The sequence below is a fragment of the Luteibacter sp. OK325 genome (assembly GCF_003050935.1).
Lineage (GTDB): Bacteria > Pseudomonadota > Gammaproteobacteria > Xanthomonadales > Rhodanobacteraceae > Luteibacter.
The window spans coordinates 1-57671 of the sequence record NZ_QAOX01000003.1 but is presented as its reverse complement, the minus strand read 5'-3'; the positions used below and the strand labels follow the sequence as shown (position 1 = coordinate 57671).

Genomic DNA, 57671 nt, shown 5'->3' with positions numbered 1-57671 from the left:
GGATGCCGTGGCCCACGTGCAGGCTTCTTTCAACAACACCATCGTCACGATCACCGATCGCCAGGGCAACGCCCTGTCGTGGGCGACTGCAGGCGGCGCGGGTTTCCGCGGCTCCCGTAAGTCGACCCCGTTCGCCGCACAGGTGGCAGCCGAAAAGGCTGGCCGCGCTGCTGGCGACTACGGTGTGAAGACCGTGGAAGTTCGCATCAAGGGCCCAGGCCCGGGCCGTGAGTCGGCCGTGCGTTCGCTGAATGCGTTGGGCTACAAAGTGCTCAACATTATTGACGTCACGCCGATTCCGCATAACGGCTGCCGTCCCCCCAAGAAGCGTCGCGTCTAAGGAGCATACCCATGGCCCGTTATCGTGGAGCTACCTGCAAACTTGCGCGTCGTGAAGGTGCCGACCTCGGTCTGAAGAGCCCGGCCCGCGCGCTTGATTCCAAGTGCAAGCTCGAGAACAAACCCGGTCAGCATGGCGCCAACAAGCGCGCCCGTCTGTCCGACTACGCCGTCCAGCTGCGTGAAAAGCAGAAGGTCAAGCGCATCTACGGTGTGCTCGAGCGTCAGTTCAGCAACTACTACACCAAGGCTTCGACCCAGAAGGGCAACACGGGTGAAAACCTGCTGCGTCTCCTGGAAAGCCGTCTCGACAACGTCGTATTCCGCATGGGTTTCGCGGTTACCCGCGCCCAGGCTCGTCAGCTCGTCGCTCACAAGTCCGTGACGGTCAATGGCAAGAAGGTCAACGTGCCTTCCTACCACGTCCGTCCGGGTGACGAAGTGTCGCTGACCGAAAAGGCTCGCGGCCAGCTGCGCGTCCAGGAAGCAGCGACGGTCTTTGACACGATGGACCTTCGTCCGTCGTGGGTCGAGGTCGACAGCAAGAAGTTCGCAGGCACGTTCAAGGCTGTGCCGGATCGCGGTGATCTGCCGGCCGACATCAACGAAGCCCTGATCGTCGAGCTTTACTCGAAGTAATTCACCGGAGCCTTGCATGGCAGTTTCGTCAACTAGTGTGCTGCGGCCTCGTGGCCTCAGCGTCGAGCAGCTTGGAGCGAACCGCGCTAAGGTGGTGGTCGAGCCGCTCGAGCGTGGCTTTGGTCACACCCTGGGCAACGCGCTGCGTCGCGTGCTGCTCTCTTCGATCCCGGGCAGCGCCATCGTCGAGGTCGAAATCGACGGCGTGCTGCACGAGTACACCACGCTTGAGGGTCTGCAGGAGGACGTGATCGAAGTCCTGCTCAACCTCAAGGATGTTGCCATCCGTCAGCACAGCGGTGACGAAGTCACCCTGACGCTGTCGAAGAAGGGCAAGGGCGTGGTCACCGCAGGCGACATCGCGGTCGACCATTCCGTAGAAATCGTCAACCCGGACCACGTGATCTGCCACCTCACCAAGGATGTGGCACTGAACATGCGTCTGAAGGTGCGTCGCGGCGTCGGCTACCAGCCGGCCAGCGCGCGCCAGCATCCGGATGACGAGACGCGGCCGATCGGCCGTCTGCAGCTCGACGCATCGTTCGCGCCGGTCCTGCGCGTGGCTTACGAAGTGGACGCCGCTCGTGTCGAGCAGCGCACCAACCTCGACAAGCTCGTTCTGGATATCGAGACGAACGGTACGATCGGTGCTGAAGACGCTGTCCGCAAGGCTGCTGAAATCATCAACGATCAGCTGTCGGTTTTCGGCGATTTCTCGCGCCGCGAGAGCGATTCGACCAAGGCGGAGAAGGGCGGGTTCGATCCGCTCCTGCTGCGTCCGATCGACGATCTCGAACTGACGGTCCGTTCGGCGAACTGCCTGAAGGCCGAAAGCATCTACTACATCGGCGACCTGGTCCAGAAGACCGAAGTCGAGCTGTTGAAGACGCCGAACCTGGGCAAGAAGTCGCTGACGGAAATCAAGGATGTGCTGGGCGGGCGTGGTCTCGCTCTCGGCATGAAGCTCGAAAACTGGCCGCCGCCGGGTCTTTCCCACGGTATGCAGCTGGGCTGATTCAAACGGGGCGATCGCTTTTCGATCGCCCCGATCCTTTGCAAGAACCGGCGGATACCTCGCGTATTTCCACCGGATGTCCAGAACGGTCCATAGAGACCGTGCTCTTAATAACGGGGCGTTTTGACAGCCTCGAATAGCGGGCAACCGCGGGAAGCCGCTTCATTCCGACGGCTTTTCCTAACAATAGACCTAGAGAGTAAACGCCATGCGCCACCAGAAATCCGGTCGCAAGCTCAACCGCACGAGCAGCCACCGCGAAGCGATGTTCAAGAACATGGCTTCGTCGCTGATCAAGCACGAGCTTATCCGCACCACCCTTCCGAAGGCGAAGGAACTCCGTCGCGTCGCCGAGCCGCTCATCACGCTCTCCAAGACCGATGGCGTTGCCAATCGCCGCCTCGCTTTCGCGCGTCTGCGCGACAAAGAGGCTGTAGGCAAGCTCTTCGTTGAGCTCGGTCCTCGCTACCGCGAGCGTCCCGGCGGCTACCTGCGCATCCTCAAGTGCGGCTTCCGTCCCGGCGATCATGCGCCGATGGCGTATGTCGAACTCGTGGATCGCCCGGCCAAGACCGAAGCGGTCGACGCCGAGTAAGCACGCTGATTAAGCCTTAACGGGCTGATTCGAAGAAACCCCGGCAGGGCGACCTGCCGGGGTTTTTTCGTTTCGGGACGGCGACCGGGGATTTGCGGTAATTCTTACGCAAGCCATTGATCCATGGTTACAAAAGAAACTTTACACAGTTGCTGACAAGCACGTGCACAAAGGGTTAACGTGGGCGTTCCCCACCCCATATCGCCCCTATGAACCTCTCGTTCCGCGGTCGCTACCTTGCCGGTTTCGTTGTCTGTGTGGCCCTCATGGCATTCGCGCTGTACGCGCAGTACGTCATGCATCTGGATCCGTGTCCGTTGTGCATCTTCCAGCGCATCGCGGTGTGCACCATGGGTCTGTTCTTCCTGATCGGTGGCCTGCATGCGCCTCGCAAGACGGGTGCTCGCGCTGTCTACGCCATCGTGATCACGCTGGGCGGACTCTGGGGCATCGCTACGGCAGGCAGGCATCTGTGGCTGCAGTCGCTTCCCGCGGCGGACGTCCCGGCCTGTGGGCCGGGCCTCGGCTACCTGTTTGACGCGTTTCCGTTTACGAAGATGCTCAAACTGGCGTTCACTGGGTCCGGCGAATGCGCGAAGATCGAACCGGTCCTCGGCATTCCCATGCCCGGCTGGACGCTGTTCTGGTTCGTCGTGCTGACCGTCTGGGCTCTCTTGGCCATTCGTCGCACCGTCCGTTGATTCCCCGCGCCGTGCAAGGCGCATATACGAAGGCACCGCCGTCATGCAGCACTCCCTCAAAGCCGTAGCACCCCCGTCCATCGACTGGACGCCGGGTTCGTGGCGGTCGAGGACCGCCCTCCAGCAGCCGACGTATAACGACGCCGACGAGCTCAACCGCGCCCTCGATCAGCTCGGCCAACTTCCGCCGCTGGTCACTTCGTGGGAGATCCTTGCCCTCAAGCAGCGCATTGCCGAGGCCCAGGAGGGCGAGCGCTTCCTGCTCCAGGGCGGCGACTGCGCCGAGAGTTTCGCGGACTGCAACAGCCCGATCATTTCCAATCGCCTCAAGGTGCTGCTGCAGATGAGCCTGGTGCTCGTCCACGGCCTGAAGAAGCCCGTTCTTCGCGTTGGCCGCTTTGCCGGCCAGTACGCCAAGCCGCGCTCGGCCGATACCGAAACGCGCGACGGCGTGACCTTGCCAGCCTTCCGTGGCGACCTGGTCAACAGCCCGGAATTCACTCCGGAAGCGCGTCGTGCGGATCCGAATCGCCTGATCAAGGCCCACGCGCGCTCGGCGATGACGATGAACTTCGTGCGCGCACTCATCGATGGCGGTTTCGCCGATCTGCATCATCCGGAGTACTGGGACCTGGCGTGGGTGGAGCATTCGCCGCTCGCCGCCGAGTACCGGCGCATGGTCGCCAGCATCGGTGACTCGCTACGCTTCATGGAAACACTCGCGGGTCAGTCGATCTCCAGCTACTCGCGCGTCGATTTCTACACCTCGCACGAAGCCCTGCTGTTGCATTACGAGGAAGCCCTCACGCGCCAGGTTCCGCGCCAGGATGGCTGGTTCAACCTGTCCACGCACTTCCCGTGGATCGGCATGCGCACGGCGGCGCTCGACGGTGCTCACACCGAGTATTTCCGTGGCATCCGTAATCCCATCGCGGTGAAGGTGGGTCCGACGGTGCAGGCGGACGATCTGCTGCGCCTGATCGACGTGCTGAATCCGAACGAAGAGCCGGGCCGCCTGACCCTGATCCACCGCATGGGTAACGACAAGATCGGTACGCATCTGCAGCCGTTGCTCGAAGCGGTAAAGAGGGAAGGGCGCCGCGTGCTCTGGGTTGCCGACCCGATGCATGGCAACACCGAGAGCACGACCAACGGCTACAAGACCCGCCGCTTCGCCAACATTGCCGGCGAACTCGACCAGGCCTTCGACATCCACGCGGCAGCCGGCACCCGCCTGGGCGGTGTGCATCTCGAACTCACCGGCGAAGATGTCACCGAGTGCCTCGGCGGCGCCCGCGACCTCGTCGAGGGCGACCTCGATCGCGCTTACCGCTCGATGGTCGATCCCCGCCTGAACTACGAGCAGTCGCTGGAAATGGCGATGCTGATCGTTCGGAAGTCGGGTGGCATGGTCTGATCGGTGCTCACATGTTGCAACCGAGCCCGGCTTCGTGCCGGGCTTTTTTTGGTTCGCACCTCGCACCTCGCACCTCGCACCTCGCACCTCGCGCATGGCTCGGCTTCGCCATCGCTCTCTACACTTGGGCGTCTCGCGGGGGAGACCTTGGTGCCCACCCTCGCTGCTCAGACAGTCCTCCGCGTTCGGATCGGAAGGCCGCTTCGCGGCCCATGTATCTATTTGGCCTACGGCCGCTCCACTTGTGCGGAACTCGCCTCGAGGGTGGACACCAAGGTCTCTCACGACGATACGGTTGGGTGGAAGGCGAGCCGTGGCATGGTGCCGTCGTCGGCCCCGGCCGCTTCCGGAACACCGGGGCGATGCGGACGCGGTTGCTAGCACCCGGTTGCCGAACACCTTCCTCGCGCCTGTGCCAGCGTGCCGATGTGCCGGCCGACGATGCTGCCGCGCGCTTTGGCTCGACCCACGCGAACCTCAGGGCTCGGGAGAGCCTTCGGTGCCCACCCTCGAGGCGAGTTCCGCACAAGTGGAGCGGCCGTAGGCCACACAGAACATGGTCCGCGCAGCGGACTTTCCGATACGAAACGCGGAGGACTGTCTGAGCAGCGAGGGTGGGCACCGAAGGCTCTGCGCTGCTACGTCACCGAAGGCTCTGCGCTGCTACGTCACCGAAGGCTCTGCGCTGCTACGTCACCGAAGGCTCTGCGCCGCTACGTCACCGAAGACTCTGCGCCGCTACGTCCGCGCTCGCCGTGGCGTAAGCCTTCGGCGTCCCCGGGACTCCGCGATGAACCATTTTTTGCCCCGCAGGCGCGGATCAAGGAACAAGTCGTGTCGCATGTTGCGCGCGAGCCCACGCCACGTGTTCGCGCACGACCTCCGACGGATCATCCGCGCGTGCTTCCAGCGCAGCGAGGATTTCGTCACTCGTCGGCGCGTTACCCAAACCCACGGCGAGATTGCGCAGCCAGCCTTCGTATCCTGTGCGGCGGATCGCCATGCCCTCGGTACGGGAGAGGAATTCCGCTTCGCTCCACGCGAAGAGGTCCACGAGCTTCGGGCCATCGAGGCTGTGGCGTGGGGCGAAGTCGGGTTCGGTAGCTTCCTGGGCGAATTTGTTCCAGGGACAGATCAGCTGGCAGTCGTCGCAGCCGAAGACCCGGTTGCCGATAGGTGCGCGCAGTTCTTCGGGGATGCTGCCCTTGAGCTCGATGGTGAGGTAGGCGATGCACTTGCGCGCGTCGAGGCGGTAAGGCGCGACGATCGCCTGTGTCGGGCAGATGTCGATGCACCGGCGGCAGCTGCCGCAGTGCGCCGTAGCGGGCTGGTCCACCGGCAGGGGAAGATCCGTATAGAGCTCGCCGAGGAAGAAATATGAGCCGGCGCGCTTGTTGATCACGACGGTATGTTTGCCGATCCACCCGAGGCCGGCGTTACGCGCCAGGGCCTTTTCGAGCACCGGTGCGGAGTCGACATAGGCGCGGTAGCCGAAGTCGCCTATGCGCTCGCCTATCTTTTCCGCCAGCTTCTGCAGCCGATGGCGCATGACCTTGTGATAGTCGCGACCGAGGGCGTAACGCGCCACATAAGCCTTATCACCGTCGTTGATCACGTCCCATGCATTCGCGGTGCCGGGGGGAATGTAGTCCATGCGTACGGAGACGACGCGCAGCGTGCCGGGTTCGAGTTCGGCGGGGCGGCTGCGGCGTGTGCCGTGACGGGCCATGTATTCCATTTCGCCGTGATGGCCGTCTGCCAGCCAGCGCTCCAGGTAGGCCTCGTCGTGACCAAGATCGGTGCCGGAGATGCCGACGTCGGCGAAGCCGAGTTCGCGCGCCCACCCTTTGATATCGATGGCGAGGGCGACGTAGTCGATGGCGGGAGAAGCGGACATACGTGCATTCTACTTGCCCCTTCTATAATCCCCCGATGACCGCACCCCATCTCGGCATCGCTCTCTTCACGTCGGCACAGGCCCGGGCCATCGACCAGCGCGCGACCGCGGAACTTGGCATCCCCGGCTTCGAGCTGATGACACGTGCGGCTGCGGCGGCCTTCGCCATGCTCCGCCGACGCTGGCCCGGAGCCGGGCGGGTGCGGGTGGTCTGCGGTGCCGGCAACAACGGCGGCGATGGCTACCTGGTTGCCCGCGACGCACTCGTGGCCGGGCTGTCCGTCGACCTGATCGCCCTGGGCGAGCCCCATGGCAGCGACGCCTCGCAGGCTCGCGACGCCTTCCTTGCCGCCGGTGGCACGCTGAGCTCCCTCGCCGATGGGACCAGGCTTCTCCCGCCGGACGTCATCGTCGACGCGATCTATGGCACTGGTCTGAACCGGGCGCCCGATGGCCAGGCGCGTGACGCGATCGAGGCCATGAACGCCGCCGGAGCACCGATCCTCGCGCTCGATATTCCCTCGGGGCTGTCCGCCGACACGGGTGCGACGCCCGGCGTGGCCGTACGCGCCACAGCGACAGCGACCTTCATCGTGAACAAGCGCGGCCTGCACACGTTTCACTGCGAAGTTGCCGGCGATATCGAACTCCACAGCCTCGGACTGCCGGATTCGCTATTCGACACCCCCGACGCGCACCTGTTGCTTGCCGGGCACCTGCCGTCCCGGCCGCGCGAGTCGAACAAGGGCACGAATGGCCACGTGCTCGCCATCGGCGGCGATCATGGCACCGGTGGCGCCGTACGCATGGCCGCCGAAGCCGCGCTGCGTACAGGCGCGGGATTGGTCAGCGTGGCCACGCGCGAGGAGAACGTGCTGGCGATGAATGCGGCGCGCCCGGAACTGATGGCGCATGGCGTGAATGGCCCGCAGGCCTTGCAGCCCATGCTGGAAAAGGCATCGGTGGTCGCCCTGGGTCCCGGTCTCGGGCAGGCCGCCTGGGGCCATGCCCTGTGGACGACGGCGCTCGATGCCGGCCTGCCGACCGTGCTCGACGCCGACGGCCTCAACCTGCTGCATACCCAGGAGCGCGCGTTGCCCGGGACGATCGTGCTCACGCCGCATCCGGGCGAGGCAGGGCGCCTGCTCGGTATCGACACAAAGGCGGTGCAGGCAGACCGCTTCGCCGCCGTGCGCGACATGGCCCGGCGCTTTCAGGCGGTCGTGGTGCTCAAAGGCAATGGCAGCCTGATCGCGTCGCCTGCGGGCGAGGTCGCCGTCTGCCCCTGGGGCAATCCGGGCATGGCCAGCGGCGGTATGGGCGATACGCTGACGGGCATCATCGCTGCACTGCTGGGCCAGGGCTGCGATGCCTACGAGGCAGCGTGCCTTGGTGTGGGGTTGCACGCGCGTGCTGGCGATGTCGCTGCGCGGGACGGCGAGCGCGGGCTGCTTGCCGGTGACCTGCTCGAGCCGCTTCGTCGTCTCGTCAATGGGCTCGACGCATGAACGACATCGAGCTGTTCCTCGCGGACGAGGAAGCCACCATGGCGCTGGGCCGTCGCCTTGCCAAGGCCCTGCCCAATGGGCTGGTGGCGTTTCTCTACGGCGACCTCGGCGCGGGCAAGACCACGTTCGCCCGGGCCTTTCTTCAAGCTCTCGGGGTTGGTGAACGGGTCAAGAGCCCGACGTACAGCCTTGTCGAGGGCTACGAGATTGGTGAACGCCAGGCCTTCCATCTGGACCTCTATCGCATCGCCGACCCGGGCGAGCTGGAGTGGCTGGGCCTGGACAGCCTTGCCGAGCCGGGGGCGATCGTCCTGGTAGAGTGGCCGGAACGGGGGGCGGGCGCCTTGCCGCCCGTGGATATGGCGCTGAGCTTTCGCCACGAAAAATCGGGCAGGGCCGTTCGGCTGGCGCCGAAATCGCCACTTGGCGAACGCGTCGTGGCCTCCCTTGCCGCTGGCCCATCGCGGCAGCTGTAAACGGCCTCCCATTCCCCCTTGTGACGCGGTTCGCCCCTGAAAATACGGGTGATTCTTCGCCCGCGCGGCCGTCGGTTGCATCACATTCCTGTACGTCAGTTGACGAAGTGTTCGCAGGTTATGGATTAACAAGGGAAAACATCTTGCATTCGTCGGGCGCTTGCAGTTCAATCCGGGCCGTATGAGGGGAATGACTATCAAACTTGGCCTCCTTGCGTGCGTGACCGCCGTCGCGACGTTCACTGCTGCCTCCGCCTCGGCCGCCGACGTGAAAGCGGCCCGCGCCTGGGCGGGGCCTGAATACACGCGCGTGGTGTTCGATCTTTCCGGGCCGGCCTCCTACAAGATGTCGCAGGGCGACGTGCCCGGTAGTGTCGTGCTGGACATCGCGAGCAGCTCGGTGACAGGTGATTTCGCGGCGCCGGGCGGGCAGGGCCTGTTCAAGTCGATGACCGTGAGCAAGCAGGGCGGCTCGGCGCGCATGGTCGCGACAGTCGATCCGAAGGCCAAGCCGAAGAGCTTCCTGCTCAAGCCTGCCGGCGATTACGGCTACCGACTGGTGCTGGATCTTTATCCGGGCGGACAGAGCGACCCGGGCGACAATCCGCCACCGTCCACCGACAACGATTCACCTTCGATGGCTGTGGCCGCTGCAGACGCGGAAACCGAGGCGCCGATACCGGCGCCGACCCGCGGGTCCCGGGGTTCGCGCGGCAAGTCCGTGCCGGCCGGAAAGCCGCCCATGCTGCCGACGGGCGAGCGCAAGGTGGTCGTCGCCATCGACGCCGGTCACGGCGGTGAAGATCCTGGCGCGAGAGGTGCGACCGGTCTGCGCGAGAAGGACGTCACCCTCCAGGTGGCCCGCGAGCTGGCCGACCAGATCAATCGCCAGCCCGGTATGCAGGCCGTGCTCACGCGCAACGGCGACTACTTCATTCCGTTGAAGCGGCGCTACGAGATCGCCCGCGAGCACAACGCGGACATGTTCGTTTCCATTCATGCCGATGCCTTCAAGAACGGCGATGCCAAGGGTTCCTCCGTCTGGGTCCTGTCGCCGCGAGGGAAGACCAGCGAGGCCTCGCGCTGGCTGGCCGATCGCGAAAACCGCGCCGATCTGGTCGGTGGCGTGTCGCTCGACGACAAGGACGACAGCCTGGCTGCAGTCCTGTTGGACCTGCAGCAGGGCTATGCCATGCAGGCCAGTGAATCCATCGCCGGTAACGTGCTCAAGGCCCTCGGCCGCCTGGGTCCGACCCATCGCGGCTATGTCGAGCGCGCCAACTTCGTCGTGCTGCGTTCGCCGGACGTACCCTCGATCCTGGTCGAGACGGCGTTCATCACCAATCCGGCGGAAGAAACCCGCCTGCGCGACGACGGGCACCGCCGTGAACTGGCTATCGCCGTGCTGGGTGGCGTGCGCAACTATTTCGAGTCCATGCCGCCGCCGGGCACGTGGTTTGCCGCCCAGGCCGCCCGCCGAAACGGTACCTCGCTGGCCAGCACGGCTGCTTCCGCATCGGCGGCGCCTGCCGCGGCAAGCGATTCGAGTGCGGTCGCCCCGGACGCGGTAAAGGCCGCTACCCGCGTCCCGCCGCCGAAAAAGACCCTCGCCAAGGCCGATACGCCGGCAACGTCACCGTCGGCGAAGGTCTCGAGCGGTCGCGCCGACGACAACGTCCGCGACCTTCACCGGGTCAATCGCGGTGAGACGCTTACCGGCATCGCCAGCCAGTACGGCGTTTCGGTCGGCGCGCTGAAGATGGCCAACAAGATGAATGACGACAACGTCCGCATCGGCGCGGTCATGGTGATTCCGTCGGGCTGAGCGTGGTTCGGCAGTTGGCGAGGCCTTGGGCTATCCTTTCGACCTGAAAGCACGTCAGGTCGTACCGCCCATGCCCAGCATTCGTCCCCTGCCGCCCGAGCTGATCAACCAGATCGCCGCCGGCGAAGTGATCGAGCGTCCCGCCTCCGTGGTGAAGGAGCTCGTCGAGAACAGCATCGACGCCGGTGCCCGCCGTATCGAGGTGGACATCGAGCAGGGCGGCACCCGATTGATACGCGTGCGCGACGACGGTGGCGGCATTCCGCGCGACGAACTCGCCCTGGCCGTGGCTTCGCACGCGACGAGCAAGATCGGTAGCTTCGACGACCTCGAGCGCGTGGCCAGCATGGGTTTTCGTGGCGAGGCACTGGCGTCGGTATCGTCAGTGGCACGCTTTTCGTTGACCTCGAGGCACCAGGGCGAGGACGCGGCATGGCGCATCGAGGTCGATGGCGGTCGCCTCCAGGAGGCGCGTCCGGCGCAGCATCCGCCCGGCACCACGATCGAAGTGCGCGACCTGTTCTACAACGTACCGGCCCGGCGCAAATTCCTTCGCGCGGAGCGCACCGAGTTCGCGCACATCGACGACCTGCTCAAGTCGCTGGCGCTGGCTCGCGAGGGCGTCGACATCCGCCTTACCCACAACGGCAAACCCGTGCGCCTGCTGAAGCCGGCACGCGACGAGAACGCCGCGCTGGCTCGCGTCGCCGAGGTGCTTGGCCCCGACTTTCCGGGGCAGTCCCTGCGCGTCGAGCACGAAGCCGCCGGCTTGCGCCTTTCGGGCTGGGTCGGACTTCCGACCGCGTCGCGGTCGCAGGCCGACCAGCAGTATTTCTACGTCAACGGGCGCCTGGTGCGCGATCGCATCGTCGCGCATGCCGTTCGCCAGGCTTACTCGGACGTCTTGTTCCATGGTCGCCATCCGGTGTTCGTCCTGTTCCTTCAGCTCGACCCCGTCGGCGTCGACGTGAACGTGCATCCGGCGAAGAGCGAAGTACGTTTTCGCGAGCAGCGCCTGATCCATGACTTCCTGTTCCGCACCCTGCACGAGGCGCTGGCGCAGACCCGCGCCGGTGCTGCGTCGCCCGCCGTCGACTCCGCGTTTCCCATGGCCAGTGCCAGTGCCAGTGGCGCTTATCCGGTGGCAGCCTCATCGATGTCTCCCGTCACGACCTCATGGCCGCAGTCGGCCAGCCAGTCACGGTTGAGCCTGGGTGTACGCGACGAGCCGCTGGCCGGTTACGCGACGCTGTTCGGCTCCTCCACTGCGCCGCGCCCGTCCGGCACATGGTCTGCGCCTGTCGGTGCCGACCCGGACGCCGGCAGCGACGTGCCGCCACTGGGTTATGCGATCGCCCAACTCAAGAACATCTACGTGCTCGCCGAGAACGAGCACGGCCTGGTGCTGGTCGACATGCACGCGGCGCACGAACGCATTACCTACGAAAAGCTGAAGAACGGCCGCGTCACCGCCAGCCTGCGTTCGCAGATGATGCTCGTGCCCCTGTCGATCGCCGTCAGCGCCCGCGAAGCGGCGGCGGCGGAAGAGCATGCCGATGCGCTCGCGGCATGGGGTCTGGAGCTGTCGCGCAGCGGGCCGTCAGGGGTTGTGGTGCGTCGTATTCCGTCGCTGCTGGAAGGTGCCGACGTGGCCCAGCTCACCCGCGATGTGCTCGGCGAACTGGCCCAGCACGGTAGCTCGCGCCGCCTCGAAGAGCTGGAAAACGAATTGCTCTCGACCATGGCCTGCCATGGTTCGGTAAGGGCTGGCCGCCGCCTGGGTATTCCCGAGATGAATGCGCTGCTGCGGGAAATGGAAGCCACCGAGCGATCGGGGCAATGCAACCACGGCCGTCCAACCTGGGTACAGTTATCGCTCGGTGAGCTGGATCGCCTGTTCCTTCGCGGCCGCTGATGTGGGAGCCGCTTCAGCGGCGATAGCCCCGGAAACTCACGAATCTTTCTTTAGCGCTATGCTGGACGGATAGACGTCCAAACGAGGTATCGCCATGATCCGCTCGCTCGCCTTCGCTTCCGTGTTCGCCGTGGCCACGGGAAGCGCCCTCGCCGGAGACGACTACACCGCTTCCGTCGAGAAAGTCCGCGCCGAGCGCCTGCAAGCGCTGAAGGCGCCTGCGGGCTGGCTCAGCCTCATCGGCCTGGAGTGGCTGCAGCAGGGCGTCAACCGCATCGGTAGCGCCGCGGACAACGACATCGTGCTGAAGGCCGGCCCGGCACACCTGGGGACCATCACGCTCGATGACACCGGCTCGGCGACGATCGAGCTGGCCAGGGGCAGCGGCGCGCTGGTCGACGGTCGCGAGGTACAGCGCGCCACGCTGGTGGATGATGGCGGCACGGGGCGCAAGGCGACGGAGGTGCGCTTCGGCTCGGCCAATTTCTTCGTTATCGCCCGCGAGGGCAAGAAGGCGTTGCGGGTGAAGGATGAGAACGCCGATTCACGGGCGCACTTTGCCGGCCTGGATTATTTCGCCATCGACCCATCATGGCGCGTGGTCGCCGACTGGGTGCCGTTCGATCCGCCGCACGAGCTGGAAATCGGCAACGTGCTTGGAGGCATCGACAAGGAGAAGGTGCCAGGCAAGGCCGTGTTCGTCCGTGACGGGCACACCTTCGAGCTGTATCCGATCCAGGAAGAACCGGATTCGCTGTTCTTCGTCTTCGCCGACCGGACCAGTGGCAAGGAAACCTACGGGGCGGCGCGTTTTCTCGACACCGCATTGGCGAAGGACGGCAAGCTGATCCTTGATTTCAACGAGGCTCGTAACCCGCCGTGCGCTTTCACGCCGTACGCTACCTGTCCACTGGCACCGCCGGAGAATCGGCTTGATGTGCGGGTGACGGCCGGCGAGAAGAAGTACGCCGGTGGCGAAGAGCATCGCCGCTGAAGCGGCTCCCACAATCACCGCTGAAGCGGCTCCCACAATCGCCGCTGAAGCGGCTCCCACAATCGGCGGCTGGGTGTGGGAGCCGCTTCAGCGGCGATAGCTTTCGGCGATAACCTTCAAAGAGTCCTGATCTGGACCTCAGCTGCCCTTGAACGAAGCCTTCCGGCGTTCAAGAAAAGCACTCGTGCCCTCACGCATGTCGTCGGTGGAAAAGGCGATCGCGAAGCCCTGGGTTTCGAAAGCCAGGCCCTGGTCGATGGCGCATTCGCCGCCTTCGATCACGGCTTCGAGAATGCCCTTGAGCGCCAAGGGCGCCGCGGCGGCGAGCTGGTCAGCCATGGCGTCCACGGTCGCGTCGAGATCCTCGGCGGACACCACGCGGGCCACGATGCCGAGCCGTTCGGCGCGCGCGGCGTCGATCTGCTGACCGAGCAGGCAGAGCTCCAGCGCCGCACCGCGGCCGGCGAGGCGGGTCAGCCGCTGGGTGCCGCCGAAACCCGGGATGAGCCCAAGGCCGATCTCGGGCTGGCCGAACTTTGCTTTTTCACTGGCTACGCGGATATGGCAGGCCATGGCCAGCTCCATGCCGCCGCCGAGGGCATAGCCCTGGACCTTCGCGATGACCGGTTTGCCAAGGCGCTCCACGGCCAACATCAGGTCCTGCCCGGCGCGCGATGCGGCCTGCGCTCTTACCGGTGCCCATGCGGTCATCTCGGAGATGTCCGCGCCGGCCACGAAGGCCTTTTCGCCGGCACCGGCGAGGACTACCACGCGAACGGCATCGTCCTGTGCGGCCTGACGAAACGCCAGCGTCAGCTCGGCGATGGTTTCCTGGTTGAGCGCATTGAGTTTGTCGGGGCGGTTGACGGTAATCGTGCGGACGGCGGCGCGGTCCGCGGTGGTCAGGTTGCGGAAAGCCATGGCGATTCCTGGCAAGGCGAAGAGAAAGGCGGATGGTAGCAGGGGAACCTTTACCCCCTTGGAGGCGTCTGATGGCGAACGGGCGGCCTCGTGGCTGATGGACTATCCTCCACGCACGCTCAAAGTTCCGGGTTCACGGAGAACGGGATGTCACCCTTGCGTTTCCTGGTCATCGCCTTGTCACTGCTCAGTGGTGCGGCGCTTGCACAGTCGGCACCGACCGCTCCGGCCTCCGGTGCGCCGGCGATCGACAAGACCAAGCTGTCCTACGCCATCGGCTACCAGATCGGTACCCAGTTCGCCAACAGCGCACAGCCCGACGTCGACATTTCCGTACTGGTGAAGGCTCTGCAGGATGGTTATGCAAAGCGTGCGCCGGGTGTGCCGATCGACGTGATGCAGCAGCAACTGGTCAACTTCGATGCGAAGGTGCAGCGCGACTCCGTCGTCGAGTTCCGTCGCGTCGCTACGGCGAACGCCCAGCGCAGCGCCGACTTCCTCGCCCGTAACCGAACGCGTCCGGGTGTGGTGACCTTGCCCTCGGGCATCCAGTATTCGGTACTTACCAAGGGTCGTGGCGCCCAGGCGCAGATGACCAGCACGGTGGTGGTGAACTACCGTGGCGCACTGATCGACGGCACCGAGTTCGACAGTTCCTACGCGCATGGCAAGCCGGTGACGTTCACCGTGAATCGCGTCATTGCCGGCTGGCAGGACGTGATCCCACGCATGCACGTTGGCGACAAGTGGAAGGTGGTGATTCCGCCGGCCCTGGCCTATGGCGAGCGGGGCGAACTGCCACGCATCGGACCGAACGAAGCCCTCGTCTTCGATATCGAACTGGTCGACATCCAGCAGTAACCCGGTCGGGGCGCTAGAATGGCCGACGGTATGGCCATCGTCCCCTCGTCAACGCTCCCCCTGACTCCCTGCACCGGCGTGTGTCGCCTCGACACGCGTGGCCTGTGCGAGGGCTGTCTGCGCACAGGTGACGAGATCGCCCGCTGGTCCACGATGGACGACGTGCAGAAGCTCTGGATCATGGACGAGGTACTGCCTCACCGGCAGGCTGGCTGATGGACGACCTGCTGGCGAGATTGCGCGGCGCGCTGCTTCCCCTGGAGGCTCCTCCGGGTCCGCGTGGCTGGAATCACGACGATATGGCCGAACTGATCGGCAATACGCCGCGTCGGCCCGCGGCGGTGCTTATCGGCATCCGCGACGACCGCGAGCAACGGGTCGTGCTCACCGTGCGCACGGATACCTTGCAGCAGCATGCGGGGCAGGTCGCTTTTCCTGGCGGGCGTGTCGAGCCCGATGACGCGGACGTCGTTGCCACGGCGCTTCGTGAAAGCGAGGAGGAAATCGGTCTGGATACCGGCATGGTCACGCCGCTTGGCTTCCTCGAAGCCTTCGAGACGATCAGCGGCTATTCGGTGACACCGGTGGTCGCGCGCATCGCCGCGAACGCCGTGTTGAAACCGGACCCGGGTGAGGTGGCGGAAGTCTTCGAAGTGCCCTTTGCCTTCTTCCTCGAGCCGGCCAACCTGCGTCGGTATACGATGGATTTTCGGGGTCATCGGCGCGACATGGTCGAGTTCCTCCACGCGGGTTACCGTATCTGGGGCGTCACCGCCGCGATCATCTACAACCTCCTCAAGCGGATGGGTCATCCATGCTGATCTCACGCACGCTGATAGACGCGGTGACCGCCGCGCAGCTGCCCGCCGACGATGTTCTCTTCGTCGACTGTCGCTTCGACCTCGCCGACGCCGGCAAGGGCGATCGCGATTACGTGGCCGCTCATATCGTTGGCGCGGTACGCGCCGATCTCGATCGTGACCTTGCAGACATGGTCACGCCGTCGAACGGACGTGGTCGCCACCCCCTGCCGGAGGCGGCATTGTTTGCCGCGTGGCTGTCGCGTGCCGGATGGCGTCCCGATCTGCAGGTGGTTGCCTATGACGGCGCCGGCGGTGCGCTGGCGGCGGCGCGGTTCTGGTGGCTGGCCCGTCTTGCCGGCATCGACAATGTCGCGGTGCTCGACGGCGGTTGGTCGGCGTGGATCGAGGCGAAGCTTCCCGTCGATGGTGCGGTGGTGCAGCGCGAGCCGACATCGGCTCATGTGGTATTCGACGCCGCCGGTACTGTCGGCGCCGATGAACTGGCTGAAGGAGTGGCGAGTGGTCACTTCCTGCTAATGGATGCGCGAGCCACGCCGCGTTATCGCGGCGAGGTCGAACCGCTGGATCCGGTCGCGGGCCATGTGCCCGGCGCAAGGAATCATCCGTTCGCCGACAACCTCGATATCCACGGCCGGTTCCGCTTGCCGGAGGAGTTGAATCGGGCGTTCAAGGCGATGCTTGGCGCGCACTCTGCTGACGATGTGGTGCACATGTGTGGGTCGGGCGTCACCGCTTGCCATAACCTGTTGGCGATGGAGTACGCGGGGCTGTGTGGCTCGCGTCTTTATGCGCCGTCGTGGAGTGGGTGGGTTAGTGACCGGTCGCGGGGTGTTGCGTTGGGTGATGCGTAGAAAAGCATCGCCGATGAATCGGCTCCCACAGAAAGCATCGCCGATGAATCGGCTCCCACAGGGAACCGCCTCGCTCTTGTAGGAGCCGATTCATCGGCGATCGGGATCACAGCGAAACGCTACGACGCTCCCGCGCACTGATCTGCGCCGCCTCGATCACCCGGATCACATCGCGCGCCGAATGCGCTTCCACCGGCATGGGCACGTTGTCGCGGATCGCCGTCGCCACGCCGTCATAGAACGCCGTGTAGCGTCCCGGTAGGGTGTCGATCAACGTCGCCGTGCCATCGGCGTCGGTGAAGCGGCCGAACAGGGTAGGGTCATCGCTGCCCCAGCCCTCGCCGCCGGGCCGACGGCCTTCGCGCAGCGCGGCTTCCTGCCCGTCGATGCCATATTTCACGAAGCTTCCGCCATCGCCGTGCACGAGATAGCGGGGGCCGGGATCGCGTACCAGCACGGAGGCGTGCAGCACCGCGCGGCGATGCCCGTAGTCGAGCACCAGATGGAAATAGTCGTCGGCCCTGGCAGCGGACCGTTGCCGGGTTACGTCGGCCGTGATGGCCTTCGGCATGCCGAAGAGTACGAGTGCCTGGTCGATCAGATGCGCGCCCAGGTCGTAGAGCAGCCCGGCGCCGGGCACCTCGGTTTCTCGCCAGCCCTGCTTGATCTCCGGTCGGAAACGATCGAAATGGGCCTCGAAATAGACGACCTCGCCGAGCCGGCCGTCGTCGACGAGGCGGCGAACGGTCAGGAAGTCGTTGTCCCAGCGCCGGTTCTGGAAGACGGACAGCTTGCGCCCGACCTGATCGGCAAGGCCGATGAGCGCCTCGGCCTCGGCGGCGTTGAGCGTGAATGGCTTGTCGACGACAACATGCTTGCCCGCTTCGAGCGCCGCGCGGGCCAGCGGGGCATGGGTCTCGTTGGGGGTCGCGATGACGACCAGCTCGATGGAGGGATCGGCCAACAGGGCCTGGGGATCCCCGTACGCCACGGCCTCGGGGAAATCCCGGCGGATTTCGTCGGTGCGGCGACTGCCGATGGCGGAAAGGCGTAGGCCCTCGGCGGCGGCGATCAGGGGCGCATGGAAGAAGGCGCCTGCCGTGCCGTAGCCGATGAGGCCGGTGCAGATCGGTTGCATGGTCGCTCCTGGGATGGACATGCGCCCAAGACTAACGCGGGCCGCCTGACCGTTTCGTTTAAAGTCGAGACCTTCATTGAAGGAGACCGCCATGGCCACGCCAAAACATGCCGCTCCCGTGCCGTCGTCGGCCATCAGCGAATGGCCCGACAAGGTCGTCCTCGTGACCGGCGGTGCGCAGGGTATCGGCCGTGGCATCGCCGAGGGCGTTCTTGCCGCGGGTGGCCGTGTCGTCATCGGCGATCTCGATGCGGAAGCGGGTAAGGCCTGCATCGACGCCTGGGCCGTCGGCGACCGCGCCGCCTTCCTCGTGCTCGATGTGGCGAAGGAGGCGAGCGTCAAGCGCTTCGTCGCGACGGCCCTGCGCCGGTTCGGGCGCATCGACGGGCTGGTCAATAACGCGGGAATCGCCAGCGCGCACACGGGGCCCCTCGAGAAGCTCGACTGGACGGAATGGAAGCACCGCATCGATACCAACCTTGGCGGCACCTTCCTGTGTAGCAAGCACGCGCTGCCTTCGTTGAAGAAATCCAATGGTGCGATCGTCAACATTGCCTCGTCGCGCGCGCACCAGTCCGAGCCGGACAGCGAAGCCTATGCGGCGAGCAAGGGTGGCATCGTCGCCTTCACCCATGCACTGGCGATCAGCGCCGGTCCGGTGCGCGTGAATGCGATCAACCCCGGCTGGATCGTCGTGGACGACTGGAAGAAACCCTCAGCCAGGCGCAAGCCGAAGCTGTCCGCGGCCGACCATGCACAGCACCCCGTGGGACGGGCGGGCGTGCCGCCGGATATCGCGGCGCTGGCGGTGTTCCTGTTGTCCTCCCAGGCGGGTTTCATCACCGGGGAGAATTTCACGGTGGATGGTGGTGTCGCCCGCAAGATGCACTACGTGTAAGCGTATTCAGGTGATCGCGTTGCGCCCTTGGCGCATGCGGATGTATTCGGCACTGCCCACGCAGAGCGTCAGCCAGGCGAGGCCCGTGGCATAGCCGGCCATCACGTCACTGAAATAATGCACCTGCAGCAGGATGCGGCTGATCCCGATGAGGGTGGTCATCGCCACCGCGACAATAACGATGGGCCGATGAAACCGCGGTGGGGTGAGCACCAGGAGCACATAGGCGAGCATGCCGTAGAACACCATCGAGCCAGAGGCGTGGCCGCTGGGGAAACTGTAACTTTTCTCGATGATGAAGCCGTGGTCGTGCAGGGGACGCTCACGCTGGAACCATGCCTTGAGCAGGCTGTTGATCACGACGGTGCCGACCAGCGTGACGATCCACGCGCTGGCCAGCCGCCAGTGCCGCCGCCAAAGGAGCGCGACGAAGACGAGTATCGCGACCGTGCCGAGCACCGCCGAGTTTCCCGTGCGCGAGAGCAGGGCCACGACGTGAAGCACCGGCCGGGGCATATTCGAGCGAAGATCGCTGGCAAGGGAAGCATCGAAGACGGTCAGGCCCGCCTGCTCGCGGACTTCCACGGCGATGGCCGTGGCGATAAGCAGGGTCGCCACGATGACGGCGATGGCGGTGGTCGGCCGCAGGAAACTGCGTGCGGCCGGATCCAGTCCTTCACGTCGACGCACGGCCCGTCGCCAGCCCACGTCGGCGCCGAGCAAGGCTACGGCGAGCAGGATCGCCCAGATCGTTATCGCGTGCTGGCTGATCCATTCCGCGTCCATTTCCTCAAGGTCCTCGTCTCGTGGCAGGATCGGTCATGTTGCCATGCCGCGCCTCCGCGGCGAGAAGGGGAAAGCACACGATGAAGATCTTGCCCGCCCGCGCCCTCCTGGCGCTCGCGTTCCTTGCCGCCGGTTCGTTCACCGCGCAAGCCGATGAAGCACCTCTGGCGCACCGGATCGTCCGGGTCACCCTCGACGGGGCGTCCGACAACGGCACGTCTGGCCGGCTGCTCCTGTTCGCCGCGCCTGCCGCCGTCGCCCGCGAGGCAGCGAAGGACGGAAAAGTGGAGGAGGTCGATACCAATCCTTTCCAGCCCAAGGCGGTGTCCGTCGCGGCGCGTGAAGTGAACTGGATCGCGCCCGGCCAGTCGGTCGATCTCGATACTGACGGCGAAGCGTTCCCGGCGGGCTTCTCCAGCCTTCCGCCAGGTGACTATATGGTTCAGGCCGTGCTCGACGTCGGCCACGATTACAACTACGGCGGCCGCCGTGGCGGCGACCTGATCAGCGAGGTGACCCCGGTCAGGCTCACCGCTGGTGGCTCCCTGCCGGTATTGAAATTGACCCGGACCGTGCCGGTCAGGGATCCGTGGCTGTTGCCGCCGACCATGCCGCAGGCGGTGCGTGACGCGCTGCCCGAGGCACGCCAGCATGCGCATGCCGAAGTGTTGCAGAGCACCTCGCTGACGGCATTCGCGGGCCACCCGCTGTCGATCCGCGCCTGGGTAGTGACGCCGCCGGGCTACGACCCGAACGGCAAGACGCGTTATCCGACCGTCTTCGTCACCCATGGTTTCGGAGGCGGCTTCGACCGCTTCGCCGGCACGATCGCCTACGTATGGACCGCGATGTCCAACAAGACCATGCCCCCGATGATCTGGGTGCTGCTCGACGAATCCGGTCCCACCGGCACGCATGAATTCGCCGACTCGGTGAACAATGGTCCCTGGGGCCAGGCGCTGACCACCGAATACATTCCCTGGCTGGAAGGCCGCTACAAGATGGACGCCAAAGTGGGCGGCCGGTTCCTCAATGGCCATTCCTCGGGCGGCTGGGCCACCCTGTGGCTGCAGACGCGATACCCGAAGGTGTTCGGCGGCACGTGGTCCACCTCGCCCGATCCCAGCGACTTCCATGATTTCACCGGCATCAACCTGTATGCGGCGAATGCCAATGCCTACAAGCGCGCCGATGGTGCGGCCTATCCGCTGATCCGCGACAAGGGCCAGGTGATCGCCACCTTCGAGACCTTTGCCCACCTGGAACGCGTGCTTGGCGCTTACGGCGGCCAGCTGGCTTCGTTCGACTGGGTGTTCTCGCCGCGCGGTCAGGACGGTCGCCCGCAGCCGATGTTCAACCGCGACACGGGTGCCATCGACCCTGCCGTCGTCGCCTATTGGCACGACCATTACGACATCGCGCAGCGCCTGCGCACGCACTGGCCGGAACTCAAGCCGGACCTCGACGGCAAGATCCACCTGATCGTGGGCACCGCGGACACGTTCTATCTCGACGGCTCTGCGAAACTTCTCAAAGACACCCTCGATGGCCTGCACGCGAAGAGTGACATCCGTTTCCTTCCGGGCAGGACGCATTTCGATCTCTACGCCGAAGGCGACGACCGTAATGCGATGCTGAAGAAGATCGCGTGGGAGATGTACGGCGTGGCAAGACCGGGGCAGGGTAAGGCTCCGTAAAAATACTGTGGGAGCCGCTTCAGCGGCGAATGAGTGCTCGCTGTATGGCCCATCGCCGCCGTAAAAACCCATCGCCGCTGAAGCGGCTCCCACAGGTTCGGGTCAACAGTGACGAGGCAAGGCATGAGCTACGAAGACCTCTGGCGGCGCTCGGTCGACGAACCCGAACTGTTCTGGGCGGAGCAGGCGCGGTTGATCCATTGGGAAACACCACCGCAGCGCATTCTCGACGAGTCCCGGCCTCCCTTCCGCCGCTGGTTCGTCGGCGGCACGACCAACCTGTGCCACAACGCGATCGACCGCCACCTCGACGAGCGTGGCGACCAGTTTGCTCTCATCGCCGTGTCCACCGAGACCGATACCACCCGCGAGATCACTTATCGCGAACTGCATCGCGAAGTGAATACCTTCGCCGCGGTCCTGATCGAACTCGGGGTGGGCAAGGGGGATCGCGTCGTCATCTACATGCCGAACATCGCCGAGGCCGTCTTCGCGATGCTGGCCTGTGCCCGCATCGGTGCGATCCATTCGGTGGTCTTCGGTGGCTTCGCCGCACACAACCTCGCATTACGCATCGACGATGCGGAGCCGGCGCTGCTGATCTGCGCCGACGCCGGTATGCGCGGGGGCAAGGTGATTCCATACAAACCGCTCATCGACGCCGCGCTGCGCGAAACGAGGGCGCCGCCACCGCATGTGCTGATCGTCGATCGCGGCCTCGACGCTGCGATGGATCGGGTGGCCGGTCGCGACGTCGACTACAACGAACGGCGCCACCAGCACGCTGGCGCGCACGTCCCGGTGGCCTGGCTCGAATCCAACGAGCCCAGTTACCTGCTCTATACGTCCGGCACCACGGGTAAACCGAAGGGCGTTCAGCGCGATGTCGGTGGCTATGCGGTGGCGCTGGCGCTATCGATGACGACGATCTTCGATTTGCATCCCGGGCAAACCATCCTTTGCACCTCGGATGTCGGCTGGGCGGTCGGCCATTCTTACAACGTGTACGGACCGCTGATCGGCGGTTGCACCGCCATCCTCTACGAGGGCCTGCCGACAGCGCCCGATCCGGGCATCTGGTGGCGGCTTTGCGAGAAGTACCGGGTACGGACCATGTTCTCCTCGCCGACGGCCATCCGTGTACTGAAGAAACAGGATCCCGCCTGGCTGTCGACGTCCGACCTCTCCGCGCTGAAGTACATCTTCTGCGCAGGCGAACCGTTGGATCAGACGACATACGAGTGGTTGTCGACGGGCACCGGCAAGCTTGTCGTCGACAACTACTGGCAGACCGAAACCGGCTGGCCCGCGGTGTCGCTGATGCCGGGCCTCGACCTCAAGCCGGTCAGGCCCGGTTCGCCGGGTTTGCCCACCTTCGGTTTTCGCATGCGGGTGATCGACGAGGCGACGGGCGATGAAAAGCCGGCAGGCGAAAAAGGGGTGCTCGTCATCGAGCCGCCCTTGCCGCCCGGCTGCCTGAGCACGATCTGGCGCGACGATGAGCGCTACGTGCGCAGTTACTTCGGGCACTTCACGGAATTGCTCTACAGCTCGCTGGACTGGGCGGTACAGGACGCGGACGGGTACCTCTTCATCCTCGGCCGCACGGACGATGTCATCAACGTGGCCGGCCACCGCCTGGGCACGCGCGAGATCGAGGAGTCGGTGGCCACGCTTGGCGCGGTGGCGGAAGTCGCCGTGGTCGGTATCGGCGACGAGCTGAAAGGCCAGTTGCCGGCCGTCTTCGCCACCCTGAAGCAGGGCGTCACTGACGATCCACGCGATGTGGCCCAGGCGATGGAGCGGCGGGTGGTCGAGTTGCTCGGTGGCGTGGCGCGGCCTGGTTGCGTGTATGTGGTCGGTGCGTTGCCGAAGACCCGCTCGGGGAAACTGCTGCGCCGGGCGATCCAGGCGCTGATGGAGGGGCTGGATCCCGGGGATCTGTCTACGCTCGATGATCCGGCGTCGCTGGAAGAGATTCGCAAGGCGATCGCCCGCGGGCCACAGTGTGGGGGTCGCGGGGCGGGCTAGGCGGCGGCGAGCACCCGTCGCCGATGAATCGGCTCCCACACAAGACCAGCGGCGACTGTGGGAGCCGATTCATCGGCGATGCTGTCTCCCGCGACGCAACAAAGCCCGAACCCCGGTTCGCGCTAAAATGGGATTCTTTACCCGGAGAGTTCCATGGCACAGCTTCCCTCGGCTGGCGGTCGCTTCCGCGCCGCACTGGCGGCCGAACAGCCGCTGCAGGTGATCGGCGCGATCAACGCCAATCATGCCCTGCTGGCCAGGCGCGCGGGCTTCCGTGCCATTTACCTGTCCGGTGGCGGCGTCGCAGCCGGCTCGCTGGGTCTGCCGGACCTCGGTATCAATACCCTGGACGACGTGCTCACCGACGTCCGCCGCATCACCGACGTGTGCGACCTGCCGCTCATGGTCGATATCGACACCGGCTTCGGGCCTAGCGCATTCAATATCGCGCGCACCGTGAAAAGCCTGATCAAGTTCGGCGCCGCCGCCTGTCACATCGAAGACCAGGTCGGCGCCAAGCGCTGCGGTCATCGCCCGGGCAAGGAAATCGTCACCACCGAAGAAATGGCCGACCGCGTCAAGGCCGCCGCCGACGCGAAGACCGACCCGGACTTCTTCCTCATCGCCCGCACCGATGCCATCGCCGTCCTCGGCGTGGACGCCGCCATCGAGCGCGCTATCGCGTGCCAGGAAGCCGGCGCCGACGCCATCTTCGCCGAGGCAGCGTACGATCTGCCGACCTACAAGCGTTTTGTCGATGCACTGGACGTTCCCGTGCTGGCGAACATCACGGAGTTCGGCCAGACCCCGCTGTTCAGCACGGAGGAACTCGGCAGCGTCGGCGTGGGCATCGTGCTTTATCCGCTTTCCGCGTTCCGCGCCATGAACAAGGCCGCCGAGAACGTCTACACCGCCATTCGCCGCGACGGTCACCAGCGCAATGTCATCGACACGATGCAGACGCGTGAGGAGCTGTACGACCGCATCGGCTATCACGAATACGAGCGTCACCTCGACGCTCTGTTTTCCAAGAAGGGTTAAGGAGAGTCACGCATGAGCGACACCACCACCACTCCCCAGCCGAAGGCAAAGAAGTCCGTCGCCCTCTCCGGCGTCGCGGCGGGCAACACCGCGCTTTGCACGGTCGGCCGTAGCGGCAACGACCTGCACTATCGCGGCTACGACATCCACGACCTTGCCGCCAAGGGCTCCTTCGAGGAAGTCGCTTACCTGCTCGTCCACGGCGTGCTGCCGAACTGGATGGAGCTCAACGCCTATCGCGCCAAGCTCAAGCGCCTGCGCGGCCTGCCGGCGCCGGTGAAGGCCGCGCTCGAGCTGCTGCCGGCCGCGACGCACCCGATGGACGTGATGCGCACCGGTGCCTCCGTGCTCGGCACCGTGCTGCCGGAGAAGGACGACCACAACATCACCGGTGCGCGCGACATCGCCGATCGCCTGATGGCCTGCTTCGGCTCGATGCTGCTGTACTGGTATCACTTCAGCCACAACGGCAAGCGCATCGAGACGGAAACCGAAGACGAGTCGATCGCCGGGCACTTCCTGCACTTGCTGCATGGGCGCAAGCCGAGCGACCTGCACTCGCACGCGCTCGACCGCTCCCTGGTGCTTTATGCCGAGCACGAGTTCAATGCCAGCACGTTCGCCGCGCGTGTCATCGCGGGTACCGGTTCGGACATGTATTCGGCCATCACCGGCGCGATCGGCGCGCTGCGTGGCCCGAAGCACGGCGGCGCGAACGAAGTGGCAATGGAAATCATCGCGCGCTACCGCGATGCCGCCGAAGCCGAGGCGGACATCCGCGCACGCGTGGAGCGCAAGGAAATCATCATCGGCTTCGGCCACCCGGTGTATACCGTGTCCGATCCGCGTAACGAGATCATCAAGGAAATCGCGCGCAAGCTCTGCACCGACGGCGGCAACCCGCGCTTGTTCGAAGTGTCGGAGAAGATCGAGAAGCTGATGTGGGAGCTGAAGAAGATGTTCCCGAACCTCGACTGGTACTCGGCGTCGGCGTACCACATGATGGGCGTGCCGACGGCGATGTTCACGCCGCTGTTCGTCATTGCGCGCACGTCGGGCTGGAGCGCGCACGTGATCGAGCAACGCCAGGACGGCAAGATCATCCGCCCGAGCGCGAACTACACGGGTCCGGAAGACCAGACTTACGTGCCGATCGAAAAGCGCTGATATAAGGAAATGTGGGAGCCGATTCATCGGCGAAAAGCCAACGGAGCGGTATGACCGGGAGGCCAATCGCCGATGAATCGGCTCCCACACAAGGCCGGGAGGCCAATCGCCGATGAATCGGCTCCCACACAAAGCAGGGGTTACAGTACGGCCGCGAGGCGGGTGGCCTTATCAATCGCGCGCTTGGCATCCAGCTCCGCCGCGACATCCGCGCCACCCACCAGCCTGACATCGACGCCGCGTGCCACCAACGCTTCGTGCAATGCGCGGTTCGGCTCCTGGCCCGCGCAGACGATGACGTTGTCCACGTCGAGCACCTGCATCTTTCCGTCGATGGTGACGTGCAGGCCGGCGTCGTCGATGCGGTCGTAGCCGACGCCGCCGATCATGCTCACTTTCTTATTCTTCAGTGTCGCGCGGTGCACCCAGCCCGAGGTCTTGTTCAGCCGGGCACCCGGACGTCCCGCCGTTCGCTGCAACAGCCAGATCTGCCGTTCGGATTTTTCCGGTTGGGCGGGCATCAGGCCACCGGGCGTGGCCATGCTCATGTCGACGCCCCATTCCTTCGTCCAGCGTGTGATGTCCATGGTGGGTGAGGGCGCCGCTTCGCTGAGGAATTCGGCCACGTCGAAGCCGATGCCGCCGGCGCCGATGATGGCAACCTTCGCGCCGACCGCGGCGTTGCCATGCAGGACATCGAGGTAAGACAACACCTTCGGGTGGTCCGCACCGGGCAGGTCGAGAGGGCGCGGCAGCACGCCGGTCGCGAGGATGACGGTATCGAACCCGCCCGTAACGAGCGAGTCGACGGTGGCATCGGTATCGAGCCGGCGCTCCACGCCGGTTTCGTCGAGGCGATGGTTGAAGTAACGCAACGTCTCGCTGAATTCTTCCTTGCCGGGGATGCGTTTGGCCATGTTGAACTGGCCGCCGATCTCGCTGGCGCGATCGAACAGGGCGACCGAATGACCGCGCTCAGCCAGCGTCGTGGCGGCGGCGAGGCCGGCTGGCCCAGCACCCACGACGGCGATACGCTTCTTCGTGGCAGTCGCCGTGATGGTGAGTTCGGTTTCATGGCAGGCGCGCGGATTGACCAGACACGATGCGCGGCGGTTCTCGAAGACGTGGTCGAGGCAGGCCTGGTTGCAGGCGATGCAGGTGTTGATCGCAGCGGGGCGACTGGCCCTGGCCTTGTTCACCCACTCCGGATCGGCGAGTAGCGGGCGTGCCATGGAGACCATGTCGGCATCGCCGTCGGCGAGGATGCGCTCGGCGACGTCGGGCATGTTGATGCGGTTGGTCGTGACCAGCGGAATGCCCACTTCTCCCTTCATCCGGCGCGTCACCCAGCTGAAGGCGCCGCGCGGCACACTGGTGACGATGGTCGGAATGCGCGCCTCGTGCCAGCCGATACCGGTGTTGATGATCGTAGCGCCGGCCGCTTCGATCGCCTTGCCGAGCGTAACGATGTCGCTCCATGGCTGTGCGTCGTCGACCAGGTCGAGCATGGACAATCGATAGATGATGATGAAGTCCTTGCCGACCGCTTCGCGCATGCGGCGCACGATCTCGATCGGGAAGCGCATGCGGTTTTCGGCGGAGCCACCCCAGCGATCCGTGCGCTTGTTGGTCCGCGCTGTGAGGAACTGGTTGATCAGGTAGCCCTCCGAACCCATCACCTCGACGCCGTCGTATCCGGCATCGCGCGCAAGCTTGGCGCTGCGCACGAACGCGTCGATGCTGCGCTCGACTCCGCCGGAGGAGAGCGCGCGTGGCGTAAACGGGGTGATCGGCGACTTGATCTTCGATGGGGCGACCGAGAACGGTTGGTACGCGTACCGTCCGGCGTGGAGGATCTGCATGCAGATTTTGCCGCCTTCCGCGTGCACCGCGCGGGTGACCTTGCGATGCCGGCCCACGTGCCAGGGCATCGACATCGTGCCGGACATCGGCTTCAGCCAGCCCTGGAGGTTCGGCGCGATGCCGCCGGTGACGATCAGGCCGACGCCGCCGCGGGCGCGCTCGGCGAAGAAAGCGGCGAGCTTGTCGTAGTCGGCCGCCTTGTCCTCCAGGCCCGTATGCATGGATCCCATCAGCACGCGATTTCGCAGCGTGGTGAAACCGAGGTCGAGCGGGGCGAGAAGATGCGGATAGGACACGGCGGGATCCGGGTTCAAACGATCGTTCGAATGATCCACGTAACCGCCGCCCGGGGCAAGGGCGACAGCACCAATCGTGCGCCGGACCAGTGGCGTTACGGCGTGTATCAGCGACTTTACAAAACGGAGTCCTCGTTCAGTTTGCGTTTTTCGCGAAACCCGCATGGGACGGCGGTCTCGTGGCAGGCGCGACAGCGGGCACGCAACTTGCTCTCTTCTATGACCCGGAACGTTGGCAGGGCGTCCGGCTTTCCCGCAGAAACAGGGGTTTCGCGTCGCTCACAGGAGACTCTCCCATGCGTAAGACTCTTATCGCCACGGCGATCTGCCTCGCTATCGGATTCGCACTGCCGGCCATGGCCGACGATACCCAGACGGGATCGTCAGGCGCATCGGCCCAACGTAAATCGATTGCCGTGCAGTACTCAGACAGCTCGAGTTATGCAGACAGCTCGACCCATTCCTGGGCCGACAGCTCGACTCATTCGAAAACCACGTCCGGATCGTTCAACACCACCAACGCCATCGCCAATAACGTCCTGAACGGAACGGTGAGCGGCGTCACGACATACGGTAACGGCAACGTCGCCTCGAACTGGGGCAACTCCAATGGCGGTAAAGGCGGCTCGGGTGGCGATGGCTACGGCGCCAAAGGATCTGGCGGCAAAGGCGGATCCGGTGGTGATGGCGGCAACGCGCGTGCTCGTGGTGCTGTCGGTGGCGACGCCAACTCAGACAGCGGTAGCGCCGGGTCCCTGACCGCATCGGCCGGTGGCAGCGCGCACGGCAACGGCGGCGACGCCTCGGGCGACGGCGGCAACGCCAGGTCGCGTGGTGCCGGTGGTGGTGCTCCGACCGGAGGCTCGACGGCCAGCACGGGTGGCGCAAGCGCCAGCACGGGCGGCGCCGGCACATCCGGTGATGCGACCGCGACAGCGACTGGCGGTGCTTCTACCGGTGGCGCGGGCGGCGAAGCCCTTGCATCGGGCGGCGCAGGCGGAGCAGGTGCGGCGGGTGGCGACGGCACGGGCGGCGCGGGCACGGGTGCTGGCGGTGGTGCCGGCGGTGCAGGCGGCGCGAACTCCGTCAACGCGGGTTCGTTCGACATGTCCAACAACATGGGCAGCGCGGCCGGTGGAGCAGCTGGTATCAGCACCTTCGCGCAGAACAGTGGTGCGGCATCGTTGATCCAGCAGGGCGTGAACGTCCAGGCCAACCTCAGCGTGGGCGGCGCTCCGTAAAGCAAACGACACAAAGCGACGGGAACCACGGAGCGCCTTGTGCGCTCCGTGGACATCCATAAGGAACGAATGTCCTTGCTGGAGAACACCCATGCCGAACCACCGGATTCACCGTACGCATGTTGCGCTGGCGGCGATCTTCACCGCTTGCGTAAGCACCGCCGCGTACGCCACGCCCCCTGGACAGGAACCGCCTCCGCCATCGTTCGGCGTGGCGACCCCATCCGAGCAGTTGCAGGACATGAGCGGCGGTACCAACACGACCAACAACGTCAACAACCAGACCCTCAACGGCACGATGTCCGACACCGAGGCGAAGGACAATCTCAGCGGCAACAACATCGTTTCCGGTAGCGCGTTCGGAAGTTCCGCCGGCTTGCCGACGGTCATCCAGAATTCCGGCAACAACGTGCTCATCCAGAACGCGACAATCGTCAACATCAGGATGAATCCGTGAGGTTCGCCTGCGCCGCCGCCCTGCTTTTCGCGCTTGCCGCCACGCCGGCGATCGCCATGAAGGCGGAGGTGCAGACCAGCCCGGGTACGTCGTACCCGATACACCTGACGAGCCTCAAGGAAGCGCGGTTTCGTAACACGATTCGACAGAAGTACGATTTCAGCTGCGGCTCCGCCGCGGTGGCCACGCTGCTCACCTACCAGTACGGCTACCCGATCGACGAGCAGGCGGCATTCGACGTGATGTTCACCAACGGCGACCGCGCCAAGATCGGCAAGGAAGGTTTTTCCCTGCTCGACATCAAGCGGTTCCTTGCATCGCGCGGCTTCGATGCCGACGGCTTCGACGTGCCGCTGGAAAAGCTCGACGACGAAGGCATTCCCGCCATCGTGTTGATCAATGAGCGTGGCTACCACCATTTCGTGGTGATCAAGGGCTACAAGAATGGCCGTGTGCTGGTCGGCGACCCTGCACGGGGCACCCGTTCGATGTCGAAGCGCCGTTTTGATGCGATGTGGAACAACCACGTCGTCTTCGTCATCCACAACGAGCGAGACCGCGCCATTTTCAACAGTCCGCGCGACTGGGCGGTTGCTCCTGCGGCACCGATCACCGAAGGCATCGAGCGTAATGGGCTCGGGCCGATCGTCATGCCCAAGCGCGGACCGGGGGACATATGAAAACCCGCCCCATCCTTCTTGCCGCCGTGATCGCCAGCGGCGCCTGTGCCGCTGCCCACGCGGCCGACTTTCCGATCAATCACGCGGTACCCGACGCCCAGCTGGACAAGATCCGCGGCGGCTACGACTTCGGTGACAACCTGCGCGCCTCGTTCGCCCTGGAGCGAACGGTGTTGATCAACGGCATGGAGGCGATGCGGACCACCATTTCGGTACCCGACATCGCCAACATCACGGCCCAGCAGGCGGCGCAGCTGCAGAGCGCGTTGCAGACCACCGTGATCAACGTAGGCAACAACACGGTCAACGCGGCGGCGCTGGCACCGACCAACGTGGCGCAGGCAGGCGCAACGGCGCAGTCCGCCGCGTCGGTGCCGGCCATGAGTGGGCCCGCACAGGCTGCGCAAAGCGCGGCGTCGGTCAGTTTGCCCGCCTCGATCACACCGGGTCTGGTCATCCAGAACTCGTTAGACAACCAGGCCATCACGGCCACCACCACGATCGACGCGTCAGTGAATACGGCACGCATGCTTCAGAACATGCGAGTTGCGGAATCGGTTAACGACGCGGTGGTCCAGTTCCGGGGGAATTAAGCATGTATCGCAACGGCAGGGTGATGCAGGCAAGAACGTGTGCGGGTGCACTTGCGCTGGCGACGCTCCCCATGTGGATCGGGGCGTGCCTGGCGCAGGATGCCAGCGCGGCGAGCAGTAGCACGGTCGATCCGGCCATACGCGAGAAAATCGAGGCGCAGGGACGACGAATCGACGCGATGCGCAGCAAGATGGCCGAACAGCTCGCCGAGCTCGAGCAGATGAAGCGCGAGCTTGCGTCGCAGGAAGTGCAGTACAACGACCTGCGCAAGGCCATCGGCATGAATGCGCTGGAGGAGGCTCGCGGCGGCTCCGCGGCCGTAGCCGGTACGCAAACGGCGCCACCACAGGACGAAACCCCGGGTACACCGGCGCCGGGCGCGCCACCGGCACAGGCATCGCAACCCGTGGTCGCCACGCGGCCGGTCGGCAAGCGGCCCGAGCAGGACGACCGTCCGCCGGAAGTCGCACCGATCTTCGACCAGCCTGGCGTGCTCACGCCCAAAGGCAAGCTCATTATCGAGCCGTCCTACCAGTACGGCTATTCGTCGAGTGACCGCGTGGCGCTCGTTGGCTACACGGTGATCCCGGCCATCCTGATCGGCCTTGTCGACGTGCGACAGGTGAAGACGACGACGCAGACCGGCGCACTGGCGTTCCGCTATGGCCTGACCAATCGGATGGAACTCGAAATCCGTGTTCCGTATGTCAGCAACCATACCGACACCATCAGTCGCGAAATCTTCACCGGCACCGCACAGGACAATCTGTTCACCACCAGCGGCAAGGGTATCGGCGACGTCGAAGCCACGTTGCGCTACCAGCTCAACGACGGCGGCGCGGACAAGCCCTATTACGTCGGCTGGTTCCGTGCCAAATCGCGGACGGGTCGCGATCCGTTCGAAGTCACCAGCGATTGCGTCACTCGCTGCCTTGAGAACTTCACCGGCACCGGCCTGCCATTGCAGAGCCCGACCGGTACCGGTTTTTACTCGGCACAGGCGGGCGTGACCTGGTTGTATCCGTCGGACCCCGTCGTTTTCTTCGGCAACCTGAGCTATCTGCATAACTTTGAACGCAAGAATGTCAGTCGTAACGTATTGGGTGCCGGCAAGCAGTTCCTCGGCGACATCAAGGCCGGTGACATTGCCGATATCAGTATCGGCATGGGCCTTTCGCTCAACGAAAAGGCGTCGATCAGCATCGGCTACGACCAGGCTTTCGTCGGACGCACGTCACAGAATGGCGATTCGCTGCCGGGGTCCGCGCGTTCGACGCTGGGGCAATTGCTGATCGGCGGTTCGTATCGCTTCAACGAAAAAGAAACGTTGAATGTGACGCTCGGTGTTGGTGTCACTCGCGACACGCCGGATACGACGATTACGGTGCGTGTACCGATCACGCTCTGACGCACACAATTCATTCACTACGCTGAACGCGTTTCAAACACGCGCGATTTTGCGTGCACGCGATGCACACATGTTCGTTCGTTAACCTTTCGATGGGGGTTCGATCAAAAACAAAAAACCTTGGCAGGGAGTTTCACGCACATGCGCAACCGTCATTATCGTTTCGGCAAGGCCACCGCGGGCCTCGCAATCGCCACACTCGCTGTCTTCGGTGCCACCGCGCATGCGCAGGACAGCAACAAGAAATCCCAGTCGCCGGCACTGGACAACATCAGCCTCTGGCTCGGTGGTTACTACACCAGCAACGACACCAATATCGGCGCGAAGACGCCCATTCTCAACAGCAGCGGCAACGTGAACCTCGAGAACGATCTCGACTTCAAGAAGCACAAGACCGTTCCGCGCGCACGCCTGGACTTCCTGATCGGCGAGCATCAGGGCTTCACCTTCGACTATTACGAGGTGAACCGGTCGCAGTCGAAGACGCTCGATGAGTCGATCGACTTCCTCGGCCAGCCGATCGACGCCACCGCGCTCGTGAAGGGCGACCTGAAGTTCACCTTTGGCAGCGCTGCTTACAAGTGGTGGTTCGGCACGGGCGACGACGTGTTCGGCGTGGGCCTGGGTGCGGCTTACTACAAGGTGCACGCCAGCATTTACGGCGATGCGACGGTCAACGGCAACACGGTCTCCCAGGGCGCGAGCACGAACACCAGCGCCTGGGCGCCCAACCTGCAGATCGGCTGGCGCCATGCGTTCAATGAGCAGTGGCGCATGTATTTCAATGCCTCCGGCGTGAAGAAGAACGGCGGCACGCTGAATGGCCACATCTTCGACGCCGCGCTGGGTGTCGAGTGGTTCCCATGGCAGAACGTGGGCTTCGGCGCGGAATACGCGTATACGAAGATCAAGCTCAACCAGGACAAGCGGCAGTACGACCTCGACCTCGACATGAAGCTCAACGGACCGGCTGCGTACGTCCGCTTCCGCTTCTGATCGTCTGGTTGGCGAACGGTTCGTGCCGGTCGCCTAGCCGGGGGGAATCCTGGGGCCGCCTTCGGGCGGCCTTTTTTTATGGTTCTTCCTGCCCCCTGACGGGGGTGGGCTCGCCTACGGCATTGCGTTTGGGCTCGCGGTGCGTCGCAAGAGCCGGCGGGTGCCACCCTCGGGGCCACGACTGCGGCGACCCGAACAGGAAGGGCCGCCCAAAAGCGGCCGGCCATCCCTGGCCGGCCCCCTGACGGGCCTTGTCCAGTCGAAGCCCTCGCCTGCGCTACCGGCCCCGAGGGTGGCACCCGCCGGCTCTTGCGACGCCACGCGGCGCGAGCGCAAACGCGATGCCGAAGGCGAGCCTTAGCTACTTCAGCGGACCTTCTGCGCAGCAAGCCGCGACGCAGTATTGGCTCGTTGCGCAACACGTGCACGCCACCAGCCACCCGCGCAGATGCCGATGACGAGGATGGCGTCGAGAGTCCACGGCGCCCATGGGTTGGCGTCGAACCACGGGGCGACCAGATGGTCGTGGGCGATCATGCGGGCGGCCGTCCAGGCGATGGCCGCGGCACCGATGTAGACCACGATGGGGAAGCGCTCGATCAGCTTGAGGATGAGGGTCGAACCCCACACAACCAGCGGCACGCTGATCGCCAGGCCGAGGACGACCAGGCCCATGTGCCCTTTGGCGGCGCCAGCAATCGCCAGGACGTTGTCCAGGCCCATCAGCGCGTCGGCCACTACGATGGTGCGGATCGCCGCCCAGAAGCTCGCAGCGGGCGTTATGGAGGGGTCGTGCTCCTCATGCTTGAGTAGTTTCCAGGCAATGGGAATGAGCAGGGCGCCGCCAACCAGCATCAGGCCGGGCAGCTTGAGCAGCCAGATGACCGCGAAGGTAAGCACGATGCGCAGCGCGATGGCGCCGAAGGTGCCCCAGAACACCGCCTTCTTCTGCAGGTCGCGGGGGAGGGTGCGGGCGGCGAGGGCGATGACGATGGCGTTGTCGCCGGCCAGCACCAGGTCGAGCAGGATGATCGCCGCCAGGCCGGAGAAGAATTCGGGGGTGAGGAAATCCATGGAGCGGGTCCTTCGCGCGTTGTGAGATCGAATGCGGCGGCGACGGGTACGCGCACCCGTCGTCACCACAAAAGTCTCGTTCCCGGCGCGAAGCCGCCGCGACGCCCGGGACGCGTGTGGCGTCCGTATTGACGATCGTCGCGCACGAAGCCCGAGGGCTTCGCGGAACTACTCCCTCTTGGGTGGTAGTCGTCGGCATTGTGGGGGTTGGGATGCACCGCGGCAAGACATACCCGGGGGTCGACCGGTTAAAATCGACGGTTTCCCACCCTCCACGAGTGAAGTCCATGAGCGCACACGACATCCGTTCCGCCACGCGTCCCGATCCGGACCAGCCGCTGGTGGACATCGCCAACTACGTGGCCGATTACCAGATCGACTCGAAAGAGGCGTACGACACCGCGCGCTACATGCTCCTCGACTCGCTGGCCTGCTCGGCCCTGGCGATGAAGTTCCCGGACTGCGTCAAGCACCTCGGTCCGCTGGTTCCGGGCGCCGTGATGCAGGGCGGCACCCGCGTGCCGTTCACCTCACACGAGCTGGACCCGGTCCAGGCCGCCTTCGCCATCGGCACCCAGATCCGCTACCTCGACTTCAACGACACCTGGCTGGCCGCCGAGTGGGGCCACCCGTCGGACAACCTGGGCGCGATCCTCGCCGTGGCCGACTACCTTTCGCGCAAGGCGCAGAAAGAAGGTGGCCAGCCGCTGACCGTGCGCGACGTGCTCGGCTATGCCATCAAGGCCCACGAGATCCAGGGCTGCTACGCCCTGAAAAACAGCTTCAACCGCGTCGGCCAGGACCACGTGATCCTCGTCCGCCTGGCCTCGACGGCGGTGACCACCGCCATGCTCGGCGGCGGCAAGGAGCAGATCACCACCGCCGTCTCGCACAGCTGGATCGACAACGGCGCCCTGCGCACCTACCGCCATGCCCCGAACACCGGCCCGCGCAAGAGCTGGGCCGCCGGCGATGCCTGCCGTCGCGCCGTCACCCATGCCATCAACGCCGTCTACCGTAACGTGGTGGGCTACCCCTCGGCGCTCACGGCCAAGACCTGGGGCTTCTACGACGTGGCCTTCAAGGGCAACGCCTTCGAGTTCGAGCGCCCGTTCGGCAGCTACGTGATGGAAAACGTGCTGTTCAAGATCAGCTTCCCGGCCGAATTCCACGCCCAGACCGCGGTGGAATGCGCCATGGCCCTGCACGGCCAGGTCGCCGACCGGGTCGACCAGATCGAGAAGATCGTCATCGAGACCCAGGAAGCCGGCGTCCGCATCATCGACAAGACCGGCCCCCTGGCCAACTACGCCGACCGGGACCACTGCATCCAGTACATGGTCGCCGTGCCGCTGATTTTCGGCCGCCTGACAGCGGATGATTACAATGACTCGATCGCTTCGGATCCGCGTATCGACGCCCTCCGAGACAAAATGACCGTGGTCGAGAATCCGCAATTCACCAAGGATTACTTCGATCCGGAAAAGCGCTACATCGGCAATTCGGTGCAGGTTTTCTTCAAGGACGGGTCGAAAACCGAAAAAGTCTCGATCGATTTCCCGATCGGCCACCGCAAGAGGCGTGCCGAAGGCATCCCGGTCCTGCTCAAGAAATTCGAGGCGGCCCTGCGCGCAGAGTGGCCTGCAGAGCGGGTCGAGAAGGTTCTTGCGGTCACTTCTTCGCCGGAAACGCTCGATGCCATGCCCATTCACGAGTTCATGACACTCTTCACGGCTTGATAATGGCTGTGACTCAAGTATGAACGGCGGTTTTTAGCACGTGTTCAATTGTTTGATTTTTGCTAAACTGCCGCCGCCCGTTGAAGGGGTTTAAAGCGAGGGACGGCAGAAGTCCCCGGATTCGATAAGAGTTTCTACGCGCGATTTCCGTCTGGGGTGGAGCGCGGACGCGAATACCAATAATGAGGAGACACCGATGAAACGTAAGGGCTTGTTTTTGCTGATCGGCTTGGCCCTGGGCGGCGTGGGTGCCGTTCACGCGCAGGAATCCGCTGACGCGGGTAACGGCTATGACGGCCGCTGGTACGTCGCCCCGACGGTTGGCGGTTACTACAACGATACCGACCGCAACACCAACTCGCGTCAGGCCTACTATGGTCTGGGCGTTGGCAAGTTCATTTCGAACAACGCCTCGATCGACATCTTTGCCGACCGCACCAAGCGCGACAACGATGCGAACGGTCATTGGTCGAGCAACAGCTACGGCGTTGCCGCCCGCTTCTACGCTGGTGCGTGGGACAGCTGGCGTCCGTACCTGCTCGCCGGTGTGATGGGTGCTTACCACCACAACCCGGAAGACAAGGGTTGGGCCCCGGCCGCCGAGCTCGGCGTCGGCGTGTCCAAGACCATCACCGACAGCTCCGACTTCCGCGTGGAAGCCGGCTACCGTTACGACTGGGACGACAAGACCATTCGTAGCGAGAACGGCTACGGCGACTGGTTCCTCGGCTTCTCGATCGTCTCGCGCTTCGGCGAGCCGCCGGCAGCTCCGGCTCCGGCCGTTGCACCGGCCCCGGCCGCTCCGGATTGCTCCACCCTCGACAGCGATGGCGATGGCGTGAACGATTGCGACGACAAGTGCCCGGCCACGCCGGCTGGCACGATCGTCGGTCCGGATGGTTGCCCGCAGAAGGTCGTCATCGACCTGCGCGGCGTCAACTTCAAGTTCGACCGTCCGAAGAAGGGCGAGACGAACATCGGCCCGACCCTGCAGGAGCCGACCAGCGAATCGCTGGGCGTCCTCGACCAGGCTGTCGATACGCTGCAGCGTTACCCGACCGTCAAGGTCACGGTTGCCGGTTACACGGATAGCGTCGGTAAGGACGCTTACAACCAGGGTCTGTCCGAGCGTCGCGCCAAGATCGTGTTCGACTACCTCACGGCTCACGGCATCGGTGCCGACCGTCTGGAAGGCCCGATCGGTCACGGCGAGAACAACCCGATCGACACGAACGACACGGCCGAAGGCCGCGCTCGTAACCGTCGTACGGAACTGCAGGTTCAGCAGTAATCCGTTAAAGATCGGTAGTTGCACGAAAGGAGCCCGGCGAAAGCCGGGCTCTTTTTTTTAGGTTCTTCGCGGATTACCGGGGCCGGGCGCTCAGCTTTCAGGCCGTGCATTCTTTCGCACCTCGCACCTCGCACCTCGCGCATGGCTCGGCTTCGCCATCGCTCTCTACACTTGGGCGTCTCGCGGGGGAGGCCTTGGTGTCCACCCTCGCTGCTCAGACAGTCCTCCGCGTTCGGATCGGAAGGCCGCTCACGCGGCCCATGTGTCTATTTGGCCTACGGCCGCTCACTTGTGCGGAACTCGCCTCGAGGGTGGACACCAAGGCCTCTCACGACGATACGGTCGAGTGAAAGGCGAGCCGTTGCGTGGTGCCGTCGTCGGCCCCGGTCGCTCGCGGAACTCCTGGCCCATGCGAAAGCGATGGCTGGTACCCGTGCCGATCACGTTCCCCCGCGCCTTTGCCGGCGTGCCGGCGTGCCTGCGTGCCTGCGTGCCTGCGGACGATGCTGCCACACGCTTTGGCTCGACCCACACGAACCTCAGGGCTCGGGAGAGCCTTCGGTGCCCACCCTCGAGGCGAGTTCCGCACAAGTGGAGCGGCCGTAGGCCAGTGAGAACACGGGCCGCGCAGCGGCCTTTCCGGTACGAAACGCGGAGGACTGTCTGAGCAGCGAGGGTGGGCACCGAAGGCTCTGCGCCGCGACGTCACGCTCTGCGCTGCTACGTCCACGTCCGCAGCGACGTCCGCGGAATTCCGGTCGCCTCACCCCTCGCTGTTTCCGTTCCCTCGCCAGGCCTGTACGCTCAGGGCGTCTGGACGTACGGACGTCCAAAGGGGCTTTGCATGAAAGCGATGGCAGGGGTCGTCCTCGGCATGATGCTGGCCTGCGCCGGCTGCACGACGCACATGCCGACCACATCGCCGACGTTAGCCGGTGATGCCGCCCATCCCGCCACGACCGCGGGCTGGATGCGCACCGAACTGTATTTTGGCCTGGGTACAGCGGGCCATGCCGACGGGGTCAGCGAGGTCGACTGGCGCGCCTTCCTGGACAAGGAAGTGACGCCGCGCTTCCCCAGTGGTCTTACGGTCATCGACGCCTATGGCCAGTGGCAGGGCAGCAAGCAGCCCGCGCCCGAACGCCTGCGCTCGAAGATTGTCGTGCTCCTCCATGCGGATGCTCCCGCGCAGCGTGAGGCAATCGACGCGATTCGCGCCGCGTGGAAGGCGAAGACCGGCGACCAGTCCGTCCTTCGCGTCACCCAACCTGCGCAGGTGTCGTTCTGATGGCCGCGAGCCTGACGCGCCGTCGCCGTTTTAGCGGCGGCGACCTCAACGGCGTGCTTGGCCTGGTCGTCGACAATCTTTCACTGCTGGCCTTCATGGCCACGGCCCTGATCGGCATCTTCGGCATGCCGGCGGACATCGTCTTCCGGCGTATGTTCCCGGGCACGGCGCTCGGTGTACTGCTCGGCAACCTCGCCTATACCTGGATGGCGCACCGGCTGGCGGCGCGCACGGGGCGCCAGGACGTCACGGCGATGCCGCTGGGCATCGACGCACCGACCACCATCGGCATGGCCTTGCTGGTCCTCGGCCCCGCGTTCGCGGGCTATCGCCAGGGCGGCATGGATCCCGTCGCGGCAGGGGAGGCCACCTGGCACCTGGGCATGGCTTCGCTGGTCGTCATGGGCGTGTTGAAGTTCATCCTGTCGTTCTTTGGCGCGTGGGTGCAACGCTCCGTACCGCGGGCCGGTCTGCTCGGTTCGATTGCCGGTATCGCCCTCGTGCTGATGGGCTTCCTGCCGCTGGTGGAGATACTTCGCGTGCCGGTCGTGGGCTTCGCTGGCCTGGGTGTGGTGCTTTACGCCCTGGTGGCGAAGCGTCGCCTGCCGTTTGGACTGCCCGGCGTGCTCGGTGCGTTTATCGTCGGCGTGGCCCTTTACTACGGGCTTGGGCCATCGGGGTTCCTCGGTAGCGGATATCACGCCCCCGGCGCGTGGCAGTGGCGTCTCGGCTTCCCGCTGCCGACGCTCGGTTTCATCGACGGCTTGCCTGCCACCGTGCCCTACCTGCCGCTGATCCTGCCTTTCGGCCTGTTGATGGTCGTCGGTGGCATCAATGTGACGGAGAGTGCGCGGGCCGCCGGAGACGACTACCCGACCCGGGACATCCTCCTGGTCGAGGCCCTGGCCACCCTGGTCGCAGGCATGTGCGGTGGCGTCGCACAGACAACGCCGTATATCGGGCAACCTGCGTACAAGGCCATGGGCGCTCGTACGGGCTACACACTGGTCACCGGCCTGGTCATCGGACTGGGTGGTGTCTTCGGTTACCTGGCTAACCTGGTCGAGTTGCTGCCGGTAGCCGTATTGGCGCCGATCCTTGTGTTCATCTCGATCAGCATCACCACGCAGGCCTTCGAGGCGACGCCGTTGCGCTATGCCGCCGCGGTGGTTTTCAGCTTCTTCCCGGCGATCGCGCGGATGCTGGCGATCAAGCTGGGCGATCCGTCCATCGTCGATCCGGCGCACTTCGCCGCGCTATATGGCGATGCCACCCACGGTATCTCCGCGATGGCAGTCATCGTCATCCTCGGCAACGGCTTCATCATCACCTCGATGGTCTGGGCCAGCTTCGTGGTCGCGATGATCGACGGCCAGGTGCGCAATGCCGCCGGCATCGTCGCGATCGGCGCCGTGCTCACGGCCTTTGGCGTCATTCACTCAGTGGAACCGATCGGCTCGGTTTACCTGCCTTGGCTGCTCGAACCCGCTATCCGTGCGTTGGTTTGGCAGTTTGTTGCGGCTTACGCGGCGCTTGCCGCGGTGTTGCTGCTGCTATCGGTAGGGCCTCGGCGGCGGTGATTTTCTCTCGTGTGGGAGCCGGCTATGCCGGCGATGGGGTTGAGGCATCCTGCCATCGCCGCTGAAGCGGCTCCCACAAGGGGCTTGCCCGCAGCGCTTGAATTGCCGCCCCGTGGCAGCCACCCTTGGGCATTGTCCCAAGGAATATCCCCATGTCCCTCGCCGACCTCACATCACTACCCGGTGTGACTGCCACACCGGATGCCGCGACCCACGGCTTCGTGTTCAACCACACCATGATCCGCGTGCGCGACCTCGAGGTCTCGCTGGACTTCTACACGCGCGTGCTCGGCTTCACGCCGGTCTACAAGCACGTATACGACGAGGCGAAGTTCACCATCGTCTACCTGGTCCTGGTCGGCGACCGCAGCCTCATCCCTGATGACGACGAGGCGCGCAAGCGCTGGGCGCTGGCGCAGCCGGGCGTGCTCGAGCTGACGCACAACCACGGCACCGAGAAGGATGCCGACTTCGCGTATCACAATGGCAACAGCGAGCCGCGCGGCTTCGGGCATCTGTGCGTGAGCGTGCCGGACGTCAACGTGGCCTGCGCACGCTTCGAAGAACTCGGCGTGACATTCCAGAAAAAGTTGAGCGATGGCCGCATGCGCCATATCGCATTCATTCGCGATCCCGACCAGTACTGGATCGAGATCCTTCAGCCGACACCGCTGATCAGCTGAGACCGGACACGACGATGCCGACCAACCTGCCTCCGGTGACGCGCAACCTGCTCATCGCCAACGTGCTCGTGTTCGTTCTTCAGCTCCTGCTGCAGGACGACACCACGCTTGCGCTTACGAAATGGTTTGCGCTGTGGCCCGTCGGCCATGACATCGCGGTGGACCTTGGCAATGGCAACATCGCCGGCGTCGGCTTCCGTCCGTGGCAGCTGATCACCTACGGCTTCATGCATGGATCGGTCATGCACATCCTGTTGAACATGTATGCGTTGTACATGTTCGGCGGACTGATCGAGCGGGTGATGGGCCAGCGCCGTTTCATCATCTACTACTTCACCTGCCTGGTCGCGGCATCGCTCGCCCAGCTGGCCATCATGTATTCGTTCGAGCCGGATCGCATCTACCCGACGGTGGGTGCGTCGGGTGCGATCTTCGGCCTGCTGGGTGCTTTCGCGATGCTGTTCCCGCGCGAGAAGCTGATGATGATCCCGATTCCCATCGGGATTCCCGCATGGCTGTTTGTCACCCTCTACGGCCTCGCCGAACTGTTCTTCGGTGTCACGGGTACGTTGGCGGGTGTGGCCCATTTCGCCCACCTGGGTGGGCTGTTCGCGGGCTTGTTGTTGCTCTGGGCGTGGGGCGTACGACCGCCACCACGCCGTTGGTCCTGACCCTTTAGCGCAGGGAGAGGAAGTCCGGGCTGACGACGAAGCGCACGGCGTCCAGGCGCAGGCGCGCGTTGGGGATGGCCGCGAGCAGGGCATCGCGTTCCGCGGCGATGGCATCGACTTCCGCCGCTGCGATGGAAGGATTGACCGCGCGCAGGGCAACGAGGCGTGCGTGCTCTGCATCCAGCTCGAGTTTCGCGGCGTCGATCGCTTCGTATTTGAGCAGTTCTGCCCGGCCCTCGGCGAGGTCGAGCGCGTGCTCGAGCATGGGCGGCACAAGCTTGGAAAGGAACTTGCGAAAGCGCGCCACTTCGATATTGCGATCTGTCGCCTTGCGCAGGGCGATATCGCTCGGGCGGAAGCCCGGGCGTTCCGATAGCTTGGTGTCCACCGCGACGACGAGCGGTGTCGTCGGCAGGAAACGCCCGGCGTCGAGCGAGCGATCGGCGATGATCTCGAGCACGTAAACCGTCTGCAGCAGGGCGGTGCGTACGGGCAGGGCATCATCGACAAGGAAGGCCGCGTTGCCGGTTTCACCACTGACCAGCAGGTCCACGGCCGCGTAGACCATCGGATGGTCCATGCGCAGCAGGGGCAGGTCTTCACGGGCGAGGGCGACATCGCGCGAGAAGGTCACCGAGAGCGGACCATCGGCGAAACCGGGCAAGCCGTCCGTGGAGAGATATTGCGGGTCGAGCAGCACGATGTCGGGTGCGAGTTCTTCCGTGTGCACACCATAGGTTTCGAACAGGCGCTGGATGAAGGCGTCGCGCGCCGGGTCCTGGTCTTCGCGGGCGAAGCTGGCCGCGAGATCGCCGGCGTGCGGATCGCGGCTGGCCGCCAGTTCGAGCAGGTGGTCGCGACCGGCGTGGATCAGGGCGGAGAGTTCCTCGTGCGCACCCCGGGTTTCCGCGATGAGCGCGTCGAGTTCCTGGTCGCGTGAATCGTCTTCGCGGGCGTGTTCGTCGGCGAGGTTGGCGAGTAGTTCACCGAAGCGGCGCAGCAGTTCGCGGCCATCGGCCGGGCTCGAGCGGAATGCGTCCAGGCCTTCGTCGTACCAGCGGGCCAGCACGTGCTGGGCACTCTGTTCGACCACGGGCACGTGCACGACGATATCGTGGCGTTGGCCGATGCGGTCAAGACGACCGATGCGCTGTTCGAGCAGGTCAGGGTCCAGCGGCAGGTCCCACATCACCAGGCGGTGGGCGAACTGGAAGTTACGACCTTCCGAACCGATCTCGGAACACAGCAGCAGGCGGGCACCGTCCGGCTGGGCGAAGAACGCCGCGTTGCGATCGCGCTGCACGATGCCGAGGCCTTCGTGGAAACGGGCAACGCCCACGCCACTCTTCGTGCGCAGGGCATCTTCGATCGCCAGCACCTTGGCCTGGCTACGGCAGATGAGCAGGAACTTGTCGGACGGGTGGGCGTCGAGCAGGTCGATCAGTGCTTCGAGGCGCGGGTCGTCGTTGTAGTCGAATTCGAGGTGAGCTGGCGCGCTCTGGATATCCGCACGGAATTCGGCGAGCAGGGCATCGCGGCGACCGGCGTCGAGCGTGTCCGGATCGATCGCGAGGATCTCCGGCGTGCGACGCGGGAAACCACCGATACCGGCGCGGCGGTTGCGGAACATCGCGCGGCCGGTGCCGTGGCGGTCGATCAGTGCGGCAAGCAGTTCGGCGTGCGCGTCGTCGCGCATCAGGAGGCCGGCGAGCTCGCGATCTCCCTTGAAGCGGGTGGTCAGCAGGGCGCGGTGCTCCGCGGAGAGCGGCTTGCCGTCGGCGAGCGCATTGGCGACCTCGGAGAGTTCGCCGTACTCCGCGGATTCGGCAAGATAGGCGTCGAGATCGCTGTAACGTTGTGGATCGAGCAGGCGCAGGCGGGCGAAATGCCCGGCGCGGCCCAACTGCTCCGGTGTGGCGGTGAGCAGGATGACACCGGGTGTTGCCGTGGCCAGTTCCTCGACCAGGCGGTAACGCGGGCTGGCGGCTTCGGGCGTCCACTCCAGGTGATGCGCCTCGTCGACCACCATCAGGTCCCAGCCGGCTTCGGCCAGCTGGCGCGCACGTTTCGGCGCGGATTCGAGAAAGGCGAAGTCGGCGATCACCAGCTGGTCGTCTTCGAACGGATTACGTCCGTCGTTGGACTGCTCGATGGCTTCGCAGCGCTCTTCGTCGAAGATGGCGAACGACAGGTTGAAACGGCGCAGCAATTCAACGAACCACTGGTACACCAGGGTCTCCGGCAGCAGCACCAGTACGCGGCCCGCGCGACCCGCGGCGAGCTGCCGAGCCAGGATCATGCCAGCCTCGATGGTCTTGCCCAGGCCCACTTCGTCGGCGAGCAGCACCCGTGGCGGGCGGCGTGCGGCGGCAATGCCGGCCACGCGCAACTGATGCGGAACCAGGCCGATGCGGGCCGACTCCAGACCCCACGCTGCGGAACGGCGCGTGTCGGCGCGACGACGCAGGGCGTCCAGGCGCAGGTCGAAGCTTTCGTTGGTATCGGTGCGACCGCCTATGAGGCGGTCATCGGCTTGCGAAAGCGCCTGCTCGTCGTCGAGCTGGCCTTCTTCCAGCTCACGCCCTTCACCGCGATAAACGAAGAGGCCTTCGCGCTCTTCGATGCGTTCGACGAGGAAGGCCAGGCCCTTGCCCGAAACGCGCTGGCCGGCGCGGAACTCGGCGCGGATCAGCGGCGCGCTGTCGGTGGCGTAGGGGCGCAGCACGCCCGCCTTGGCGAACAGGACCTGCACGCCGCGACCTTCGACGCGAAGAATGGTGCCGAGGCCGAGCTCGGGTTCGGCGGTGGAGATCCAGCGTTGACCAGGTTGGAACATGCGGTGGGAAGCCAAGGACATCAGGGGGCGCCAATTATCCGCCCCCGAGGGCGCCCCTGCCTACCTTTGTTTTACCTCAGGTTTCCGCCCAACGCCGTAACAGGTTGTGGTAGACGCCTGTCAATTGCAGGATCGATGCCTGGTCGGCGGCGCTGGCGGAGAGGTTGCGGACGGCCGTGTCCAGTTCCAGCAACAGCCTCCTCGCGCTGTCGTCGCGGACCAGGCTCTGCACCCAGAAAAACGAAGCGATGCGCGCTCCGCGCGTCACCGGCGTGACCTTGTGCAGGCTGGAAGAGGGATAGACGATGGCATCGCCGGCGGGCAGTTTCACTTCGTGCTCGCCGTAGGTGTCGCTGACGACGAGTTCGCCGCCGTCGTACTCGTCGGGCTCGCTGAGGAATAGCGTGCACGAGATGTCGCTGCGTACCTGGACGTCGCTGGTGCCGGTGGCCATGACGGCGCCGTCGATATGGAAGCCATATTCGCCACCGCCTTCATAGCGATTGAAGCGGGGCGACAGCGTGCGCAGGGGGAGGGCTGCCGCGTGATACAGCGGATGGCGGGCGAGCGCCGCCACCACGATGTCACCCAGTTCATGACGCAGCGGCGATGCATCGGGCAGTTGCTGGTTGCGCTTGACCTTCGCACCCTGCGGACCGACGGTCTGCCGACCGTCGGTCCATTCGGCAGCCTCCATGGCGCGGCGCATCCCGGCGACCTGTTCCTTGCTCAGGACCTCGGGGATGTGCAGCAGCATGGCGGTGTTCCTTCAGTGGATCAGAAGCGGACGTTCGCGGTCAGCATGGCCGAGCGCGGCGTGGACGGAGTGTAACGATAGCCGCTCTTGTTGATCGCGGACACGTAGTCCTTGTCGAACAGGTTGTACACGTTGAGCTGAAGGTCGAAGTTGCGGTTGATCGGGTAGCTGGCCATGGCGTCGAACACCCAGTAGGCGCGGGTGGAAGCAGGTGTGCCCACGGCACCGTCGGTGCCGCGCTCGAGTGCACCGGAGTAGCGGCCGCCGCCACCGATGGTCAGGTCGAACGGCAGGTGATACGTGACCCAGGAGGTGAATGCTTTCTTGGGCGTGTAGGCCAGGTCGTCCGAGCCGTTGGCGGTGACGCCGGGGCCGTTCTTGACGGTGGCATTCATGGTGGTGAAGCCGGCGCTGATGGCGAGGTCGTCGGTCAGCTTGCCGACCGCCGTCACTTCCACACCCTGTACGCGCTTCTTGCCCACCTGGTAGTACAGCTGGTCCGTCGGATCCTGCACCAGATCGTTGGTCACCGTCGTGCGGTACAGCGCGCCGGTCAGCAAGAGCTTCGAGTCGAGCAGGTCCCATTTCGTGCCGAGCTCGGCCGTGCGGGCCTTCTGCGGGTCGAAATTGGGATTGTCGGCGCTGTTCGCTGCCGAGGAGAGGGTGAGCGTGTTGCCACCCGGGGGTTGCTGCGACTGCGCGAAGTTGACGTAGATGCTGCCGTTAGCCGCTGGCTTGTACAGCACGCCGATCTTGTAGCTCTTCAGGTTGTCGCTGGTGCTGGTGTCCACACCCTGCACGATGCTGCCGGTGGGAAGGGTGCCGCAGACCGGGCCGTTACGCGCACCGCAGGCGACGAGGCTGGTGAAGTCGGTCTTGTAATGGTCCAGGCGCACACCGGCGTTCACCTGCCAGTGCTCACCGAACTTCAGCGTGTCGAAGAAATACGCGCCTGCGGTGTTGGTCTTGCCGTTGCTGAGCGCACCGGTCTCGCCGTAGACCAGGCCGCCGACATCGGAGTTCGGGTGGTACAGGTTCGCTACCGGCCAGGTGCTGCCATTGAGCGGACCCATACCGATGGCGCGTGCTTCCTCGGAGGTCAGCTCGATGCCGGCGCTGATGTCCTGCGTGAAGCCACCCGCTTCGATCGTCGCGGTCAGGTTGGTCTGGTTCGTGGCGATGCGGTTGGACTGGTGCTTGAAGGTCGGATTGCTGCGCGTAATCGTCCAGGTCGACGGATCCGTCGGGTTCGGCGTGGCCAGGTTCGCTGTCGCACCCATGAACGAAGTCAGCAGGTAATCCTGCGTGGTGCGACCCCAGCGCGCGGTGTTGTGCAGGGCCACCTTGTCGCTGAAATCATGCTCGAGGATGACCGTGAGCATGTCCTGGGTGACGTGGTCATGGTCCTGGTTCGTGCCGTAGTAGTTGTTCGGGTCGACCGGCGCCGCATCGTTGAGGAAGGCGCGCTTGTCCGGGCTGCTGTAGCCCGGCAGGCCGATCGTCGGCACGCCGCCGTCGGGCACGTTGTTCTGCTTGATGTGCAGGTAGTCGATGTACACGCGAGTGGGTGTGCCAAGACCGAAAGCCAGCGACGGTGCGACGCCCCAACGGTTGTTTTCGATCTTGTCGCGACCGTACACGCCACTCTTCTGGTCCATCACGTTGAGGCGGACCGCCGTGGTGGCATCGAGCTGCTGGTTGATATCAGCCGTGCCGCGGCGGCGCTGGCCGCTGCCGCCCTGGAGCGAACCGGATTCGCCATTGCCCAGCACCGGCTGCTTGGTCACCAGGTTGATCGCGCCGGTCGGCGCGGTGCGGCCGTACTCGGTGCCATCCGGACCCTTGGTGACTTCGACCTGCTCGATATTGAACACGTCGCGCGATACCGTGCCGACGTCGCGCACGCCGTCGACGAAGATGCTGCTCGACGTATCGAAGCCACGCATGTTGATGGAGTCGCCCGTGCTGGTCGCACCGTTCTCACCCACGTAGAACGTGCCGACGCCAGGGCTGTTGCGCAGCGCTTCGGTCAGGGTGGTCGCGCCCTGCTGCTTCATCAGTTCCTTGCCGATGACCTGGATCGTCTGCGTGGTATCCAGCAGGGACTGGGTGAACTTGGGTGAAGAAACCTTCTCGACACGAAAATCGCTGGAGCGGTCCGCATCCACCTGCATGCCCGGCAGCGCCTGGACGTCGCTGGTCTTGGCCTGCTGCGGCGGCGCGTCGACGGTATTGCTGGCGACGGCGGCGTGGGCGAAAGTCAGAAGGACGGCGGCACCGACGGTGCGCGCGGCAGGAGCGGCGTGCTTGCGGCTCTTGATGAAGGCCATGGGTGATTCCCTTACGAGGCAATGAACAAAACGGTCGGCAGGCCGGATCGGACACGAACTCGCCCGACGCGGGCCGCTGGCTCACGTGGGTGGACTTCGTTGGTGCCCTGAAATGACGAGGCGATGCGCGGGCGTTAACCCGATGTGACGCATATCGTAAGGGTAATGAGAATGATTCGCAATCTAAAGCGAGGGTTACCTCAGGCGATCGAGTCGGAGCCGCTCGCGATCGTCGCGAAGCCTGGACATGGCGCCGTAGGCGGTGCCCACCGCGGCCAGACAGCTTGCCCCGGTCAGCAGGATCAGAAGCAGGATCTGGTACTTCACTGCGTCGACGGGATCCGCACCGGCCAGGAGCTGGCCGGTCATGGTTCCGGGCAGGGTAATCACGCCAGCGGCAGCCATCTGGTTTATCACCGGCACCATCGCGGTGCGGATCGAACGGCGGACCAACGGTGCCGTGGCCGTTCGGAACGTCGCGCCCAGCATCAGTTGGGCCTCGATCGCGTCGCGTTGCAGGCGCACGTTGTCGAGCACGCCCGTCAGCGCGATGCTCGCCGCGTTGAGGATGCTGCCGAGCAGGATGCCGACCAGGGGAATCGCGTAGCGGGCGTCGTACCACGGGTGCGGGCGGATGGCGGTCAACAGCGCGAAGCAAGCGGTGAGCAGGACAACGCCGACCACGTTGGGCAAAGCCACCATGGCATTACCGCCAACCAGTCGTCGCACGGGACGGACGGCGACTTCGCGGACGGCGATCAGCGACATGGCCAGCACGAGGACGGCAGTCAGCCAGGGCGAGTGTCCGGCGAATACATAGCGGAGCAGATAGCCCACGGCCACCAGCTGGACCACCATGCGCACCGAGGCAATCAAGAGCGCGCGATGAAAACGCAGGCGCAGTCCGATCGACAGCGCGGCGTCGACCACGAGGAGGATGGCGGCGATGGCAATATCGCCGGCGTGCAGGGATAGGGGCGTCATGCGGCGAGCACTCCGCCTGAATTCATGTGAAGCGCCACGTCGCCCATGCGTTCAGCCTGGGCCGCATCGTGGGTGACCCAGACGACCGTGATACCGGCAGCGAGCCGTTGGGCGATCGCCATCTCGACGGCCTGCGTGGACACTGGATCGAGCGAAGCCGTCGGCTCGTCGAGCAGGAGCAGGCGGGGCTCAGCGATCAAGGCCCTAACCAGCGCGAGCCGCTGGCGTTCGCCGGTGGAGGCTTCCTCGATAGAACGCCCAAAAAGGGTTTCCGGAATGAGCAACGCGGTAGCAAGCGACCGCCGGGCGGCCTCGAGGTTAGGCGGAAAGTGTTCGCGCACCGTCTCCGCCCACCAGCCACTGCGCGCCGGGACTAGACTGGCCAGGCGACGCCATTCCGGGGCACGAAGGGATGCGCGGTCGACGCCCCCGAAGGTGACCCTTCCTTCATGGGAATCGAGGTCGGCGATCATCCGCAGCAGGACCGTCTTGCCCGATCCGGACGCGCCCGTGATCGCCAGGCATTGGCCGGCGGCCACCGTGAAGGTGAAGGGGCCTGCCAGGGTATTGCGCAGTCCTTCAACGAAAAGGGTCATGATCAGTTCCGCATGGTGGCGACGACAGGCTGCAACGCCGGGCTTACCGCACGCTTACAACAGCGCTCAGCATGACCTAAGGCCGATACTCGGATAATTGCCCAGCCTGCCGCTCCGGATGGGCAAGCTTCCGTGCGATACCGAGGACGTGGACCGTGAACATCATCGTAGTCGAGGACGACATCCGGCTAGGCGCCGCCATCAAGCGCGCGTTGGAACATCTTGCCTATACGGTCACCTGGCTGCGTACCGGCGCGGAAGGGCTCGAGGCTCTCCGTGGCCAGTCCGTCGACCTCGTCCTCCTGGATCTGGGACTGCCCGGCAAGGACGGCATCGAGGTGATCACTGAAGCCCGCCGGCTGAAGGTCAAGACGCCGATCCTGGTCATGACGGCACGCGACAGCGTCGAATCCCGCGTGCAAGGGCTCGATGCCGGCGCGGACGACTACATGACCAAGCCGTTTCACCTCGATGAACTCGCGGCGCGTATCCGCTCGCTGGCCCGTCGTGCCCAGGGCCTGGCGGACAATCAGCTGGAATCAGGCTCGCTGTCGCTCAACCTGAGTTCGCTCGAGGTCATGTACCAGGAGCGTCGCGTCGAGTTGACCCGGCGCGAATTCGCGCTGCTGCGCCTGCTGATGGAGCGTCAGGGCAAGATCGTCCGCCGCGAGTCGATCGAGGGCTCGGTGTACGGGATGGAATCCGAGGTGAGCCCGAACGCGCTCGAGGTACTTGTCCATTCACTGCGACGGAAGCTCAGCCCGGACGCCATCCAGACCGTTCGCGGCTTCGGCTACATGGTGCCGCGGGACATCGCATGAATCCGCCAGCATCGGCGCGCGGCACGCTCCGGCGTCCGGCAAAGTTTGCGCTAAGGCACGATGCCTACCCTGCGGAATACTGATCGTCTTGGGATGGACCTCCATGCATGACCTCGCGAAGCCAGCCCATGGCCGCGTGTTCGCTCTCATTCTTGCCGTCGCCCTCGGCGGGTGCGCGTCCTATCGCCCGTTGCCGCTCGTCTCGCATCCCGACCTCGCCACCCGCGTCGAAGACTTGCAAGGCGCCGGGGACGTCCGCATGCCGCTCGATGAAACGGCGGTCATGCACCTGGTGCTGCTCAACAATCCCGCACTGGCCGCCTCGCGCACGCAACGCGGTATCGCCCGCGCCGGGGAGCTCGACGCATCCGTACTGCCCAATCCCTCAGTGCAGGCCAATCTCGGCTTCCTGATCTCCGGCGGAGGCGATGTACCCGCGTGGTCGGCCGGCTTCGCGCAGAGCCTGCAGGGCTTGGTCACGCGGGGCGCACGTCGTCAGGAGGCCCATGCCACGGCGTCGGCGATCGACGCGCAGCTGGTGTGGGAGTCGTGGGTCACCCTATCGCGAGCGCGACAGCTCGTAGTCGATGTCGTCGACGGTGAACGCCGCCTCGCGCTGCAGGAAAGTTCGGCCAGCCTGCTGGAGGCGCGGGCATCATCGCTGCACGCGGCGCTGGCCCGCGGCGATGAGGAGGCCGGCTCGGCGAACGCGATTTTCGTCGCGGCCAGCGATGCCCGGGCCACCTGCGAAGAGGCGCGTCACACGCTCCGTGGCCAACGTGCGGAGCTGGCCACGCTGCTGCGCCTCGACCCCGATGCGCCTCTGCCACTGGCGCCGTTACCGGCGTTGCCGCCCCTTGATCTTGCCCGGGCAACGTCGTCCGTCGCGTCGATGGGCGAACACCGTCCGGACCTGGCAGCGCTGCGCTTTGGTTATGCGGCGCAGGAGGCGCGCCTGCGCGGCGCGATCCTCAGCCGGTTTGCACCGCTTTCCATCGGCGTCGACGCATCGCGCGACAGCGACAGGGTCCTCAACGTCGGGCCTTCGGTGTCATCCGACCTGCCAGTGTTCGACCGCCAACAAGGCAAGATCGCCATCGCCGATGCAACCCGAGAGCAGTTGCATGACGAATACACCGCGCGGATCGATGCGGCGACGGCCGATGCCCGGGTGTTGATCTCGGCCATCGTCATCAACGAACGCGAAGCCTCTCGCGGCGTGACGGATGTCGCGGCACTCGATGCCGCGAACCGCGCCTTCGCCAGGGGCGATATCGATGCGGCCGTCTACGGCGATCTCAGCGTGGCGACACTGGGACAGGCCGCCAACGATGTCACCCGGGATCTTTACCGTAGGGAGCAGATCATCGCTCTCGACGCACTGACGGGCGCAGGGCTGCCTGACTTGCTGCCACCACGGATGAATCCATGAGCCGGACACTTCACCTTGTTACCACCCTGGCGATCTGCCTTGCCTTGGGCGGCTGCGACGCCGGTGCCGACTCCGGTGGCGCGGGTACGACTTCGAGCGCTGTCATTCGCGAGGAAATGCCCATCCGCGGCACGTTCGACGACCTCGTCGTCGCCTATGGACAGGGCGCCGTGGGGCGCGGTGGTTTGCGCGTGCTGGCGCTTCCGCTCGAGGTGACGCTTACGGAAGTGGACGTCGTCGCCGGCCAGCACGTCCAGCGCGGACAACGGCTCGCCCTCTTTGTACCGAGCAAGGCGGCGCTCGCTGCGCGGGTCGCGGCGCATTCCAGCGTGACCGTGGCGCGCGATCAGCGTGACCGCGTCGCGCGCCTGCTCGGCGACCACCTTGCAACGAACGACCAGCTGGGCCAGGCCGAAAAGGCCTTGCGCGACGCCGAAGCGACGCTCGCTGCGCAGGACACGCCGGGCGATGTTTTGCGTGCGCCAGCGGACGGGACGGTACTCAGCGTCGACGCGCAGCGCGATGCACTGGTCGCCAATGGCGCGACCTTGATGACCTTTGTCGAAGGCGACCGGATGGGCTTCGCTGGCGGCATCGAACCCGTCGACATGTCACGGGTGCACGTGGGAGATAGCGTCTCCCTCCGGTCGCTGTCGGGTGGCGAAGCATTGGCAGGACGTGTCAGTGCGGTCGCCGGTAGCGTCGACCCCGTGTCCCGGTTGATCGACGTCAAGGTCGCGACGACGGCGCCGGCGATCCAGGGTGCGGCCTACCGCGCTGAGATCGTGGTGGGCGCGCTCACGGGGTGGCGCATACCCGTGGATGCCGTGATCGGCGACGAAGGCGCACGAGCCGTCTGGCAGGTAGCCCGGGGCAAGGCGCACCGCGTGGTCGTGAGGGTGGTCGTACAACGCGGCGACCAGGCGCTTGTCGATGGCGCGATCGACGCGTCGCAGCCGCTGGCGACGATCGGTGCAGCCCAACTGGACGAAGGAATGCAGGTGCGCCCGATGGACTCGAAGTGAGCGATGAACCCTTCCTGTTCCGCCACGCGCGGACGTTTCTCCTGCTCGCCCTTACCCTGGCCATCGCCGGGGCGGTAGCGGTGTGGTCGCTTCCCGTGGGGCTATTTCCTCAGGTCGCGTTTCCACGCATCGTCGTCGATCTCGACGCGGGGGATCGCCCGGCCAGCACCATGGCGCTACTGGTTACGCGGCCTGTCGAAGAGGCGATCCGAACCGTCCCCGGCGTGGAGGGCGTGCGTTCGGAGACCTCGCGCGGCGAGGCACAGGTGTCGGTCGATTTCGGCTGGGGACGCGACATGATCGCCTCGACCCTGTTGGTCGACGCGGCGATCGCGCGCGTCGTGCCGGCATTACCGGCAGGGGTCACGTACGAAGTACGGCGGATGGACCCGACCGTCTTTCCCATCGCGTCGTACGCGCTGCGCTCGGACATAGTCTCCTCCGCCCGGTTGCGCGACCTCGCGGAGTTCCGCATTGCGCCGTCGCTGGCCTCGGTGCCGGGACTCTCACGTGTGGACGTGCAAGGTGGCGATACGCCCGAGATAGAGGTGGAGGCCGATCCGCGACAGCTGGCGGCGCACGGTCTCGCGCTCGACGATCTTGTCAGCGCGATTGGCGGAGCCAATGTGGTTCGTGCGGTGGGGAGGGTGCAGGATCGCAACAAGCTCTTCCTCACCCTGGTCGATCAACCGATGCGTGGCACACGTGATATCGGCGGCATCGTCGTGCGTCGCACGGACGCGGGCTGGATCCATGTCTCCGACGTGGCCACGGTACGCATGGGTGTCGAGCCGCAGTGGACGCGTGTCGCGGAAGACGGTCGCCCCGCCGTGCTGTTCAACGTTTACGAACAACCCGACGGTAACGCGGTCGCGATCGCCGCCAATGTCAGGGCGCGCCTGGCGAAACTGACGCTTCCGCAAGGCGTCACCCTGCGCAAGTGGTACGACCAGAGCGAACTGGTGACCGAAGCGGCGGCCAGCGTGCGCGACGCCATCGCCATTGGCTTGCTGCTCGCCGCGGTGGTGTTGTGGGCGTTCCTTCGCAACGGGCGCATCGTGGCGATTGCCCTCATTGTCGTACCCGCGACGCTCGCCGTGACGGTACTGCTGCTCCGCGCGATGAACATGAGCTTCAATATCATGACGCTTGGCGGCATGGCGGCCGCCGTGGGCCTGGTCATCGATGACGTCATGGTGATGGTCGAGCACATCGCCCGCCGCGCAGCGCGCGTGGTCGACACCGGCGAGGCGGGTGGCGCTCAGCAAGGTCTCTTCAAGGCTGCTCGCGAGTTCCTGCCACCGCTGTCGGGTTCGAGCGCCGCGACCCTCATCGTCTTCGTCCCGCTGGCCTACCTTGATGGTGTCACCGGCGCTTTCTCGCGCGCGCTTTCCATCACCATGGCCTGCGCGCTCACGGTCTCCTGGGCCATGACGGCCTTCGTCGTGCCCTACCTGGCGGCACGCTGGCTCGATCTGTCCCGCTGGAGCGATCCGGGTGCCGGTCACGCCCGTGGACTGGCGCGCTGGCACGGGGTCGCCTATGGGGCTGCCGTACGCCGACCCTGGATACCCGCGATCGCCGTGCTCCTGCTGGTGACGGCCGGGGCCTTTGCGGCTTCGCAGGTGCCTACCGGATTCATGCCCGACGCCGACGAAAGCGGCTTCGTGCTCGACTACTACACCGCGCCAGGAACATCGCTGACCGAGAGCGAGCGGCAGGTCGGCCAGATCGAATCCATCCTTCGCGGCCGTGGTGACGTCGAGACATTCTCGCGCCGGCTCGGCACAGGCCTCGGTGGCGACCTCGGCCAGTCGCATCACGGTGACATCTTCGTCCGCCTGGTTCCCGATCATGACCAGTCAACGCGCGACATCATGGGCGACGTACGCGACGGCATCTTGCGCAACGTGCCGGGCGTGGAGGTCGAGACGGCCCAGCTGATGGAGGATCTCATCGGCGACCTGACCGCTGTTCCGCAACCGATTGAAGTGAAGCTTTACGGTGACAACAAGGCGGCATTGCGCGCGACCGCGAAGCAGGTCGCCGACAAGCTTGCGCAGATCGATGGCCTGGCGGAAGTACAGAACGGCGTGCGTATCGCCGGTGACGCGCTGGACATCCGTCTCGATCACGACGCGGCAGCCGCCGAAGATGTGACGGCGGACCTCGTGGCACGAACCGTGAGCGGCGCGCTGGATGGTGTCGTCGCCACCAGTCTGCCGATGGCCACACGCGCCGTCGGAGTGCGCGTGTCGATGCCCGACGCGCGGCGGTGGCGTATCGCCGATCTGGCCGACATGCCGTTACGTGCGCCCGACGGTCACGTCTTCCCGCTGCGCCGCGTGGCGACGCTGACACCGGTCACCGGTCAGGCCCAGATCACTCGCGAAGATCTCCAGACGATGGTGCCGGTGACGGCGCGTATCGATCACGGTGGCATGGATGCCGCGGTATTGAAGGTGCGCGCCGCGCTGGCCGAACCCGGGTTACTGCCGGCCGGGACGCGCTATGAACTGGGCGGTCTCTACGCGCAGCAGCAGGTGGCCTTTGCCGGCCTGCGTAAGGTCTTCGCGGCAGCGATCCTCGCCGAGTTCCTCTTGCTGATGCTCCTTTATCGGAGCATGTGGTTGTCGGGAATCGTTATCGCGGGATCGCTGTTCTCGGCGTCCGGTGTGTTCCTTGCCTTGTGGCTCACCGGTGTGGATCTGAATGTCACTGCCATGATGGGACTGACGATGGTCGTAGGCATCGGGACCGAGATGGCGATCTTCCTGGTTTCCGAATACGTTGCCCGTCGGCGTTCCGCCACGCCCCTCGCGGCGCTACGGCGTGCGGTGCGGCTGCGCGTCCGCCCGATCAGCATGACCACGTTCGCCGCGATCCTGACCCTGTTGCCGCTGGCGCTCGCGCTCGGCCGTGGCTCGGGCATCCAGCAGCCACTGGCCATTGCCATCATCGGCGGCCTGCTCGTGCAGTATCCGTTGGTCCTGCTGGGACTGCCTGTCGCGATCGGTGCCGTGGAGCGCTGGCGGTCACGGAAGTTGAATCGTCATCTGGCGGACAGCAAGCCATAAGGTAACTACGTCCTTATTCCCCTACGTCAAACGAGCCCGTTCGTGCCCGGATGGTCGACCCTCGTCCTACCGTATTCAGAACCAATGGAGTCTTGAGTTCATGAAATCGCTTGCGCTTCTCTTCGGCGCTCCGCTGCTCGCCGTGGCGGTTGCTGCTGTCGCTCAACCGCCTTCTCCGTATGCCATAACCGACACCTGGATCTTCGGAGGCGAAGGCAGCTGGGATTACGCCGCCGTCGATGCCGCCACACATCGGCTTTTCATCGCCCGCAACGATCGCGTTATGGTCGTCGACACGCGCACCGGGAAGCTCCTGGATGAAATTACGGGTATGCACCGCGCACACGGCATCGCGATTTCGACCTCGTTAGGCAAGGCGTTCGTCAGCAACGGCGACAGCGGCGACGTCGGCGTGGTCGACCTGAAGACGCTGGAACTGGAGAGGCGATTCCCGGTGGCGGCGAAAAACCCCGACGCCATCGTCTATGACGAGACGCTACACCGCCTCATCACGATGAATGGCGGTAGCAACTCCATCAGCATCATCGATCCCATGGCAGGCAAGGTCACTGCATCCGTTGACCTGCCGGGCAAGCCGGAATTTGCCGCGGTGGATGAGCGCGGCAATCTATGGGTGAATCTCGAGGACGTCAGCAAGCTCGTGCGCGTGGACCTCAAGGCCGCCAAGGTCGCCGCGGTCTGGACCCTCGCTCCGTGCGAAGCCCCCTCCGGCCTGGCGTTCGACAAGGCTTCGCGACGCGTGTTTTCCGTGTGCGGCAACCGCTGGATGGTGGTGACCGATGCCGACGACGGTCACCAGGTTGCCAGGCTGCCCATGGGTAGTGGTCCCGACGCAGTTGTTTACGATCCGGCGACGCACATGGTTCTCAGTTCCAATCGCGACGGAACCCTCAGTGTGTTCAAACAACGCGGCGCCGACGTCTACGACGTTCTGCCCACCGCGATGACGCGGGCCACCGCGCGCACATTAGCCCTCGACGCCGCGACACATCAGGTCTACCTGCCATTCGCGCAGTCGGCCGTGAAAGGCCAGTCCGTACGGGGTTTTGGAGTGCTCGTTGCCTCTCCGGTTGCAAAGTGATGTTGAGACCGGCGGTGGTCACCGACGTCGAATCGTCATCCAGCGGACAGCAAGGCATAAGGTAACTACGGCATCGTAGCGGCAGACTTTCCGAGAGCCCTCCATGTCTCCTGTCGCGTCGGTGTCCCCCAGCTCGTCGAGCGAAACCGCCCGTACCCCCATGCACGGCAACGGCGCGCTCTGGCGCCGACGTGCGGCGGCGTGGTTGGCACAACGCCTCATCGCCCCGGCGAAGAATCTGCTCGGTGCGGGCCAACTGCCTGCATCGGGCATACAACGCATTCTGGTCTGCCGCCCCAACCATCGACTGGGAAACACGCTGCTGCTGACACCGTTGCTGGTCGAGATCGAGCGACGTTTCCCTGGCGCGGAAGTGGACCTTCTTGCAGCGGGACCGGCCGCGCACGCGGTATTTCGTGGCTTCGACATCGTCGGTGACTGCATCACCCTTGACCGTCGTGCGGCACGCCGCCCGTTCGCGACGATCGGGGCGCTGCGCAAGTTGCGTTCGCGTCGCTACGACCTGGTGATCGACGCGGCGGCCGGCTCGTCGTCGGGGCGCATCGCCAGTGCCATGACGAAAGCCCGCTTCCAGCTGCGCACGGACGCGATGCCGACAGACGGGCTCACCACGCACCTGGCGGCGCGACCTGTCCAGGCGCTGCGTTGGGCGATCGGCGCACCTGCCGAAGCGGACGTGCCGCTTCTGGACGTGCGGCTGACCGACGTGGAACGCCGCGGCGGGCGCGACGCACTTATACGGGTGCTGCGCGATGCGAACGAGCGAGGGTTGCCGGTGATGGCGATCTTTCCCAACGCGACCGGCTCCAAGCGTCTGGCTGCCGACTGGTGGAGCGACTTCACGAACGAGCTACTCACCCGGATCGGCGATGTATGCATCGTCGAACTGGTGTCCGCCGATGGTCAGTCGCGATTGGGTGGCGGCTATCCGACGTATTACACGAGCGATCCGCGCAAGCTCGCGGCGTTCATCGAAGCCGCGGGGACTTATATAAGTGCCGATTGCGGTGTAATGCATCTTGCCGCGGCGACCATGGCGACCACGGTGGGCATTTTCGGTCCGACCGATCCGGCGCGTTATGCGCCGTACGGGCGGAACAATGTTGCGATTGCCTCTGACGACGGGTGCCCTCGAAGTGCTGCGTTAAGGACGGCTGCACATCTGGTGCGATGTGGCACGAAACTGTAGGAGCCGCTTTGCAGTGGTCTAATTTTCCTGGACACCCATGTAGGAGCAAAATCCCTACCGAGGTGACCCATGGGATATCGACCGATCGACCCGGCGCTCAAGCG

47 protein-coding genes and 1 pseudogene (1 of these 48 running past the window's edge) are annotated in these 57671 nt (G+C 65.1%); 37 read left to right on the top strand and 11 right to left on the bottom strand.

Going from position 1 to position 57671, the window contains the following annotated elements:
* From rpsK to C8J98_RS07930, 6 genes are all read left to right on the top strand, one after another.
* On the top strand, window positions 1–340 hold the 3' portion of the coding sequence (gene rpsK / locus C8J98_RS07955) for a 30S ribosomal protein S11 (protein ID WP_007513384.1). It extends 47 nt beyond the left edge of the window; only the last 340 of its 387 coding nucleotides appear in the window; the start codon falls outside the window, past its left edge; it ends in the stop codon at window positions 338–340.
* An 11-nt stretch (window positions 341–351) separates the two neighbouring features.
* The gene (rpsD, locus tag C8J98_RS07950; protein WP_046967235.1) at window positions 352–978 is read left to right on the top strand and encodes a 30S ribosomal protein S4; all 627 of its coding nucleotides are present in this window, start codon (window positions 352–354) and stop codon (window positions 976–978) included.
* Between the two features lie 16 nt (window positions 979–994).
* A complete protein-coding gene (gene rpoA, locus C8J98_RS07945) occupies window positions 995–1993 on the top strand; it encodes a DNA-directed RNA polymerase subunit alpha (protein ID WP_036115434.1) in 999 nt (332 codons plus the stop codon).
* A gap of 208 nt (window positions 1994–2201) precedes the next feature.
* Window positions 2202–2588, top strand: a complete 387-nt coding sequence (rplQ, locus tag C8J98_RS07940) for a 50S ribosomal protein L17 (protein ID WP_063570892.1) — start codon at window positions 2202–2204, stop codon at window positions 2586–2588.
* A gap of 209 nt (window positions 2589–2797) precedes the next feature.
* Complete coding sequence (locus tag C8J98_RS07935) at window positions 2798–3289, top strand: disulfide bond formation protein B (protein ID WP_107912696.1); 492 nt, start codon at window positions 2798–2800, stop codon at window positions 3287–3289.
* A 43-nt stretch (window positions 3290–3332) separates the two neighbouring features.
* The gene (locus C8J98_RS07930; protein WP_107912695.1) at window positions 3333–4706 is read left to right on the top strand and encodes a 3-deoxy-7-phosphoheptulonate synthase class II; all 1374 of its coding nucleotides are present in this window, start codon (window positions 3333–3335) and stop codon (window positions 4704–4706) included.
* Between the two features lie 820 nt (window positions 4707–5526).
* Here the strand turns inward: C8J98_RS07930 and queG are convergent.
* Window positions 5527–6603 (bottom strand): tRNA epoxyqueuosine(34) reductase QueG, encoded by a 1077-nt coding sequence (queG, locus tag C8J98_RS07925; RefSeq protein ID WP_107912694.1) that lies wholly within the window; start codon window positions 6601–6603, stop codon window positions 5527–5529.
* Window positions 6604–6638: 35 nt separating this feature from the next.
* Here queG and C8J98_RS07920 point away from each other — a divergent pair, with 35 nt between their 5' ends.
* From C8J98_RS07920 to C8J98_RS07900, 5 genes are all read left to right on the top strand, one after another.
* Complete coding sequence (locus C8J98_RS07920) at window positions 6639–8111, top strand: NAD(P)H-hydrate dehydratase (protein WP_107912693.1); 1473 nt, start codon at window positions 6639–6641, stop codon at window positions 8109–8111.
* A complete protein-coding gene (gene tsaE, locus C8J98_RS07915; protein ID WP_107912692.1) occupies window positions 8108–8587 on the top strand; it encodes a tRNA (adenosine(37)-N6)-threonylcarbamoyltransferase complex ATPase subunit type 1 TsaE in 480 nt (159 codons plus the stop codon). The genes C8J98_RS07920 and tsaE overlap by 4 nt, the downstream gene beginning before the upstream one ends.
* Window positions 8588–8777: 190 nt before the next feature.
* On the top strand, window positions 8778–10412 hold the full coding sequence (locus C8J98_RS07910; protein WP_233260167.1) for an N-acetylmuramoyl-L-alanine amidase: 1635 nt from the start codon (window positions 8778–8780) through the stop codon (window positions 10410–10412).
* Window positions 10413–10482: 70 nt separating this feature from the next.
* Entirely contained in the window at window positions 10483–12327 is a 1845-nt protein-coding gene (gene mutL / locus C8J98_RS07905) for a DNA mismatch repair endonuclease MutL (protein ID WP_107913044.1), read from the top strand.
* A gap of 94 nt (window positions 12328–12421) precedes the next feature.
* A complete protein-coding gene (locus C8J98_RS07900) occupies window positions 12422–13321 on the top strand; it encodes a DUF1684 domain-containing protein (protein WP_107912691.1) in 900 nt (299 codons plus the stop codon).
* A 138-nt stretch (window positions 13322–13459) separates the two neighbouring features.
* Here C8J98_RS07900 and C8J98_RS07895 read toward each other — a convergent pair whose 3' ends face one another.
* Complete coding sequence (locus tag C8J98_RS07895) at window positions 13460–14242, bottom strand: enoyl-CoA hydratase-related protein (RefSeq protein WP_107912690.1); 783 nt, start codon at window positions 14240–14242, stop codon at window positions 13460–13462.
* Window positions 14243–14389: 147 nt separating this feature from the next.
* Between C8J98_RS07895 and C8J98_RS07890 the strand changes: the two genes are divergently transcribed.
* The 3 genes and pseudogenes from C8J98_RS07890 (at window position 14390) to C8J98_RS07880 (ending at window position 16778) form a co-directional block, all read left to right on the top strand.
* Window positions 14390–15103 (top strand): FKBP-type peptidyl-prolyl cis-trans isomerase, encoded by a 714-nt coding sequence (locus tag C8J98_RS07890; RefSeq protein ID WP_107912689.1) that lies wholly within the window; start codon window positions 14390–14392, stop codon window positions 15101–15103.
* A gap of 30 nt (window positions 15104–15133) precedes the next feature.
* A pseudogene (locus C8J98_RS07885) lies at window positions 15134–15924 on the top strand (CoA pyrophosphatase).
* The gene (locus C8J98_RS07880; protein WP_107912688.1) at window positions 15918–16778 is read left to right on the top strand and encodes a sulfurtransferase; all 861 of its coding nucleotides are present in this window, start codon (window positions 15918–15920) and stop codon (window positions 16776–16778) included. The pseudogene C8J98_RS07885 and the gene C8J98_RS07880 overlap by 7 nt, the downstream one beginning before the upstream one ends.
* Window positions 16779–16884: 106 nt before the next feature.
* Here C8J98_RS07880 and C8J98_RS07875 read toward each other — a convergent pair whose 3' ends face one another.
* Entirely contained in the window at window positions 16885–18051 is a 1167-nt protein-coding gene (locus C8J98_RS07875) for an oxidoreductase (protein WP_233260166.1), read from the bottom strand.
* Between C8J98_RS07875 and C8J98_RS07870 the strand changes: the two genes are divergently transcribed.
* On the top strand, window positions 18008–18814 hold the full coding sequence (locus C8J98_RS07870; RefSeq protein ID WP_107912686.1) for an SDR family oxidoreductase: 807 nt from the start codon (window positions 18008–18010) through the stop codon (window positions 18812–18814). The two genes, C8J98_RS07875 and C8J98_RS07870, sit on opposite strands and share 44 nt — an antisense overlap.
* A 6-nt stretch (window positions 18815–18820) precedes the next feature.
* Here the strand turns inward: C8J98_RS07870 and C8J98_RS07865 are convergent, their stop codons facing one another.
* Window positions 18821–19600, bottom strand: coding sequence for a phosphatase PAP2 family protein (locus C8J98_RS07865; protein WP_107912685.1), 780 nt, complete (start codon window positions 19598–19600; stop codon window positions 18821–18823).
* An 80-nt stretch (window positions 19601–19680) separates the two neighbouring features.
* Here C8J98_RS07865 and C8J98_RS07860 point away from each other — a divergent pair, with 80 nt between their 5' ends.
* The 4 genes from C8J98_RS07860 to prpC all read left to right on the top strand — a co-directional run bounded on the left by C8J98_RS07860 (window position 19681) and on the right by prpC (window position 25536).
* Window positions 19681–21297: an alpha/beta hydrolase-fold protein gene (locus C8J98_RS07860; protein ID WP_107912684.1), complete on the top strand. Its 1617-nt coding sequence runs from the start codon at window positions 19681–19683 to the stop codon at window positions 21295–21297.
* Window positions 21298–21420: 123 nt separating this feature from the next.
* A complete protein-coding gene (gene prpE / locus C8J98_RS07855; protein ID WP_107912683.1) occupies window positions 21421–23328 on the top strand; it encodes a propionate--CoA ligase in 1908 nt (635 codons plus the stop codon).
* 153 nt (window positions 23329–23481) lie between these two features.
* Window positions 23482–24369 carry a methylisocitrate lyase gene (gene prpB, locus C8J98_RS07850; protein ID WP_107912682.1) on the top strand — a complete coding sequence of 296 codons (888 nt, stop codon included), beginning with the start codon at window positions 23482–23484 and terminating at the stop codon, window positions 24367–24369.
* A gap of 12 nt (window positions 24370–24381) precedes the next feature.
* Entirely contained in the window at window positions 24382–25536 is a 1155-nt protein-coding gene (prpC, locus tag C8J98_RS07845; protein ID WP_107912681.1) for a 2-methylcitrate synthase, read from the top strand.
* Between the two features lie 140 nt (window positions 25537–25676).
* On the opposite strand, the gene C8J98_RS07840 is transcribed toward prpC, so the two are convergent.
* Window positions 25677–27695: an NADPH-dependent 2,4-dienoyl-CoA reductase gene (locus C8J98_RS07840; protein WP_199229855.1), complete on the bottom strand. Its 2019-nt coding sequence runs from the start codon at window positions 27693–27695 to the stop codon at window positions 25677–25679.
* A 296-nt stretch (window positions 27696–27991) separates the two neighbouring features.
* On the opposite strand from C8J98_RS07840, the gene C8J98_RS07835 reads away from it, so the two are divergent.
* The 6 genes from C8J98_RS07835 (at window position 27992) to C8J98_RS07810 (ending at window position 33071) form a co-directional block, all read left to right on the top strand.
* On the top strand, window positions 27992–28936 hold the full coding sequence (locus tag C8J98_RS07835) for a hypothetical protein (RefSeq protein ID WP_107912679.1): 945 nt from the start codon (window positions 27992–27994) through the stop codon (window positions 28934–28936).
* A gap of 91 nt (window positions 28937–29027) precedes the next feature.
* On the top strand, window positions 29028–29393 hold the full coding sequence (locus C8J98_RS07830; protein WP_107912678.1) for a hypothetical protein: 366 nt from the start codon (window positions 29028–29030) through the stop codon (window positions 29391–29393).
* Window positions 29390–30073, top strand: coding sequence for a C39 family peptidase (locus C8J98_RS07825; protein ID WP_233260165.1), 684 nt, complete (start codon window positions 29390–29392; stop codon window positions 30071–30073). The genes C8J98_RS07830 and C8J98_RS07825 overlap by 4 nt, the downstream gene beginning before the upstream one ends.
* Window positions 30070–30666 (top strand): hypothetical protein, encoded by a 597-nt coding sequence (locus C8J98_RS07820; protein WP_107912677.1) that lies wholly within the window; start codon window positions 30070–30072, stop codon window positions 30664–30666. Before C8J98_RS07825 ends, C8J98_RS07820 begins: the two co-directional genes overlap by 4 nt.
* 2 nt (window positions 30667–30668) lie before the next feature.
* Window positions 30669–32075, top strand: a complete 1407-nt coding sequence (locus C8J98_RS07815) for an acetate kinase (protein WP_199229854.1) — start codon at window positions 30669–30671, stop codon at window positions 32073–32075.
* Window positions 32076–32216: 141 nt separating this feature from the next.
* Window positions 32217–33071, top strand: coding sequence for a hypothetical protein (locus C8J98_RS07810; protein ID WP_233260164.1), 855 nt, complete (start codon window positions 32217–32219; stop codon window positions 33069–33071).
* A gap of 366 nt (window positions 33072–33437) precedes the next feature.
* Here C8J98_RS07810 and C8J98_RS07805 read toward each other — a convergent pair whose 3' ends face one another.
* Window positions 33438–34145 carry a TerC family protein gene (locus tag C8J98_RS07805; protein WP_107912676.1) on the bottom strand — a complete coding sequence of 236 codons (708 nt, stop codon included), beginning with the start codon at window positions 34143–34145 and terminating at the stop codon, window positions 33438–33440.
* Between the two features lie 287 nt (window positions 34146–34432).
* Between C8J98_RS07805 and C8J98_RS07800 the strand changes: the two genes are divergently transcribed.
* From C8J98_RS07800 to C8J98_RS07775, 6 genes are all read left to right on the top strand, one after another.
* Entirely contained in the window at window positions 34433–35884 is a 1452-nt protein-coding gene (locus C8J98_RS07800) for a bifunctional 2-methylcitrate dehydratase/aconitate hydratase (protein WP_107912675.1), read from the top strand.
* Window positions 35885–36080: 196 nt separating this feature from the next.
* On the top strand, window positions 36081–37175 hold the full coding sequence (locus C8J98_RS07795) for an OmpA family protein (RefSeq protein WP_107912674.1): 1095 nt from the start codon (window positions 36081–36083) through the stop codon (window positions 37173–37175).
* An 844-nt stretch (window positions 37176–38019) separates the two neighbouring features.
* The gene (locus C8J98_RS07790; RefSeq protein ID WP_107912673.1) at window positions 38020–38463 is read left to right on the top strand and encodes a DUF3574 domain-containing protein; all 444 of its coding nucleotides are present in this window, start codon (window positions 38020–38022) and stop codon (window positions 38461–38463) included.
* Entirely contained in the window at window positions 38463–40043 is a 1581-nt protein-coding gene (locus tag C8J98_RS07785; RefSeq protein WP_107912672.1) for a hypothetical protein, read from the top strand. The genes C8J98_RS07790 and C8J98_RS07785 overlap by 1 nt, the downstream gene beginning before the upstream one ends.
* A 152-nt stretch (window positions 40044–40195) precedes the next feature.
* On the top strand, window positions 40196–40726 hold the full coding sequence (gloA, locus tag C8J98_RS07780) for a lactoylglutathione lyase (protein ID WP_107912671.1): 531 nt from the start codon (window positions 40196–40198) through the stop codon (window positions 40724–40726).
* Between the two features lie 14 nt (window positions 40727–40740).
* Window positions 40741–41397, top strand: coding sequence for a rhomboid family intramembrane serine protease (locus C8J98_RS07775; protein ID WP_107912670.1), 657 nt, complete (start codon window positions 40741–40743; stop codon window positions 41395–41397).
* A 4-nt stretch (window positions 41398–41401) separates the two neighbouring features.
* Here C8J98_RS07775 and rapA read toward each other — a convergent pair whose 3' ends face one another.
* The 5 genes from rapA to C8J98_RS07750 all read right to left on the bottom strand — a co-directional run bounded on the left by rapA (window position 41402) and on the right by C8J98_RS07750 (window position 48900).
* Entirely contained in the window at window positions 41402–44233 is a 2832-nt protein-coding gene (rapA, locus tag C8J98_RS07770) for an RNA polymerase-associated protein RapA (protein WP_107913040.1), read from the bottom strand.
* Window positions 44234–44309: 76 nt separating this feature from the next.
* Window positions 44310–44990 (bottom strand): Fe2+-dependent dioxygenase, encoded by a 681-nt coding sequence (locus C8J98_RS07765; protein ID WP_107912669.1) that lies wholly within the window; start codon window positions 44988–44990, stop codon window positions 44310–44312.
* Between the two features lie 20 nt (window positions 44991–45010).
* The gene (locus C8J98_RS07760) at window positions 45011–47320 is read right to left on the bottom strand and encodes a catecholate siderophore receptor Fiu (protein ID WP_107912668.1); all 2310 of its coding nucleotides are present in this window, start codon (window positions 47318–47320) and stop codon (window positions 45011–45013) included.
* A 195-nt stretch (window positions 47321–47515) separates the two neighbouring features.
* Window positions 47516–48304, bottom strand: a complete 789-nt coding sequence (fetB, locus tag C8J98_RS07755; protein ID WP_107912667.1) for an iron export ABC transporter permease subunit FetB — start codon at window positions 48302–48304, stop codon at window positions 47516–47518.
* Window positions 48301–48900, bottom strand: coding sequence for an ABC transporter ATP-binding protein (locus C8J98_RS07750; RefSeq protein ID WP_107912666.1), 600 nt, complete (start codon window positions 48898–48900; stop codon window positions 48301–48303). Before C8J98_RS07750 ends, fetB begins: the two co-directional genes overlap by 4 nt.
* Before the next feature lie 155 nt (window positions 48901–49055).
* Here C8J98_RS07750 and C8J98_RS07745 point away from each other — a divergent pair, with 155 nt between their 5' ends.
* The 6 genes from C8J98_RS07745 (at window position 49056) to C8J98_RS07720 (ending at window position 57567) form a co-directional block, all read left to right on the top strand.
* On the top strand, window positions 49056–49721 hold the full coding sequence (locus C8J98_RS07745; RefSeq protein WP_107912665.1) for a response regulator transcription factor: 666 nt from the start codon (window positions 49056–49058) through the stop codon (window positions 49719–49721).
* A 103-nt stretch (window positions 49722–49824) separates the two neighbouring features.
* Complete coding sequence (locus C8J98_RS07740) at window positions 49825–51153, top strand: TolC family protein (RefSeq protein ID WP_107912664.1); 1329 nt, start codon at window positions 49825–49827, stop codon at window positions 51151–51153.
* A complete protein-coding gene (locus tag C8J98_RS07735; protein WP_107912663.1) occupies window positions 51150–52178 on the top strand; it encodes an efflux RND transporter periplasmic adaptor subunit in 1029 nt (342 codons plus the stop codon). The genes C8J98_RS07740 and C8J98_RS07735 overlap by 4 nt, the downstream gene beginning before the upstream one ends.
* A complete protein-coding gene (locus tag C8J98_RS07730; RefSeq protein WP_107912662.1) occupies window positions 52175–55255 on the top strand; it encodes an efflux RND transporter permease subunit in 3081 nt (1026 codons plus the stop codon). Before C8J98_RS07735 ends, C8J98_RS07730 begins: the two co-directional genes overlap by 4 nt.
* A 100-nt stretch (window positions 55256–55355) precedes the next feature.
* Window positions 55356–56357, top strand: a complete 1002-nt coding sequence (locus C8J98_RS07725; RefSeq protein ID WP_233260163.1) for a YncE family protein — start codon at window positions 55356–55358, stop codon at window positions 56355–56357.
* A 103-nt stretch (window positions 56358–56460) separates the two neighbouring features.
* Window positions 56461–57567, top strand: a complete 1107-nt coding sequence (locus C8J98_RS07720; RefSeq protein WP_107912661.1) for a glycosyltransferase family 9 protein — start codon at window positions 56461–56463, stop codon at window positions 57565–57567.
* The last annotated feature ends 104 nt before the right edge of the window (window positions 57568–57671 follow it).

Bases quoted from the DNA above. Each gene is read 5' to 3' on its own strand.
- C8J98_RS07895 (WP_107912690.1), bottom strand. From the start codon at position 14,242: ATGGCTTTCCGCAACCTGACCACCGCGGACCGCGCCGCCGTCCGCACG.
- C8J98_RS07930 (WP_107912695.1), top strand. From the start codon at position 3,333: ATGCAGCACTCCCTCAAAGCCGTAGCACCCCCGTCCATCGACTGGACG.
- C8J98_RS07750 (WP_107912666.1), bottom strand. From the start codon at position 48,900: ATGACCCTTTTCGTTGAAGGACTGCGCAATACCCTGGCAGGCCCCTTC.
- C8J98_RS07795 (WP_107912674.1), top strand. From the start codon at position 36,081: ATGAAACGTAAGGGCTTGTTTTTGCTGATCGGCTTGGCCCTGGGCGGC.
- C8J98_RS07920 (WP_107912693.1), top strand. From the start codon at position 6,639: ATGACCGCACCCCATCTCGGCATCGCTCTCTTCACGTCGGCACAGGCC.
- C8J98_RS07740 (WP_107912664.1), top strand. From the start codon at position 49,825: ATGCATGACCTCGCGAAGCCAGCCCATGGCCGCGTGTTCGCTCTCATT.
- C8J98_RS07870 (WP_107912686.1), top strand. From the start codon at position 18,008: ATGGCCACGCCAAAACATGCCGCTCCCGTGCCGTCGTCGGCCATCAGC.
- mutL (WP_107913044.1), top strand. From the start codon at position 10,483: ATGCCCAGCATTCGTCCCCTGCCGCCCGAGCTGATCAACCAGATCGCC.
- rpoA (WP_036115434.1), top strand. From the start codon at position 995: ATGGCAGTTTCGTCAACTAGTGTGCTGCGGCCTCGTGGCCTCAGCGTC.
- C8J98_RS07815 (WP_199229854.1), top strand. From the start codon at position 30,669: ATGTATCGCAACGGCAGGGTGATGCAGGCAAGAACGTGTGCGGGTGCA.
- C8J98_RS07720 (WP_107912661.1), top strand. From the start codon at position 56,461: ATGTCTCCTGTCGCGTCGGTGTCCCCCAGCTCGTCGAGCGAAACCGCC.
- C8J98_RS07820 (WP_107912677.1), top strand. From the start codon at position 30,070: ATGAAAACCCGCCCCATCCTTCTTGCCGCCGTGATCGCCAGCGGCGCC.
- C8J98_RS07785 (WP_107912672.1), top strand. From the start codon at position 38,463: ATGGCCGCGAGCCTGACGCGCCGTCGCCGTTTTAGCGGCGGCGACCTC.
- prpB (WP_107912682.1), top strand. From the start codon at position 23,482: ATGGCACAGCTTCCCTCGGCTGGCGGTCGCTTCCGCGCCGCACTGGCG.
- tsaE (WP_107912692.1), top strand. From the start codon at position 8,108: ATGAACGACATCGAGCTGTTCCTCGCGGACGAGGAAGCCACCATGGCG.
- gloA (WP_107912671.1), top strand. From the start codon at position 40,196: ATGTCCCTCGCCGACCTCACATCACTACCCGGTGTGACTGCCACACCG.
- C8J98_RS07760 (WP_107912668.1), bottom strand. From the start codon at position 47,320: ATGGCCTTCATCAAGAGCCGCAAGCACGCCGCTCCTGCCGCGCGCACC.
- C8J98_RS07800 (WP_107912675.1), top strand. From the start codon at position 34,433: ATGAGCGCACACGACATCCGTTCCGCCACGCGTCCCGATCCGGACCAG.
- C8J98_RS07835 (WP_107912679.1), top strand. From the start codon at position 27,992: ATGCGTAAGACTCTTATCGCCACGGCGATCTGCCTCGCTATCGGATTC.
- rplQ (WP_063570892.1), top strand. From the start codon at position 2,202: ATGCGCCACCAGAAATCCGGTCGCAAGCTCAACCGCACGAGCAGCCAC.
- C8J98_RS07910 (WP_233260167.1), top strand. From the start codon at position 8,778: ATGACTATCAAACTTGGCCTCCTTGCGTGCGTGACCGCCGTCGCGACG.
- prpE (WP_107912683.1), top strand. From the start codon at position 21,421: ATGAGCTACGAAGACCTCTGGCGGCGCTCGGTCGACGAACCCGAACTG.
- rapA (WP_107913040.1), bottom strand. From the start codon at position 44,233: ATGTTCCAACCTGGTCAACGCTGGATCTCCACCGCCGAACCCGAGCTC.
- C8J98_RS07900 (WP_107912691.1), top strand. From the start codon at position 12,422: ATGATCCGCTCGCTCGCCTTCGCTTCCGTGTTCGCCGTGGCCACGGGA.
- C8J98_RS07790 (WP_107912673.1), top strand. From the start codon at position 38,020: ATGAAAGCGATGGCAGGGGTCGTCCTCGGCATGATGCTGGCCTGCGCC.
- C8J98_RS07890 (WP_107912689.1), top strand. From the start codon at position 14,390: ATGTCACCCTTGCGTTTCCTGGTCATCGCCTTGTCACTGCTCAGTGGT.
- C8J98_RS07860 (WP_107912684.1), top strand. From the start codon at position 19,681: ATGAAGATCTTGCCCGCCCGCGCCCTCCTGGCGCTCGCGTTCCTTGCC.
- C8J98_RS07880 (WP_107912688.1), top strand. From the start codon at position 15,918: ATGCTGATCTCACGCACGCTGATAGACGCGGTGACCGCCGCGCAGCTG.
- C8J98_RS07865 (WP_107912685.1), bottom strand. From the start codon at position 19,600: ATGGACGCGGAATGGATCAGCCAGCACGCGATAACGATCTGGGCGATC.
- C8J98_RS07830 (WP_107912678.1), top strand. From the start codon at position 29,028: ATGCCGAACCACCGGATTCACCGTACGCATGTTGCGCTGGCGGCGATC.
- C8J98_RS07935 (WP_107912696.1), top strand. From the start codon at position 2,798: ATGAACCTCTCGTTCCGCGGTCGCTACCTTGCCGGTTTCGTTGTCTGT.
- C8J98_RS07805 (WP_107912676.1), bottom strand. From the start codon at position 34,145: ATGGATTTCCTCACCCCCGAATTCTTCTCCGGCCTGGCGGCGATCATC.
- C8J98_RS07765 (WP_107912669.1), bottom strand. From the start codon at position 44,990: ATGCTGCTGCACATCCCCGAGGTCCTGAGCAAGGAACAGGTCGCCGGG.
- C8J98_RS07725 (WP_233260163.1), top strand. From the start codon at position 55,356: ATGAAATCGCTTGCGCTTCTCTTCGGCGCTCCGCTGCTCGCCGTGGCG.
- rpsD (WP_046967235.1), top strand. From the start codon at position 352: ATGGCCCGTTATCGTGGAGCTACCTGCAAACTTGCGCGTCGTGAAGGT.
- C8J98_RS07735 (WP_107912663.1), top strand. From the start codon at position 51,150: ATGAGCCGGACACTTCACCTTGTTACCACCCTGGCGATCTGCCTTGCC.
- fetB (WP_107912667.1), bottom strand. From the start codon at position 48,304: ATGACGCCCCTATCCCTGCACGCCGGCGATATTGCCATCGCCGCCATC.
- C8J98_RS07775 (WP_107912670.1), top strand. From the start codon at position 40,741: ATGCCGACCAACCTGCCTCCGGTGACGCGCAACCTGCTCATCGCCAAC.
- queG (WP_107912694.1), bottom strand. From the start codon at position 6,603: ATGTCCGCTTCTCCCGCCATCGACTACGTCGCCCTCGCCATCGATATC.
- C8J98_RS07875 (WP_233260166.1), bottom strand. From the start codon at position 18,051: ATGGCCGACGACGGCACGGGAGCGGCATGTTTTGGCGTGGCCATGGCG.
- C8J98_RS07810 (WP_233260164.1), top strand. From the start codon at position 32,217: ATGCGCAACCGTCATTATCGTTTCGGCAAGGCCACCGCGGGCCTCGCA.
- prpC (WP_107912681.1), top strand. From the start codon at position 24,382: ATGAGCGACACCACCACCACTCCCCAGCCGAAGGCAAAGAAGTCCGTC.